The sequence below is a fragment of the Kitasatospora sp. McL0602 genome, from assembly GCF_052076145.1.
GTDB lineage: Bacteria > Actinomycetota > Actinomycetes > Streptomycetales > Streptomycetaceae > Kitasatospora.
Genome location: NZ_CP197246.1, coordinates 1 through 55108, shown reverse-complemented (window position 1 = coordinate 55108; position 55108 = coordinate 1). Strand labels below are relative to the sequence as shown.

Genomic DNA, 55108 nt, shown 5'->3' with positions numbered 1-55108 from the left:
GGCGGCAGCAGTGAGTGCGCCCCCCAGCCTCCCCAACAGATGTCTGGCCATAGACACGAAGAAATCCCCCCACTTGCCGCGATGTTGAAGATCGAACATCGCACCTTCTCACGCCTGTGGTCTCGCGGGCCAACGACTAGCTTTCCGTTTAACCCCTGCCCGCTTCGGCTGGGGCTCTGATCGGCAAAACCGATTGCCTGCGCGCGGGGCAGCGACCAGAATCTCCGCTGTGATCCCTCGACGTTGCGACCGCCACTGTCCGGACATCGCCACACACGTTGAGGATCACTGCCTTGAACTACGCCGTACGTGAGTACACGCCCGCTGACGAACCCTCCTGGTTGCGCTGCCGGGTGCTCTCCTTCTTGGACACCGCCTACTTTGACGACGTGATGAGGGCCAAGCCCCGGATCGACGCTCCCGGCTTCGAGCTGGTCGCGATCGGGGAACGCGGGCTCGCCGTAGGCGTCATGGACGTCACGGTCGAGGGTGAGCTGGCGACCATCGACACCATCGCGGTCCACCCCGACCACCAGCACCGGGGCATCGGCCGCGCCCTGTTCGCCGAGGCCCGCGCCCGCGTCAGCGCCCAGGGAGTACCGACACTGGACGCCTGGACCAGGGACGACCTGGACACACTGCACTGGTACCGGGAGATGGGCTTCGCCGAGAGCAGCCGCTACCTCCACGTCTATGCGAACTACTACACCGATGCGGGGGAGCCGGACCGCGCCATCGGCGAGCGGCGGCCGGAGCTCCGGCCGATCACGGCCTTTCTGCACGCCAACCTGCGCGACGAGCAGTTGATGCGGGAGCAGTTCGCCCGGGTCCACGTCTGCCGCCGCTTCTCGATGGAGCTCTGAGCCCGGCTCCACCCCAGCCCGTGGTCAGCGTGCCGAGCTGACCACGGGCTTTGCCGTTCACCGGACAGCGGTACGGCCTTGGCGTGATCATGTGCGTTGCGAAGCACCCATGATCACCAACCAAGGCCGTGAGGACGAGTGTGCTGCAAGACACTGTGCGCGTCGAGTCCCTGTCCGTGTCCTGCGCTCCGACGGCGGCCACCGCCGCTACTCCCGCTACCAGCTGCGCATCGCGATGCGCGCCCGCGACCTCGTCGACCAGGGCACCGCCATCGACGCCGCCTGCCGCATCGTCATCCTCGAAGACCAACTCGAAGAAGCCCTGCGCATCAACGAACAACTGCGCCGTCCCTCCGAGGAGCCGAAGCCCACGGCGGACACCTGACGTCCTGGCCGAGACCGCCGGCCGCCCACAGCGGATTGCCTGGGCACTACTGCAAGGAATCCGCCCGCACACCGGCCGACGGATGCTGATGCCCAATGCGCGGGCGCACCGGCGGCCGCGGACACCGTGGCGGCGAGGACACTGTGCCGATGACCGCTGCTGCCACGCAGGCCGACCCGCCTTCGTTCCGTGTCCCGCTGCGGCCGGGGCGGGCGCCCCGGTCCTGCCTTCAACGCCGTCATCCGCGCGCACCTGCGGGCCCAGGCGGCGGGCGCGGTGCTGCACGTCGCGAACCCGACCGCACGGGTGGCGGTGCTGTTCCGGCGCACCGGGCTGGACCAGGTGCTGCGAGTGAGCCCGGATGCGGCTCTACCAGCCGTGGAGGAGCCGGCGTGCCAGCCCTGCACTCCACGCTGAGCGCGCCCTCACCACCAACCCGCCGCCGACGCTGACCGTCGACCCCTCCAACCTCAACACCCTTCTGCAAGCCCGGATCGAGGCCGAGCGCCAGGGCGTGACGCTCCACCCGGCCCGCCCCCACGCCGCCGGTGATGGAGCGGCGAGTCGCTCCGGCGGTGGCTGGTGGGTTCCTGGCCGGCGGCTTGCAGGCTGCGCACCAGGACCGCCATCAGTGGGGCGGCCACGGCGTGCGCCGGCCGTCCGACCTGAATCTCTGCGGCCGTCGCGCCCACGACCGCGACATCGAATTCAACAATTCAGTCGGCGGGTTCGCGCTCATGTGACGCCGACTGATAGCTGCCCATCGCGATCGGCAGTTGGCCCTGGAATGGCCGGAGCAAGGGGACCCGCATAACGTGGGACCGATAACCAGGTCAAGCCGAGGAGCCATCATGGCGACCCTGCACATCGAACACGCGGTGACGGACTTCGGGCTCTGGAGCGCGGCATTCGAGCGTTTCAAGGACGTCAGGCTGCAGTCCGGCGTTCGCGGGCACCGCGTCCAGCGGCCCGTCGACGATCCGAACTTCGTTGTCATCGACCTCGAGTTCGACACCGCAGGCGAGGCGGAGCGCTTTCTGGACTTCTTGCGAACGAAAGTCTGGGCCTCGCCCGAGAACGCCCCAGCCCTGGCCGGGACGCCCCAGGTCAAGATCCTGGAGCTCGCTCAGGCTATCCCTGCCGACCAGCCCCGACCAGACATGTGACGGCCTGCTCCAGCACGAGCAGCAAGGGCTCAGAGCCCCGACACGGGCAATACCCTGCCCACCCCATGCTCAACTCGCCAACTCGAGCACTCAAGTCACAGCACCAACCGGGAAACCTGGGCTTGATCCGCTTTGACGGACACCTGAGAGGACGGTAAGTCGGTTTTCTCTCGTTTCGTGATCGCTCGTTCGTGTGAACGTCGGCCGTACTGGCGTGCCAGCCGGGGTTCGGGTGATGTTCTGCGGCGCATGGACAGACGGGCGTATCCGAGCGACTTATCGGACGAGCAATGGGCGTTGATCGAGCCGATGATCATGGCCTGGAAGCAGGACCGGGTGGCGCGATCGGCTACCGGGGATCCGGGGGCCTGCGATCTGCGGGAGATCGTGAATGCGATCTTCTACCAGAATCGGACGGGCTGTCAGTGGCGCTACCTGCCCCATGACCTGCCGTCCTGGTCGGCAGTGTTCTACTACTTCGGCCTGTGGCGCCAGGACGGCCTCGACCAGCGGATCCAGGAACTCCTGCGCTGCCAGGTACGGGAGCGAGCCCGCCGATTAGAGGACCCGTCCCTCGTGATCATCGACACCCAGTCCGTCCGCGCGGCCGCCGGTGTCCCGAAGACCACGACGGGGCTGGACGCGAACAAGAAGGTGTCGGGGCGCAAGCGGGGACTGGCCGTGGACGTCCTGGGGCTGATCATCGGCGTCGTCGTCCTGGCCGCCTCAGCCCACGACAACGCCGCCGGCACCGCCCTGCTCGACCAGGTCGCCGAACGGTGCGGGATGCGTCTGGAGAAGGCCTTGGTGGACCAGGGCTTCAAGGACGAGGTTGTCATCCACGGCGCTCTGCTGGACATCGACGTCGAGGTCGTCCGCCGCAAACCGGCCGACCCGGGCACGGGCTTCGTCCCGCAGCCGAAACGGTGGGTGGTGGAGCAGGCGAACGGCACCTTGATGCTGCATCGGCGCCTAGCTCGCGAGTACGACCACCGGCCCGACACCTCCGCCTCCCGCGTCTACTGGGCCTCCACTGCGAACATGACCCGCCGCCTCACCACACCGGCCCCGGCCTGGCGCGACACCCTCGGACTGGCCGCGTGAACGTCGCCGAACTCCTGGCGGACCTCCAGGCCCAGCAGGACGAAGCCGCCACCCGGGCCGCAGAACTTCGTGACCAGATCGGGTGCCTCACTGCCGCCCTGGCCGAGACCGAGGCCCGTCTCGCGGACCTGATCACCACACGAAAGATCATTGCGGAGGTCACGCCGGCAGGAATCGAACCCGAGGTGCCCGAGACGAACACCACCTACCAGGCCATCGTGCACGCCTTCAACCAGCACCCGGGCCGGGCATTCCGGGCCCGCGAGCTGCACGAACTCCTCGGCATGCCCACCGATGAGACGTCCGTCAACATCACCCGCAGCCGCCTCGGACGCCTCACCCGCCAAGGCTTCCTCACCCAACCCGGACGAGGCCGCTACCAGAAACGGACTTAACGCCCTCTGAGCAGGGGACTTGCAGAATCTGGGACTTGAGATCTTGGCTGTCTGGCCTGCGGTTTTGCTGCGGTGATTGATCGTTCATGGGCTGTGGTCTGTGGGTTTGCAGAATCTGGGACCGATGTTCGGGTCGGTCGGGAAAACCTGTGGGCGGTCAGGGGAGCAGGGGCTGGCCGTTCTGCCCGCGGACGGCCCGGTAGCCTCGCCCGATGCGCATTCTGTTCACGTTCATCGGTGGCAGTGGCCACTTCCGCCCCCTCATCCCGGTGGCCCGCGCGGCGCAGGCCGCCGGGCACATTGTCGCGGTCGCGGGCAGCGGCGGCAGAACGGCCGAGATCACGGGGGCCGGATTCACGGCCTTTGCCACCAGTGAGCCGCGGGTACGTGCGGCGGGTTCCGCTGGCGCGGCGGCCGTGCCCGTCGACGTCCCCGATCCGGCGGCGGACCTGCGGGAGCTCGCCGAGGGCTTCGCCCGGCGCGGCGGACGGCGGCAGGCTGCGGCGGTGCTGGACATCGCCCGCGATTGGAAGCCCGATGTCCTGGTGCGCGACGAGGTCGACTTCGGCAGCGCGATCGCGGCCGAGGTGCTCGGGATACCCTGTGCGACCGTCATCGTGCTGGCCGCCGGGGGCTTTCTTCGCAAGGAGGTCGTCGCGGAGCCGTTGCACGAGCTGCGCTCGGAGTACGGCCTGCCGGCCGACCCCGGGCTCGCGATGCTGGACCGGGATGTGGTCCTGTCGCCGTCCCCGCACGCCTTCCGGGACCCGCGCTTCCCGTTGCCCGCCCACACGTTCGCGTTCCGGCCGGGCCCGGCCGTCCCCGCAGCCCCCGTACGGGACACCCCCACCGTGTACTTCACGCTCGGCACCGTCTACACCAGCACCGATCTGTTCGCCCGGGTCCTGACCGGGCTCCAGGGGCTCGCGGCGAACGTGGTCGCGACGGTCGGCTCCCAGGTCGACCCGGCGGTGTTCGGGCCACTGCCGCCGAACGTCCGGGTCGAGCACTTCGTCCCGCAGGATCAACTGCTGCCGCAGTGCAGCCTGGTGGTCTCGCACGGCGGCTCCGGAAGCCTGCTCGGCACGCTCGCCCACGGCCTGCCGTCGGTGCTGCTGCCGCTCGGTGCGGACCAGCCGTACAACGCGCGGCGGTGCGTCGAACTCGGTACCGCCCGGGTGCTGGACCCGGTCACCGTGACCCCGGACGAGGTGCGCGAGACGGTGTCGGCGGTACTGGCCGACGAGGGCTACCGCCATGCCGCCGAGCGGCTTCAGTACGAGACCAATGCCCTGCCCGGACCGGAGCAGACCGTCCCCCTGCTCGAAGCACTCCGCTGAGCGCCCCGCGTCCCCGTATCGGCCCCGCCCGCTGACGGCCCCGCACGTCGGGGTGGTTGGAGGGCACGGCCGGGCTGGAGGCAGCCGGGCACGTTCTCGGCCTGCCCCGCTCGGAGATGGGCGGCACCGCTCGGGGTGCCGGGCGCTCCGGCGCCCGGCACGCGATGGCGGTCAACGAGACCGTGCTCGCGTTCGTCCTCGGCGGTACCGCCCCGGACGCCCCGGGCGGAGTGGGCGCCGTGACCGACTGGGCGACCGAGGTCGAGTTCGGGCTGCCGGGCGGCAGGCGCAAGGTGCGCCCGGACGCGGTGTGGCAGGCCCCGGAGATCGGGGTGCCGGTGCTGATGGTCGAGGTCGACCGCTCCACCATGTCGCCGGAGCGGGTGGCCGCGAAGTTCACCGCCTACCGCGAGCTGTTCCGCACGAAGGTCAAGAGCACCGACCCGGCGCTGGCCACCGAGGACCCGACCGACCGGGACGGTCCACTGGTGGCGCCGGACCTGGCCCGGCCACACCCGGCCCGGCCACCCGCCCGTCGCCCTGTCCGGCTGGAACGGTGACAACTCGCCCACCCGGAATGAGATGGGCCAACTCGGCAATGCCGTCCTGGGGCACATGGCTGTCTGGACCGCCGGCCACCATGAGGGTCACCGCCGTGATTTGGCTCAACCGCTCCAGCCCTGCCGGGTCAGGCACGTCGACCTGCCTCCTGAGTTGTTGAAGGCGGCGTCCAGGCGGCCGAAGCGGTCCACGGTCTGGTCGACGGCGGTCTGGACGTCTTGTTCGCGGGTGACGTCGCAGTGCAGGGTCAGGCAGGTCCCGCTGTCGGCGTCGATGAGGTTCGCGGTTTCGCGCAGGCCGTCCTGTGACCGGTCGAAGAGGGCGACATGTGCGCCGGCGCGGGCGAAGGCGAGGGCGGTGGCCCGGCCGATACCTGAGGCGGCGCCGGTGACGAGGGCGGTCCTGCCGGTGAAGTCGTAGGTGGTGTTCACGGGGTCCTCCTATCGGTGTGGAGCCGGGCGGTGGCGGCGGGGCCGGGTTGCGGGTCAGTGCCGCACCGGCACCGGGGTCCCGTCTCGGGCCGAGGCCGAGGCCGGGGCCGGGGCCGTGGTCCGAGCCTGCCGTGGCGTGCCGCGGAGCGCGAGCGTGGCCAGCGGCAGCAGGGTGAGGGCGGCGAGGACGCCGCCGACGAGTGGGGGCCCGGTCAGGCCGAGGGAGGAGTCGAGGGCGTGGGCTGCGAGGGCGGAGCCGGCGGCGATGCCGGTGTTGTAGGCGGAGGTGGTCAGGGCGGAGGCCAAGGTGGGGGCGTCGCCGGCGGAGCGCACGGCCAGCGAGGTGACGACGGGGTTGACGGCGAAGCCGGTCAGCGCCATCAGGAAGACCAGGACGATCGCGGCGGCCGGATGGGTGGAGAGCGGTGCGAGCAGCAGCAGGACGGCGGCTGTGGCCGCGGCGGCGGTGATCGTGGTGGCCATGGGGCGGCGGTCGCCCAGGCGTCCGCCGAGGGTGTTGCCGCCCAGCGCGCCCGCGCCGAAGGCGATCAGCACCAGCGGCACGGCGGCCTCCGGGATGCCGGCGCGGCCGGTCAGCAGCGGTGTGATGTAGGTGTAGGCGGCCAGGACGCCGCCCATGATCAGGACGGCGGCGGCCAGCGCCAGCCACAGTCGGCCCTGCCGCAGCGCCCGGACCTCCGCGCGCACCGAGACGCCGGCCGCCTGTCCGGCGGTGACAGGGACGAAGCGGCCGACGAACACGGCCGCCAGGGCTGCCAGGACGGCCAGCGCCCAGAAGGGGCCGCGCCAGCCGGTGGCCTGCCCGACGACGGACCCGAGCGGGACGCCGACGACGTTGGCCAGGGTCAGGCCGCCCATCATGACGCCCACCGCGCGGGTGGAGCGGCCGGGCCCCGCGGCGGCGGTGGCGATGACGAAGCCGATGGCCCAGAACGCGCCGGTGGCCAGAGCGGTGGTGAAGCGGGCGGCGAGCACGACGGCGAAGGAGGCGCTGGCGGCGGCGACGAGGTGGCCGAACGCGAAGACGGCCAGGGCAAGGACCAGGGTCAGCCGCCGGGGCAGGCGCAGGGTGGCCAGGGCCATGGTCGGGCCGCCGACGATCATGCCGACGGCGAAGACGGTGATCAGCAGCCCGGCGCGGGGAACACCGACGTGCAGGTCTCCGGCGATCTGCGGCAGCAGGCCGGCCACGACGAACTCGGTGGTGCCCATCAGGAAGGTGCCGGCGGCCAGCACCCACACGACGGAGGGCAGCTTGCCGGTGGCGGGACCTGCGGGCCGGGACATAGGGGCTTCTTTCCGTACGGGGGCGGGGCGGGTCAGTGGGTAGCCGGGGCTGCGGTGTACTCCTCGTCGGTGACGGGGTTCAGCCAGTGCACGACGTCGTGGTCGTCGTCGCCCTCGTTGATGGCGAGGTGGACCATGAGCCGGTTCGGCGCGGCGCCGTGCCAGTGCTCCTCGTCAGCTTCGAACAGGACGCGGTCGCCGGGGCGGATGACCTCGACGGGTCCGCCGCGGCGCTGGCACAGACCGATGCCCTCCGTGACGAAGACGGTCTGGCCCAGCGGGTGCCGGTGCCAGTGGGTGCGGGCGCCGGGCATGAAGTGCACCAGGTTGGCGGTGACCCGGGACGGTGCGGGCGCGGCTGCGACGGCGTCGATGTAGACGTCGCCGGTGAACCAGTCGGCCGGGCCCTTGGCGGTGTCGATCGAGCTGCGGGTGATCTGCACGAGTACTCCTTGTGCCGGGGCAGGGATTGTCAGGGGGTGAGGAGGGCCTTGATCGCACGGCGCTCGTCCATAGCCTTGTAGCCCTCGGCCACGTCGGAGAGCGGGAGGGTGAGGTCGAAGACCTTGCCGGGGTCGATCCGGCCCGTCAGGACGCGCTCGATCAGGTCAGGCAGGTAGCGGCGCACGGGGGCGGGGCCGCCGCGCAGGCCGACGTGGGAGAAGAACAGTTCCTGCCCGTCGACGGCGACCTCGTGCGGGACGCCGACGAAGCCGACGGAGCCGCCGGGGCGGGCGGAGTGCAAGGCCTGCTGCATGGCCTGGGCGGTGCCGACGCACTCCAAGACGCTGTCGGCGCCGATGCCGCCGGTCAGTTCCTTGATCCGGGCGATGCCGTCCTCGCCGCGCTCGGCGACGATGTCGGTGGCGCCGAACTCCAAGGCCAGCTTCTGCCGGGACTCGTGCCGGGACATGGCGATGATCCGCTCCGCGCCCAGTTCCTTCGCGGCGATCACCGCGCACAGGCCGACCGCGCCGTCGCCGACCACCACCGCGGTCGAACCGGGGCGGACCTGTGCGGCGTCGGCGGCCCACCAGCCGGTGCCCATCACGTCCGAGTTCGCCAGCAGGCCCGGCCAGAACTCCTCGCCGGGGACCTCGTCGAGGGCGAGCAGGGTCCCGGTGGCGTTCGGGATGCGCACGTACTCGGCCTGGCAGGTGGACATGAACTCCCGGTGCAGACAGTTCGACTGGAAGCCGTTTCGGCAGTTCGGACAGGTGTTGTCGGAGGTCGCGAACGAGCCGACGACGAACTGGCCCGGCCGCAGGCCGGTCACCTCGGAGCCGACCTCCTCCACGAAGCCCACGTACTCGTGACCCATCGGGTGCGGGTCCCCGATCGGCTCCGCGCCCCGGTAGGGCCACAGGTCGGAGCCGCACACGCACGTCACGGCGGTGCGGATGACCGCGTCGGTGGGGTGGAGGATCTTCGGGTCGTCCAGTGTCTCGAAGCGGACGTCGCCGGGGGCGTGGATCACTGCGCCGCGCATGGGGATATTCCTTCGCATTTCGGGGCGCGGCGGCCGGACAAGTCCGGTCACCGCCAAGAGCGGGTCGGGCGCACACTCCGCTCGACCCGTCGGATCCGGGGCGGAGAGCGCCACGTCATCCAGGAAACCCGCACTCCGCCCACGCAGCGAGTCACCAGCGAGGGGTGTACCGCCAGTACACCCCTCGGCCGCCCGGATCGCCGTAACGTCGAAGGCGTGGACAACAGCCAGGAGGTCCGCGAGTTCCTCACCTCGCGGCGCGCCAAGATCAGCCCCGAGCGGGCGGGCATGCCCGCCGGCCCCCGCCGCCGGGTACCCGGCCTGCGCCGCAGCGAGGTCGCGGCCCTCGCCGACCTGAGCGTCGAGTACTACGCCAAGCTGGAGCGCGGCAACCTCGCCGGCGCCTCGCCCGCCGTCCTGGAAGCCCTCGCCCGCGCCCTGCAACTCGACGACGCCGAACGCGCCCACCTGCTGCACCTCGCCCAGGCCGCCGACGGCACCGACGCCCTCGCCCGCCCCCGCCGCCGCACCGGCGGCAGGCCGTGGACTCCGCACCGCAGCCTGCAGTGGATGCTCGACGCCGTCACCGCCGGCCCCGCGTTCGTCCGCAATGGCCGCATGGACCTGCTCGCCGCCAACCAGCTCGCCCGCGCCTTCTACGCCGAGGTCCACGACAACCCCGACAACCGTGGCAACCTGGCCCGGTTCAACTTCCTCGACCCCGCCTCCCGCCGCTTCTACCCCGACTGGGACCAGGCCGCCGACATCGCCGTCGCCATCCTGCGCACCGAGGCCGGCCGCAACCCCCACGACAAGGACCTCCACGACCTCGTCGGCGAGCTCTCCACCCGCAGCGACGAGTTCCGCACCCGCTGGGGCGCCCACAATGTCCGCCACCACGGCACCGGCACCAAACGCTTCCACCACGCGGCCGTCGGCGACCTCACCCTCGCCTACGAAGGACTCGAGATGGCCGCCGAACCCGGCCTCACCCTCACCGTCTACACCGCCGAACCCGGCTCCGCCTCCGACCAGGGCCTGCACCTGCTCGCCACCTGGGCCGCCACCCGCGAAGCTGAGGCGGACCCTCGGCAGAGCGGGCAGCCGGCGGCGCCGCACCGGAAGTGACGCGACACGGCCCAACGGAGCGAGCCTGCACCGGGGGGATCGCGGGCTTAGATCAGGGGCCCGGGTGGCGGCGGACCGGCAGTACGCGGACGCGGCCACCAGACTCGATGAGTGCGCTGTGCAGCCGGGGGTTCTCCAAGGTGAGCTGGTTGACGACCTGCACCAGGGCCTGCCGGTCGTCCCGCAGTTCCTGCAGCTCTCGTGCGTCGGCGGCGCGCAGTTCCTTGAGTTTGACGATCTGCTTGCGCTGGCGGGCCTCGCTGTCGGGGATCCGGCCGAGGGCGCGGACGCGGGCGTAGAAGTTCTCCCACACGTCGGGGTGGAGTTGGGTGAGAGCGTTACGGGGGACGTCGGCTTCCTGGGCGAGGGCGACGATGGTGAGCGCGCCGTTGGAGTTCTTGGGGGCGCCGGCCAGGATGCGGTCGATGTTCCTGCAGGCCGGGACGCAGTGGACGAGGGCGGGGGCGGTGGGGGTGGTGTCGCGGTGACACAGGGCCTGCTCGCGTTTGTGGACGCACATCAGCAGGGTGTTGGGCTTGTCGTGGATGAGCAGGTCGTCGGGGGCGAGATAGCGGTGGGCGGCGGGCCCGGACAGGCCGCCGCCGTCGGCGAGGTGGTGGTGTAGGTCGAGGGCGGTGTCAGCGCAGGCGCGGACAGTCTCGATGTCGAGGAGGGTGTGGATGCCGTCGCATCGCCGGACCCTGACCCGGCATCAGCACCGCCCGCAGAGATGGCCGGCCCCTCGCGCTCGAATCGCGAGGGACCGGCCATCAACGTACGGCGGACCCGCTCCTGAAAGGGACGGATCGTCGGGTGATCCGATCCCAGGATCGGATCACCCGCACCAGAGGTTCATCAGGCAGCGCTCTTCACACTGAGGTCGTCCAGGACGATGCGGGGCTGGGTGAGCTGCTGCTGCTGCTGCTCGTCGGCGGCGGGCCTGGTGGCGTTAATGACCTGGGCGATGCGTTCGTAGCAGGTGACGGCCAGCGCCCAGGTCTCGACCTCCTGACCGGTGCCCGCGTACACCGCGCTGCGCAGGGCGTTGAGCAGCGCGATGACGCTGCGCCCGGAGAGTACGTTGTCGCCCTGGTGCTCCTGTGCGGAGCCTCGGGGCCGCTGGGCGGCGTCCTGCTTGTCGAAGTGCTCGGCACCCTCGACCCGCTTGTTGAGGAAGTCCCAGGTGTGGGGGTTACAGGAGATGGCGACGGTGTTGACGGCCGCGGCCTTGAGCAGCGTGGCCACGTGGGTGGGCCAGGCGAGAGCGGCGGGGATGAGGTCAGTGACACCACCGGCTTCCCCAGGCGTCGGGTCGGCGGCCGCCTGAGAGGCGGTCGGCTGTTCCTGATCGGGCACGGTCGCGGGCGCCAGGCGGCTGAGCAGCTCGATGAGCTGGCGGGCCTGGTCACCGGTGATGCCGGTCTCCGGGCTGTGGTTCTCCTCGGCGGGGACAGTCTCGGACACGGTGGTCTCCTTCACGGGGAGGTAGACGGGTGCCGGCCCGGCGGCGAGGGTCTCTACGGGCAGCGGCTCGATGACCGGGGGAGCGGGGAACACGCCCTCTGCGGGTTCATCCGCCACGGCCGACTCGACCAGTTCCGGGTGCACCGCTTCGACCAGAGCAGCGGGGGACTCGGTCTGCACCGCCAGGAGCTGGATCTGATGAAGCTCGTCACGCGCCTCGGCGAGCTGGCGTTGCAACTCCCGGTTGTCCCGGTGGGCCAGCTTCGCTTCCTGCTGCTCCCTGGTGAGCGCGGTGATGATCTCGTCGCGGTGTTCGCGCAGACCGTCGGTGATGGCCTTCAGCAGTTCGGTACGCAGGGTGTCGCTGTTGGTCCGCAGCTCGGTGAAGCCGTTTCCGATTTCGGTGCGTAGAAGATCGACCTGGCGGGCGGTGCCCATCAACTGCCCTCCCCTGTGGGTTCGGCACGTGAGTGTGCCGGGTCAAGGGTGGCGGCCCACGGGACCAGCACAATGGTGATCGTCCGGGGCTGACCCGATCCAGCTCATCACTGTCCGGAATCGGATCGTCACATCAGAACGTAGGGCTACGGTCGTTCGAATCACGGACGGCGACCCGCCCCACAGCTCTACCTCGGACACCTGGAGCGCGGCCTCTACATCGACCGCCTCGTCCAGGTCGGCGAGACCACCAGCATCACCAACCCGTTCCCCCCTCGACATCAACCCGGCGAGGCTGCGCCGCTAGTCCCGCGCGGAACCGAGACGGCCGGGGCGCGGCACGATTCGAAGGAGAGCTCCCAGGCGACATCCCATCAGGAACGGCCGAGCCAGCGGTGCTTGGCCCGGGGCTGAGACGTGGTGCCATTCGCCGGGGCCGCCGACGGGTCGTCGTACTCGCGGGAGATCACCTGGACCTGGTCCGACTCAACGTCGTGGCGCACCGTGTCCAGGCCCTGGCGGTCCAGATGGGCGATGGTGTCGGCGTGGGTGGTGGTGTTCAGAGCGAGCATCCCGACCTTCGGGTGCTTCCGGCCGAGCTTCACCTCCTCGCCTAGCAGGATCTGCAGCAGACGGTGGGCGGAGGCCGAGGGCAGGTCCTCGTCCACGGCGACGTGCAGCAGCAGGTGTTCCTCGCCGCTGGCCAGCCATCGGACCTGCGCCACCCACACCGAGCGGACGGCGGGGAACTCGCGGACCCGCCGTACCAGTGCGTCGCGCAGGGCGACCGCGACCGGGTCGGTGGACCAGGCGAGCTTCATTTCCGCCCCGGGCCCGTAGGTCGCCCAGTCCCGCAGCACCTGCTCGGGAAAGATCGCCTGCCCGTTTCCGGAGCGGACCGCGAGCACGGCAGCGCCGGTCTTCTCCAGGATGTCCCTCAGCCGCACCGCGTCGCAGTGCACCATTCCGGCGGCCTCTGGGAGTAGTTGCGCGCCGAGCGCCGCGTCGGTGAACGCGAGCAGCGTGAGCGGCTGCTCGTCGTCGGGGAGGAACATCACCGATCCGGTGCCGGTGGCGGGAACGAAGACCCCGCCGTCGAAGAGTGCGGTGAGCACCGCCGCCGACGCGGGCTCGTGCCCGTCCGCACGGCGGTCGAGAAGGTTAGCGAGAGGTACGTTCGAATGCTCGATCACGCGTGCAGCGTAGTGCCCGAACAGCCGTCGCTGGCCCCGCTCCCCAGCATCCAACCACCGGTCCACGCGGGCTTCCCCGGCCATGAGAGGCGAGGGTGTCCAGGGTGCTTCGTTCCGATCATCGGATTGTTGGTCCGGTCGTGCCGTTGACCGACGCGAAGCGGGCGCGGATAGAGCCGTTGTTGCCGGACCGGACGCCGAAGCGGGGCGGGCAGTCGCGCGATCGCCTGGAAGTTGCGGACCGGATCGCAGTGGGTACACCTGCCCGCCGAGTACGGCTCGCGGAAGGGCGTCTACACCCGGCTTCGGAACTGGGCGATCGACGGCACCTGGGAGCGCGTCTTCACCGCTGGTCCCCACCCGAGGCCACACCATCGCCGAGAAGTCCAAGAACTACCGGTACTCCACCAACCACCAGGTCGTCATCGACCCACACCCGCCTGATCGTCGCGGTCGGCACCCCCCGTGTGCCTGTCGCCGGGAGCGGCCAAGGTCTTCGCCGAACTCCCCTCGCATGCCCGGAAGATAACCGCAGACCTCCTTGACATCGCCTCCCGAGCACCCTGGGGATGCCGCCGTGGGACGCCACCGACAGCGATGGCGAGGGCCTCCGGTGCGCGGCTGTCGGCCAGCTCACCCTGGTCTACCTCGTTAACCGGACAGCCTCCCAGCTGCACGTCATCGGCATTGTCTGGCTCGGCTGACCACCGGATCACCGCCTGCCCTGGTGCGCGCTCGCGGTGATTGCCCGCCGCGCCGTCATCCCGGTGCCGGCCATCGGCGAGCACCGCTGGTTCCGGGCGCTGGCTTGCGGCCGGTGCTCTGGGTGGTCAGCGGGTGGTGCGCTTGGCGGGGGCGTTGTTCACGCGAGACGAGGACAGGGAGGGTCAGGACTGCCGGTCGAGGGCGAGCTCGGCGCAGTAGAGGGCGAACTTCAGGCTGTAGTCGCTGTGGCCGACGGTACCCCGCTCGACCCGCTCGATCTCGGCGACACCGACCGGCGGCACCCTGACGGGCCTGGTTGACGGCCTCGAGCATGACGGTGCGCTCGAAGACGATCCAGCCAGGTTCACCGTCGACGTAGTCCTGACGGGACGTGCGCTGCTCCTGCGCGCTGGTCAGAGCGGCGTGCATCGTGCGGGAGAGGGCACTGGGCATCGGGCTGTCCTTTCGGCGGTTGTGAGCGCGCGGTTGTCCGGCGGCAGGGGCCGGCCCAGGCACCCGGGAAGCAGCAGAGGTTTCTGGCCCGCGACCGACTCGGGAAGCGGCTCTGCTGCACCAGGAACTCCTGGTGCAGCAGGTGGCAGCGTGCTTATGCGGGGTGACTGGTCGGTGACGGGCACCCGGCTCCGGCAGGCCGCCGCCGAGCCGAGGCGGCCCTGGGCCCCAGCTGGGAGTCGCGTGGCCTGCCCGGCGCCAGGTCAGCGCAGTTTCGTGCGGGCGCCCCGGGGCCGGAGCTGCCCTCGCAAGGTACGGGCGGGGCGACTCGGGCGCCGGTCGGGGCGGTCGTCCATGTCGGTGCGGCGCTGGCGGGCGGTGAGCGCAGCGGTCATCGCGTGGACCGCAGCCAGGAGCGCGATCGCAGCCAACTGCGGGGGCTCCGTGATGCCCTGGGCCGCGGCCGCGGCATGGCACGGTGAACACCAGACCGCGCTTGCCACAGTGCCGTCCGGGTACTTCAGACCCTCGGGCGGCAGGTACCGCGCGCCGCATCCCTGACAGGCGAAGACCAGCCTCATCCCTGCACCACCGTCCCCGCTCCGCCACACCCGTTGCACGGCGACCAGTACCTGTGCTCCACAGCCACCTGGTTGCCTTGCGCGTCAACCTCCACCGTGTGCTGGGTCTTCTCGGTCCCCTTGGCACCCGCACAGGAACTGCAGGGGACGATCCTCGGCGACATGGGCTCCTCCGTGATTGGTGCAACTACCGTAGCGTCATGTTCGGCGCGCGGAGGGCGCTATCGGAGCACTCCCCGTGCTGGACACGATTCAACTCGTCGGCCGCCCACCCGGACAGGTCGACGACGGGGGTGTCCTCGGGCGCGTAATTGATCGTCAGGTACCGCTCGGTCGGATCGGCGGTCAGAACACCAGGCCGGTCAGCTCCTCCCAGTCGGGTGGCCGGAGGGTGGGGGCGAAGCACCGCGTACGGCACACTCCCGGCGAACAGGGGCAGGCACCGGCCCCACCCCGGACCGCGTTCGGGGCGGCAGCGTCCCGGCGGACATCGCCAGCCGGACCGACGCATGGCGGTGCCTGACGGTCGGTCAGCGCCAGCTGGCCGGGCCGCCCTGTACGCCGTCGAGAACTGGCTGACCCAGGCACTCGACGCACGGACGACCTCCCGCTGGGCGGCCGACCTGCTCCGGCCGCTGCATGCCGTGCCTCTGACCGGCCGGGACCAGTTGCTCGGCACGCTGCACCTCGGACTGGAGTTCCCGGCGACCAGCGCCGGAAAGATCCTCGGCGTCAGCCGCAACACCGTCCGGGCGAGGCTGGACCGGGCGGCCGGGCTGCTCGGCCTCGATCTCTCCCACGTGGGCGGGCGGGCGCTGCTGCACCTGGCCTTGCGGGTCTACGGCCCCGACCCCGAACCGGCCGGCCCGGAGCGGGTGGACCTGACGGACGTCCTGGGCGGCGAGGCTGCCCCAGGTGTGGGCGGCCGGACTGCTGCGGCGGCTGGACGAGGACGGGCGGAGCCTGCGCGCCACCCTGCTGGCCTGGCTCACCGCCAACACCTCCGTCGAACGGACCGCCAGGCGGCTGGGCCTGCACCCGCAGACCGTCCGTGACCACCTGCGCGGCGCCGAGCAGCTGCTCACCGGCGGCGGGGTGTACGAGGTGGCGCTCGCCTTCGCCGCTGTCGGCGAGTTGGGGCTGCCGCCGACCGTGCACACGTGACACCCGTACGGGCCGAACCGTGCACGTGTGCAGTACCGCGCGCCCGCGCCCGGCTCGTAAGGTCTGCGCAGCGGCTCGGCCGCTCACCTACCCACCGGGCGACGCCCGGTGACCAGGGTGCTCACCGGGCGGATGCCCGCTGCTACGGCTCCGGCCGTCGGCTCCGCCCGGTGAGCGACGGGCCGGCCCGGGCCGGGGTCCCCCACTACCCCGCCCAGGCTCTTCGGTGCTTCCCACTGCCGGCTCATCCAAAGCGCAGTCTCCCGGCGCGCCGCACGCGCCTGTCAGTCCCGACTGATAGTGATTGGTCGGTTACCCGGAGGCGTTTCGGGTGGCTGCTCCGAGCACGGAAGGCGCGCTTCGGTGACGATTCTCAACGAGAACCTGGGCAGGCCCCGGCCCCCGGTGTAGGCGGGCCGCCCGCCGAGGGAACCCCGGGGGCGGGTGCTGGTGAGGTGGCTCACAACGACCGATCACAAGCAGATCGGCTCGCTCTACCTGGTCACCTCCTTCGTCTTCTTCCTGCTGGCCGGCTTGATGGCCATGCTGATGCGGGCCGAGCTGGCCCGGCCGGGCCTGCAACTGCTGACGAACGAGCAGTTCAACCAGCTGTTCACGATGCACGGCACCGCGATGCTGCTGATGTTCGCGACACCACTCTTCGCGGGCTTCACGAACTGGATCATGCCGCTGCAGATCGGTGCGCCCGACGTGGCCTTCCCCCGGCTGAACATGGTGGCGTACTGGTTCTACCTGTTCGGCTCACTGATCGCGATGGGCGGCTTCCTGACGCCGGACGGCGCAGCGGACTTCGGGTGGTTCGCCTACGCACCGCTGAACGGCGGGCTCCACTCGCCGGGGATCGGCGGCGACCTGTGGGCAATGGGGCTGGCGCTCTCGGGGGTCGGCACGATCCTCGGCTCCGTCAACTTCATCACCACCATCATCTGCCTCCGCGCCCCGGGTATGACGCTCTTCCGGATGCCGATCTTCGTCTGGAACATCCTGCTGACCAGTGTGCTGGTGCTCTTCGCCTTCCCCGTCCTGGCCGCCGCACTGTTCGCCCTGGAGTCCGACCGCAAGTTCGGCTCACACGTCTTCGACCCGGCCAACGGCGGCGCGCTGCTCTGGCAGCACCTGTTCTGGTTCTTCGGGCACCCCGAGGTCTACATCATCGCGCTGCCGTTCTTCGGCATCATCACGGAGATCATCCCGGTCTTCAGCCGAAAACCGATCTTCGGCTACACCGGCCTGATCGGTGCCACCATCGCCATCACCGGCCTGTCGATCACGGTCTGGGCGCATCACATGTTCGTCAGCGGGCAGGTGTTGCTGCCCTTCTTCTCCATCATGACCATGCTCATCGCGGTGCCGACGGGCGTGAAGTTCTTCAACTGGATCGGCACCATGTGGCGCGGCTCGCTGAGCTTCGAGACCCCGATGCTCTGGTCGATCGGCTTCCTGGTCACCTTCCTGTTCGGCGGGCTGACAGGCGTGCTGCTCGCCGCCCCGCCGGTCGACTTCCACGTCTCCGACTCGTACTTCGTGGTCGCCCACTTCCACTACGTGGTCTTCGGCACCGTCGTCTTCGCGATGTTCGCCGGCTTCCACTTCTGGTGGCCGAAGATGACCGGCAGGATGCTCGACGAACGGCTCGGGAAGCTGCACTTCTGGACCCTGTTCGTCGGCTTCCACACCACCTTCCTGGTGCAGCATTGGCTCGGCGCGGAGGGCATGCCCCGGCGCTACGCCGACTACCTGGCCACGGACGGATTCACCGCGCTCAACACCGTCTCCAGCGTCGGCTCCTTCCTGCTCGGCCTCTCGACCCTGCCGTTCCTCTACAACGTCTGGAAGACCACCCGGCACGGCGAGCGGGTCGACCTCGACGACCCCTGGGGCTATGGCCGCTCCCTGGAGTGGGCGACGTCCTGCCCGCCACCCCGCCACAACTTCCTCGCCCTGCCGCGAATCCGCTCGGAGTGCCCCGCGTTCGACCTCCATCACCCGGAGATCGCGGAACTCGACCGCCAACAGAACGTCCCGGCAGAGCAGCAGCGGTAGCCTCACCGAGAGGATGTCAAGGGCGTCGAAGCGTCAGCAGGCCGCCGAGCGGTACGTGCAGGGACAGGTCCCGGCCGGTCATGGTCGGGGCCGCGTGGGCGACGGTGCCGCCGCCGCACCGGCCTTGCCGACGTCGTCCGAGGGCCAGCCGCAGGGCAGGGCCGATTCAGCAGTCTGTGCAGCCAGAAGGCGGTCCGGGCGGCGTCGGCTTCAGGAGCTGACCTTCCTGCGGACCTGATCCAGCCTCTCCACGACCGCGTCCAGCGGGAGCGGGCGTGTTCGGCGACGGCGGCCGCTAACGCCACCGCGGCCACGCGGTCCAGACCGTCCATCGAGCTGATCGGGTCCAGGTCGCCGACGGCGAAAGCCCGCAGCGCGGCCGCCACGCTCACCGAGGTGACCACCACCTACAGCGCCGCCAGCGCCACCGAGGCCGCCCTCGTCGAGCGCCTGCGTGCCGAGTTCATTGCTTCGCTGCGGACCGCGCCCCTCCCCGGCCCGGTCCGCGTGTACCTCCACGCCCTGCCCGACTGGCTCCTCGACGCCCTCCTCGACGTCCTGGACATGCTGCGCCGTGCCCGGGTGGATGAGCCCGGGACGTGGGAGCTGCGGGAGCTGCTGGTCATGCTGGGCGAGACCCTCACCTATCCGAAGGTCCGGACACCCGAGGGGATGGTCGCGGACCTGGAGCGGATCGCGGCGGTACTCGCCCTGGACATCCCGGCCGCCCGGGTGCTGGCCACTGCCCTGGAGCGCTGCCCAGTTGAGGGTGGGGCCAGAACTACCCGTTCAAGACAGGCGGGCGTAGAACAAGGAGATCCGTGAGCAGAGCGCCGCTCGCTGATCCGGGGTACGCAGAAGGGGCTGACGGATCGTCGTCAGCCCCTTCGCCGTCCTTGCGCGGCCCGGCCGGGACTCGAACCCGGTCACCCCCATGTTCTGGCGGGCCATCCTTACTACGGGATGGGCTTGTCCCAGTTACAGGTGCGGCTCATCACGACGATCAGCGAGATGCTTTTCCTGGCGACTTCCTGCGGGTCTCCCGGGACGCTGTCCGCCAGCCGTCTTCGCGCTTTCGTGGTGCGGCACCATCGCAGCTTGCTCTTCAGGTCTATTGACGTCCGATCATGGCCCACCCTCTCCGAGACCTCGCAGTGCGGCACCATGGCAGCGCGCTGGTCGCTCTGTAGAGCAGGCCTGCGCGGTGACGATGGGGGAGCCCTGCGGGGGCCGGGAACGCAAGGGCCGGGAACCGGCAGGGGTGCTCCCGACATCCAGTCCGTATGGACTCGCTGATCAACCATGCCCGTACGCTCACAGGCCAGTTGCTGCGATTCGCCTGGCTGGAGGCGCTGAGCTGCGCCTTTGCCGCCGCCCTGTTCGCCGGCATGGCCGCGGTCGAGCTGCTGCCGACGGCCCCGGTCGCGCATTACGACCTGCTGTTGGGCTTCGGACTGCTGCTGACCCTGGTGGCCTGGGCCACCGGATGGGAGATAGGGCGCGACGTCGCCGCCGTCGCGGGCTGCCATCTGCTGGGGCTGGTCCTGGAGCTGGTGAAGGTGCGGGCCGGCTCTTGGAGCTACCCGCACCCGGCGCTGACCAAGGTGGGCGGGGTCCCGCTGTACAGCGGCTTCATGTACGCCGCCGTCGGCTCCTTCGTCTGCACCTCGTGGCGGCTGCTGGGCCTGCGGCTCAGCGGGTACCGTCCACGCTTGATGGTGCTGCTCGCCGCGGCCGCCTACGCGAACTTCCTCACCAACCGCTGGTGCCCGGACCTGCGGTGGCCGATAGCGCTGCTGCTGGTCCTGGCCACGGCCCGCAGCTCCGTCCATTTCACCGTCGGCGCCAGGCGGTACCGGATGCCGCTGGCCCTCTCCTTCACGCTGATCGGCTTCTTCCTCTGGCTGGCCGAGAACATCGCCACCGCTCTGGGCGCCTGGCGCTACCCGTACCAACTGCACACCTGGCAGCCGGTCTCGGTGGCCGTCTGGTCCTCCTGGGCGCTGCTGATCGTGGTGGTCTTCGTCCTGGTCACGCCGGGCGCGGTGCGCAGGGGTGCCTCGGCGCGGTACACCGAGGCCCGCTGACCGCTAGTGCTGTGGCCGGGAAGGTTCACCGGGTTGGTGCGACCGCAGGCTCATGCAGTGGGGCTGTTGCCGACTGAGGCGGTTTTGCGCAACCGAGTGGTTGCGCCTCATTGAATGGACGTGCAACCATCGGGTAGCGCATCTAACGGAGGTAGGCAGCATGGTTGCTGACAGCATTGAGCGTGAGATCGTCATCGCGGCGCCCGTGGAAAGGGTCTGGGAGGTGCTCACCCAGGCCGAGTTCCTGGGTGCCTGGTTCGGAAGCGGCGGCCCTGCCGAGATCGACCTTCGTCCGGGCGGGAGGATGGTCTTCGACCATGGGGTGCACGGCACCCTCCCGGCCCGGATCGAGCGGGTTGAGCGACCCCGGATCTTCTCCTACCGCTGGTCGCAGGGGGCCGCAGGGGAGGAACCCGGCGAGGGCAACGCGACTCTGGTCGAGTTCACCCTGAGGCCGGACGGCGAGGGAACCCGGCTGCGCATGGTGGAGAGCGGTTTCGCTGAACTGGCGATGCCGGAGGAGGACCGGCGTGCACGACATGAGCAGAACGGTGCGGGCTGGACCCGCAAGATCGCCGAGCTGCAGCAGCACGCCGAGCAACTTCCGGTATGACGGCCGACCGCGACGCGGTCGATGACGTGCTGGTGGCGCTTGCCGATCCCATGCGGCGCAGGATCCTGGCCGTCTTGGCCGGACAAGGGGCAGGCACCGCCACCACCCTCGCCGCCGAACTGCCCGTCAGCAGGCAGGCTGTGGTCAAGCACCTCGCGGTCCTGGACCGGGCGGGCCTGGTCGCCGGGCATCGATCCGGCCGCGAGGTCCGCTACGTCCTGGCCCCGCAGCGCCTGGACGCGACCGCGCAGTGGATGGCGGGGCTGGCGGCTGAGTGGGACCTTCGGCTGCGGGCGATCAAGCGTCTCGCCGAGTCCGCCATCAACCCGGACACCGAGACCGACGGGTGACCGCCCGGCGTTGAAGAGCGGCAGCTCGGCGCGCCTCGGTCAAGCAGCTGCGGAGATCGGGCGTCCGCCCCAGCGGACGCCCTTCTCGCTGCGGATGCGGGCGCGTTCGCGGCGTTGGGCGGCCAGGACGTCGGGGTGGCGGGCGTTGGCGTTGCGCCAGCGCAGATAGCGGTGCAGCTCGCGGGTCTGGACGGTGTGGTTGGGGTGGTCGGAGTTGGCGAGGGTGAACTGCCGCAGCGGCCCGAAGTGCGCCTCGATCGGATTGGCCCAGGAGGCGTTGGTCGGAGTGAAGCACAACTCGACCTTGTTCTTCCGCGCCCACTGGCGGATCTCTCCGCCCTTGTGGGCGGAGAGGTTGTCCATGATCACGTAGATCGGGGCGCCGTCGGGGCGGGCGGCGCGGATGGACTTGAGCGCGGCCAGGCTGTTGGCGGTGCCCTTGCGGCGGCGGTTGACGCCCCAGAGGGCGTCGTCGCCGATCGAGTAGCAGCCGTGGAAGTAGGTCACGCCATGGGTGCGGTGGTAGGTCGCCGGAACTCGGTCCGGCCGGCCCTGCTCAGCCCAGCAGGATCCGCCGGTCGGGCGTATGCCGAGTGGCCCGAACTCGTCGAAAGCGAAAACGCGGTCAGGGAAGCGGTCCAGGACGTGCTCGATCCGGTCGAGTTTGGCGTCGCGGTCGGGGTCGGTGGACTCCTTCCAGGTCTTGGTCCGCTGGAAGGTGACGCCGCGTCGGCCAAGCAGGCAGCGCAGGGCCTCGCGGCCGATGCGGATCACCCGGCCGTGGACCTTGCGGAGGTAGGCGGCGAGCTTGCGGATGGACCAGCGGGTGAAGGGCTGGGCGGATGGCGTCCCTCGTCGTGGTGTAGCCGATCACGTTTGAGGTGTGCGCGGGCTCGCTCCCGGGGCGCACACCTGCGAGGGACCCACCTCCCTGAGCATGAGTCAGCCACCGTGCAACTCTCCCTAGTGAACTGCCAGTTCACCGCAGGAGGTAAACGGTGGCCCTGCCCCAGCATGACCTGCTACGCCTGCTGGAGTCACTACGTTCGGCGGACGGGCTCGAACTCGTCCGCGGTGTGGCCGAACGGATGCTCCAGGAGCTGACCGAAGCCGAGGCCACGGCGAGGACCGGCGCCGAGTGGAGCGAGCACACCGAGACGCGAACCGCGCTGCGCAACGGGCGCCGGGACAAGACGCTGACCACTCAGGTCGGCGACCTGGACCTGGCCACTCGCCCGGGTGCCGGGGCCGCGGCCTCCGTGTGGCTTCCGGCCTGCTGCTGACGGAAGGCCACCTCGATGTTCACCACCGCGCTCGCCGCACCCGATGTCGACGACGGCGCCATCGGGTGCCGGCGACGTCCCGGCCGGGGCGGCGCAGGCCTTGCCGGGTGTTCCGTGATGTCCTCGTCCGCCACGTCGTGGGCCGGGTTCACTGCGGTGCTGTCCCGCAGTGGAGGCCCGGCGGCGGCAGTGTGCCGGTGCTGATGTAGGTGTCGATGGCGGCCGCGGCGCAGGGGGAGTTGTCCAGGCCGCCGTGGCCGTTCGCATCGGCTGTCAGTAGCCGGCTGCCGGCCAGCCGGTTCGCGACGTCCCGGCCCCAGGTGTATGGGTTGATGGGGTCGCCCGTGGTCGCCGTGACCAGCACGGTGGAGGACGGGTGGATGCGGGCGGGCAGCGTGGCGGCGAGCGGTGGCCCCGAGTTCGGCCGGCCGAGGCAGCCGGTGTACACGTCCCAGGCGACCGAGCTGCCGCCGGTGTGCGGGGCCAGGGCCGCCATCTCCTCGGTGAGTGCGTGCAGCTGTGACCAGTCGGTGGCCGGGGTCGGCTGGTCGGCACACGCCTGCGCCCGGCTGCCGGTGTTGTCGGGGTCGCTGTAGGTCAGCGCGACGAAGTCGCCGAGAACGGTGCCGTCCCCGCTGTCCGCCTGTGCGATCGCGGTGGACAGCAGTCGCCAGGAGACCGGATAGCCGACCAGGAACGTCCCGGCCGCGATCCGGACCTCCGGCGCGGTCAACGGTCGTCCCAGTGACCCGCCGTCGACCATGCCCTTGGCGGCCTTCGTCACCACACTGTCGAACACCTGCCCGGGGTCGCGGCCGTGCAGGACGCACTGGTCGGTCGACACGCCAGCGCACCAGGACACGAAGTGCGCGAAGCCGGCCTCCTCCGCCCGGGCGACGTCGAGCACTCCGGTGATGGCCGACCGGTAGGGATCGACGACGGTGTCCAACACCATCCGCCCGGTCCGGCGGGGGAACATCGCGGCGTAGACGACTCCGAGCTCGCCGCCGGTGGCCTGGCCGATCCAGTTGAGCGCCCGTTGGCCCAGAGCGGCCCGGACGGCGTCGATGTCACGTGCCTGGCTGCGCAGTCCCGTCCACGCCAGCAGTGGTCCGCTCGCGGCCCGGCAGGCCTCGAACGTGGACGCGTTGTGTGCGGCGAGGCGTCGCAGGTCCGCGGCGTCGGAGGGAAAGCCGGAGACCGCCGGATCGTGCGCGGCAAGCGGGCAGTGCAGCGCCGAGCTGTCACCCAGACCGCGCGGGTCGGCGACGACGATGTCCATGGACGCGTGGACGCGGGGCAGCAGTGCCAGGTAGTGGTCGCCGTGCTGGAGGAAGTACGCGATCTGCGAACCGCCGTATCCGCCCAGTTCCTCGGAGTCGGCAAGCACGGTACCCCGGGGTGTGCCGGTTGCCGGAACCCGCATCAGTGCCAGCGCGGTCGCCGGCCCGTCCGGTTCGGCCCAGTCCAGCGGCACCGTCAGCTGCGCGCACTGCGCGCGGAACCGGGCTGCCGCCGGATCGGGGCAAGGTGTCCAGGCGATGCGGTCGACGCCGATGGCGGCGGACCGTGCCGCACGTGCCCCGGCCGGTGCGGCAGTCAGCATGAGCAGGGCGGTCACCAGCCCGCATACGAGCGCCTGGGCGACGCGACGCCCACCAACGAGCTGTCGAGGCATGTGGCTCCCTTGCCTTCTGATGACAAACCACCGCGACTTGGGTTCTCGCCACGGAGCCGTACCGCATCGGGATCACTACGAAACCTGCCGAACGGCGAGCCGCTCCCGTCAGGCTCCGCCCACCCCTGGCCCACAGCCGCAACGCCGGTCCCCGCGGCCCGCACGGAGCTACGCCGCCGGTGGCACCGGACCTACGACCTGGGCCTGTGGCCCACCGTCCACCCGGTCACCGGCCGCGAAGGGCTGCCCCCGGTCGCCCTGGTCGTCGAGGCCGGCCGCAAGCGCACCCGCCCCGGCGCCAAGCCGCCCACCCCGCAGGAGAAGGAGGAACAGGCCAAGCCGGACCACCGCCGCCTGCTGCGCCGCCTCCAGAACGTGGAGGCCGCCTCCGAGGCGTCCTGGCACGCGCCCGTGTACCCCGCGTACCCCGCGTACGGCGACGCCGGCACCGCCCGGGACCACCACCGCGAGCTGCCGGCCGTGGCCACCACCCCGCCGCTGCTGCGCCGCCGTGGCGCCGGCGCCCCGATCTGGCACCGGCTCGGCCGCCCCGGCTGGAACACCTCGCCGCTGCGCTCGACAACCCGGACGGTGACCAGCTGCTCACCGTCGAGCGGGCCACCGCCGAGCAGGTCTGGCAGGCGAAGGAGAAGACGGAGCGGGAGCGGCACCGCCCGGCCTGCACCCGCCGCACTGCGCCGTTCTCGGACGAGCGATGGGCCGAGCGCGAGCAGGCCGCCGCCGAGACCGTAGCCGCCGCGGCGAAGCGCAGCAGCTCCTGGTGGCGCCGCCCCTGACCCCGCCTCACCCCGGCGCAGGCCGCTGACCTGCACTGGGGAGCTTCACCGGCCCGGTGGTGAGTTTCACCCCGGGATGCCGGTGAGTTTGCCCGCCAGCCTGGTGAGTTTCGGGTGTCGGCGCAGGTCAGCGGCCGGTGAGAATCGGTCGGGGCTGGGCTGTGCGGGTGACGGCGGGGTTCGGCGGCACGGTCTGGTGGGCAGAGCCTGCGACATGACGACACCCATGACCAGGCGCCGCCGCCGTCCGGCCGCGCCCACCGCGCCCACCGCGCCCATCGCGCCCATCGCGCCCATCGCGCCGCCCGGCGCCGGCCTGGCCCGGCCCGGCGGCGGGTGCTGTCGGACCTGGTCCACCGCCCATCTCACCCAGGGCGGCCTGGTCGTCCGCACCACCTGGCACGAGCCCGCGTGCCCGGCCTGCGCCCGGCGGCGACCACCAGCGGTGCGGGCAGCGCGCCGGTCCGCGTGCGGGTGTGCGCGGTCCTGCTCCACGACGGCCAGGTGTGTCTGATCCGTCGCCAGCGCCCGGCTGGCCCCCAGCTCTCCCTGCCCGGCGGCCTGGTCGATGACGGCGAAGACCCGCCGACGGCGCTGCGCCGGGAACTGCTCGAGGAGCTCGGCCTCGACCCGGACGCCCTGCCCGCGCCACCGCTGCTGCGCTTCGTCCAGGACCAGGAGACGCTCCGTCCCGGCGAGAGCGCGCCGTTCCGCCGCCAGCACCTGGTCTTCACCGCCCACCTGCCGCACGACCTCCACCGCGCCGTCGCCCGTACCGAACAGGACGACCACGACCAGGCACCCGCGGTCCGGGTACCCGCGGACACCGCAGCCGGCCTTCACCTCTACCCGGCTATCGGCGACGCCCTCCACCAGGCCGCCCGGCCCCACACCACCACCGGCCCGCTGCTGCTCCCGGCGATGACCGGCGCCTCGTACCAGTGGTGCTGACACCGCGTACACCCCGGCGCTGTGACTGTGCATCGTGGTTGGCCAAAGTTCTCAGGGTAGTTGGCCAGGCTGTACGAGGCTGTAGGCCGTGATCTCGTATAGCTGCCGCCACCCGTCATGTAGCAGAACGTGATGGGGCTGCGGTGTGGTTCTGCGCTTTCCGTCCAGTTGGGCGGGGTGATGACTGATCGGCGAGAAGGTGTCCAGGGTCGGGCCGACGCTGCGGCTCTGCCCCGGGACGGCCACCGGCGTGTCGGTGCCACCGTCTAGGCTTCCCGGCGACTACGACTTCGGGAAGTGATCGAATGTCCTACGACGAGGACGAGTACGAGTTCATGCCCGCGCTGAGCACGACCCTGGCCGATCCGTCCGGGGGTGTGCGGACCCTCGACGGCTGGCGGATCGAGCGGCTCGGCCTGATCCGGGGGACCGCAGGCGACGGTACGATCTACGATCCGCTGGGGCCGGAGGGCGGGGGCTTCCCGATGCGGCCCGGCGGCACGCCGGTCTACCTGATCGCCCGGGAGAACGCACCCGGGGTCCCGGTGGCGGTCCTGGTGCACCCTGGCGAGAGCGTCCCGGTCCGGACGCAGGACTGGGGCGACCGCGTGGCGACCCCGTCCGGCCTGGCCGTCGTGCATGCGAATCCCAGCAGGACCTGGATCGAGCCGGGCATCGGGATACTCAAGCGCGCCTGGGCCACCCTGCACGCACGTGCCGCCGAGGGCAGCAGCTGGAGGCTGGAGAACCTCCGCGAGATGCTCCAGCACGCCTCGGTGGACCCGGCTGACTGGCCGGTGGAGCCGGTCGAGGGCGACTTCGCGAACGACTGGCTGATGATCCCGGACGAGGACGGAACCGGCACCGTGCTGGGCTTCCTGGCCGACCCGGACGGCTCCAGCACGACCGAGTGCCTGGACGCCGAGGGCAACACGGTGGCGATCCTGCTCACCCTCGAATAGGGAGCGCATTCGGCCCACCCTGTCCGCGTACTCGTCGAAGTGGCTCTGGCAGGATTTTCGTAGCCGGAGATCATCCTGGGTCGGCAGCAGGTCGGCCTGCGTATCGGCGGCGTAGGCGGGCGATCAGTACGACTCGTTGGCGGAGGAGCGGGACACCGGCGCGGCCTCCCATGATGCGTTTCTGGAGCTGTGATGTGCGGTGTTGGTGTCAGCGGGGTGCGGTTTTACGGTCAGTGGCTGTTGGGGGGAAGCGCTGCGGGTAGGGCGGCGTCGTCCGGCCGGAATGCTGACATTGTCCCGTGCATCCGCTGACGTGAGGCCGCGTCAGCCGGTGACGTCCCGTCCGTGCTTCACAGCCAGCCGCGGCCCGGGCTCATGCGGGCAAAGGGCCCGGAACCCAGTGGGAGAGCACTGGTCGCGCAGTTGCCAGAACCGCACGCCGCGAAGGCGATCTAGGGGCTGGACTCCTGTCCGTTTTCCCAACCCGTGGCGCGGCCGTCGAGTGGCTCCTGACCGATCGCTGGCAAGGACGGCCCCGGGAAGCGGCACGGCGCACCGCACAGCGCTGGACAGGACGTAGCCTTCAGTGCTGCTGGAGACGGCGCAGCGTCCTCGGTGCAGTGCACCCGACCGGACAGCACCTACGACAACCTGCAGATGAACAACCGCGGGAACGACCACAACGACAGGGGACAACCAATGGCAACCGACTACGATGCCCCGCGCAAGAGTGACGAGGACGGGTCGCACGAGAGCATCGAGGAGCTGAAGACTCGGCGCACGGACAGCTCGTCCTCCGCCATTGACGCCGTCGACCAGCTCGAATCCACCGACAGTGTGGAACTGCCCGGCGCCGACCTCTCCGGCGAGGAACTCACGGTCACCGTCCAGCCCATGCTGGCGGACGAGTTCACCTGCTCGAACTGCTTCCTCGTCCACCACCGCACTCGGCTCGCGCGCCTCAAGGACGGGAAGCCCATCTGCCAGGACTGCGACTGACCGGCCACCGCTCCCGGCGGATACCGGTGGTACGGAAGGCGTCCGAGACCCGGGGCAGGCGGGGTGATGAGGCTTCGTGAAAGCGGCCAGTCATGCTCTTCGTTCCCCACTTGGTTGAAAGCGTCAGGTAGTGGCGCCGAGAAGGATCACGGCTGTCTGGCCCCCGGGATGTTGTTGTTCCACCTGTGCTGCGAGAATCCTGCGGTGACCAGCCTGAATGAGACTTCTCGTGCCGCCCTGCTCCGCCGGGGCTTCGTCCTGGAGTACGCCACGCTCGGCTGGAATGTGGTCGGCATCGTGGTACTGGCCGTCGCCGCGCTGGCCGCGAAGTCGGTGGCGCTGGCTGGCTTTGGTCTGGACTCGCTGATCGAGATCGGCGCGTCGACCGTGGTGCTCTGGGAGCTGTCCGGCACCGGGCAGGAGCGTCAGCACCGGGCACTTCGGCTGATCGGCGGCGCGTTCGTGCTCCTGGCGCTGTACCTGCTGGTGCAGTCCGCCGTGGTGCTGGCCACGGGCTTCCGTGCGCACCACTCGACGCTGGGCATCGTGTGGACGGCGGTGACCGCCGCGGTGATGTTCGCGCTGGCGTTCGCAAAGGCACGAACGGGAAAGGCCCTCGACAACCCGGTACTCAAGACCGAGGGGCGGGTCACGATGGTCGACGGCATCCTGGCCGCCGCCGTCCTGCTGGGCCTGGCGATGAACTCGGCATTCGGCTTTTGGTGGGCTGATCCGCTCGCTGGCCTGGTTGTGGTCTTCTACGCAGTCCGCGAGGCGAAGGAGATCTTCGCGGGCAACCACTGACCGCCTGCGCCGGCTGCCGCTGGGGAAGCAAGGCGAGCAGGTCTGTCCCGTTCCCGAGCAAGGGGTGGGGAATTTCAAGAAGCGCCATCAGGGGCAGGCAGGTTCGCCGATTTGGACTTCAGCGGCCTTCCTGGCGCTCACCCGCCACCTCGGCACTCACTTCCATCACCGAGTTGTGCGCCGACTCCGTGGCGACGATGCCGATGGACCCCGGGTGGGCTTGGATGAGGGACACAGCGGAGCCGACGGGCTGGCCGCAGCCGCCACCGCAGCCCTCGGCAGCTGCGAGGACCTCCTCGGCCAGATCCGGCCCGGCACCCGCGACCCGGGTTGGCTCGACTACTTCAACCTCTCGCGCCTCGCCGCCGACGCCACCGGAGATCTACCGCGACCTGGGCAAGCCTGCGGCCTCCCTTAGCTGGAACGAATAGGCCGCAGCCATGCCGGCCAACCGCTTCACCCGCGCCACCGGCCTCCGTCCGGCCGTCGTCGCAACTACCCACCTGCAGGCCCGCGACCTCGACCAGGGGCTCGCCACCGCCCACCAGGCCGCCGGCGTCCTGACCGCTGTCAGCTCCAACCGCGGCACGTCGTACCTGACCAGCGTTGCCGATGCCCTAACCCCCTGGTCGAAGGAGTCTGCAGCCCGCGAGTTCGGCCAGCGACTCAAGAGCCTCACCGCCGTGATCAGCGAGTACGGCCCAGTGGATGCCGTCCGGCCCGTTCTGAGAGAGTGGCTGCTCGACCGTCCCACCCGCACGCCAACCTTGCCGCTGCCTGCCTTTACCAATGACCGCCACCGGGACCGAGCAAATCGTCGTGTCCTCCCTGCCGGAGCTACCAGCCGCGTTCGCGTCAGGACGCGCGCAGGGGACATCAACCCCCGGCTGGGGGCGGCTATCCGGATACGTATCATCTGCTCATGCCATCCGTCGCAACATCTTCCGTGCCCGCCTACGACCTGTGCCGAGCCGTTCCCGGACTCGGTCGGCTGCGGGCCGCCGCGCAGACCGGCGACTGGGTGGCGATCCGCGCGGGCTTCGCCGAGCTGACTGAGCAGAATGACGTCGTCGCCGCTGCCCGGACGGTCGCCGAGGTTCCCCGGGTGGCCGCCATGCTGAACGCGGCGATCACTGCTGCCGGTTATACCCCGGAGGGGGTCCTGCCCCGCGTTCTGCTCGCTTACAACCACATCCGGCTCGGCTGGATCGTCCGAACCGGTTACCGCGCCGAACATGTCTCCGCCTCGAAGTTCGCACGCTTCCACGAGCACCTGGTCCAGGCCGAGCGGCTGCTCGCCGACGCGCTCGATCTGGACCAGGACTCCGCCCTGGCCTGGTACCTGAGCCTGATGACCGCCCGTGGCCTGCAGCTCGGCCAGGCCGAGGCCCGGCGCCGGTACGACCGCGTCGTGGCTGTGAGCCCCGGCCATTACTACGCGCAGAGCCAGTTGCTGCAGCAGCTCTGCCCTAAGTGGAGCGGCAGCTGGGAGGCCGTGCACGCCTTCGCGGAGGAGTGCCGACGGACGGCGGCCCCCGGCGGCCTCGGCGCGGTGATCACAGTGGAGGCGCACCTGGAGCACTGGATGGACACGGGTCGTGGCCTGCGCTTCGTGTACTGGCGACGGCCCGGCGTGCGGGGCTCCCTGATCGCGGCAGCCGAGGCGTCCGTGCTGCACCCGGCGTACCAGCCGGACGCCAGCCGGATAGCCGTGCACTCCGTGTTCGCCGCTGCCTTCAGTGTCGCGGGGCTCCGCTCGCGCGCCTTCCGCCACTTCGAAGAACTCGGCGAGTTCAGCGACCGGCAACCGTGGGAGAGCATGTACGCACTGGCGGCCGCCGAGCGGCTCCATCACCGGGCCGCTGCCCGCCGGGCCGCGCGCTGGGCCGACATTCTTGGCCGCCGACCCCACTGACTACTGCCCCATCCCCCAACGGGCCACCTGCACCGGATGCAGCTCGACATCGACAAGGGACTGGCCCCCCTTGCCGATCCGCGAGTTGGCCGCGCGGTGGGCACCCCCCGGCACCACCGCGCTGCGCCTGACACTTGCCGCCGCGCTTGCCGCCGCCGTGACTGTGGCCCTGTTCGTCACCGGCCGCCACCAGAGCCCCGACTACACCGCCCAGCTGTTCGGCCAGTCCGGCGCAGCGGCGCTGCGGCTCAAAGCACGGCTGGCCACGGCCGTCCTGGCTCTGGCGCTCGTGCAACTGGTCCTGGCGCTGTGGATGTACGGGCGCCTCCCGGGAGCAGGCCAGCCGCCGCGCGGTGTGCCGATGGCCCACCGGATCGGCGGGATCGTCCTGTTCGCCGTCACCATCCCGATCGCGGTGCAGTGCATGTGCGCCTACGGAGCACAGACCGCCACGACCCGTATCGCCGTGCACTCCCTCGCCGGCTGCTTCTTCTACGGCATGTTCGCCGCGAAGGTCCTACTGGTGCGCACCCGCCGCCTGCCCGGCTGGGTCCTGCCCCTCGCCGGCGGCACCTTGATCACGGTCGTCGCGGTGCTCTGGTACGTCAGCGCCCTGTGGTACTTCAACGGCAACGCCCTGCCCTGAACAGGATGCACGCGCTTCCAAGTGGAAGCGGAGCGGGCGGAGCCAGCGGGCGCTGCGGTCACGGCTCGGCGAGGGCGGTGTCCTCCGTCTCGTAGGCGTCGCTGATCCCCAGGCGCAGGTGGTCGATGTGGTAGACGGCCTGGTCGAGGAGCTGGGCGACGTGGTTGTCGTACAGCGCGTACACCACGGAGCGGCCGTTGCGCTGGCCGGTGACCAGGCCGAGGTTGCGCAGCAGCCGCAGCTGGTGCGAGCACGCTGACTGCTCCATCCCGACAGCGTGGGCGAGCTCGGTCGCGGCGCAGGGGCCTTCACGCAGGCGGGCGAGGATCAGCAGCCGCGAGGGGGTGGCCAGGGCCTGGAGGGTGGTGGCGACCTTCGCGGCGTTGGCCGCGTCCAGGCGCGCACGCGGGACGGCGTTCTCTGCGGCAGTGACGACTCCATGACCCATGTGCCCATCATACCGACGACGCATGAAGACCTGTTCATGCATTCCTGTATGGTGGGTGAGTCGCCCATCCTGCCCGAAGGAATCCCTGCCATGTCCACGACCCTGACCGAGCGCCCCGCGCCCGCCGCGGCCTCGCTCCCCGGTGTCGCTCCCCGTCGGCGCACGCGGGTGTTCTCACTGCCCGAGGCCCGCTGGGCCGCCGCCGCCCTGGTGCTCTTCCTGATCGCGCTGCCGCTTCAGCTGGCCGGCGTGAGTGCCTGGGCCTGGGCCCCGCTCTACGCCCTCGCGTACGCAACCGGCGGTTGGGAGCCCGGCTGGGCCGGACTGCAGGCCCTGAGGGAGAACACCCTCGACGTCGATCTCCTGATGATCGTCGCGGCGATCGGCGCGGCCTCGATCGGCCAGGTGATGGACGGCGCGCTGCTGATCGTCATCTTCGCCACCTCCGGCGCCCTGGAGGCCCTGGCCACCGCCCGCACCGCCGACTCCGTGCGCGGCCTGCTCGACCTCGCCCCCACCACTGCTACGAGGCTGCTGGACGACGGCACCGAGGAGACGGTCGCCACCGAAGCACTCGCGGTCGGGGACACCATCCTGATCCGCCCCGGCGAGCGCGTCGGCGCCGACGGCCGCGTCCTGGATGGTGCGAGCGAGGTCGACCAGGCCACCATCACCGGCGAACCCCTGCCCGTGGCCAAGGAGGCCGGCGACGAGGTCTTCGCCGGCACCCTGAACGGCACCGGCGCCCTGCGGGTCAAGGTCGAACACGACGCCTCCGACTCCGTGATCGCCCGGATCGTCAAGATGGTCGAGGAAGCCTCCGAGACCAAAGCCCCCACGCAGCTGTTCATCGAGAAGATCGAGCAGCGGTACTCGATCGGCATGGTCGCGGCGACGCTCGCCGTCTTCCTCACCCCGCTGGCCTTCGGCGCGGCGCTGACCGGCTCACTGCTGCGGGCGATGACCTTCATGATCGTCGCTTCACCGTGCGCCGTGGTGCTGGCCACCATGCCGCCGCTGCTCTCCGCGATCGCCAACGCGGGCCGGCACGGTGTGCTGGTGAAGTCCGCCGTGGTGATGGAGCGCCTCGGGCAGGTCGACGCGGTCGCCCTGGACAAGACCGGCACGCTGACCCAGGGCACCCCGCGTGTGACCGACATCCGGCCGCTGGCCGGCTCCGGCCTGACCGAGGACGCGCTGCTGGCGCTCGCAGCAGGGGCCGAGCACCGCGGTGAGCACCCGCTGGCCCGCGCGGTCGTGGACGCCGCCCGCGCCCGCAACCTGGTCCTGGCCTCCGCGGAGGACTTCACCTCCGCTCCCGGTATCGGCGTTACCGCCACCGTGGCCGGGCGCACGGTCGCCGTCGGGGCCCCCGCCCGGCTGCTGAACGGCGCCGAGGACGCCGTGTCCGGCAAGGCTGCGGCCGTCGCCGGTGAGCTGGAGGACGACGGCCGCACCGCCGTGCTGGTCGAGGTGGACGGCGTTGCGGTGGGCGTGCTCGGGATCGCGGACCGGCTGCGGCCGGACGCCGCCGCCACGGTCGCCTCCCTGGCCTCGCTCACCGGCAGCGCGCCGATGCTGGTGACCGGCGACAACCCGCGCGCAGCCGCCCGCCTGGCCGCCGAGGTCGGCATCACCGACGTCCGGGCCGGGCTGCTGCCGCAGGACAAGGTCACCGCCGTCCAGGAGCAGGAGAAGGCCGGCCGCAGGGTCCTGGTGATCGGCGACGGCGTCAACGACGCCCCCGCGCTCGCCGCCGCCCACACCGGCATCGCGATGGGCCGGGCCGGCTCCGACCTCGCCCTTGAGACCGCGGACGCGGTGATCGTGCGCGACGAACTCGCCACCGTCCCCGCCGTCGTCGCGCTCTCCCGCCGGGCCCGCAGCTTCGTGGTGCAGAACCTGGTGATCGCCTCGGTGTTCATCACCGGCCTGGTCGTCTGGGACCTCGCCGGTACTCTGCCGCTGCCGCTCGGTGTCCTCGGGCACGAGGGCTCCACGGTGATCGTGGGCCTCAACGGCCTGCGGCTGCTGCGCGAGGCCGCGTGGAAGCGCACGAGCGCCGAGGGCGGCAAGTGAGCCGCCGCAACCCGCGCAAGGCCGCCGCCCCCGTCCAGGGGACGGCGGCCCGCTGCACCGTCACGGTCTGCCGGGGCTGCTGCTGCGGCACCCCCAAGGTCCCCGGGCTGGACCACCGGGCCCAGTTGACCGGCCTGTGTGACTCCCTCGCCGAGGTGGCCACGGTCCGCCCGACGGACTGTCTGGACGCCTGTGAGCAGGCCACTGTCCGGGAAGCTCGGGGCACCTCAGAGCTCGTCACTGCCAGGCGGCCAGTCAGCCGACGGCAGCGGTGCGCAAGTCCTCTGCGGTCAGCAGCGACAGCAGGCTGATGCCTTCCGCAGCGAGGGCATCAACACCGCCTTGCTCACGGTCGATCACGCACAGGGCCTCGTTCACGGCGGCCCCGAGGCCGCGCAGATCGGCGGTCGACAGCACGATCTGTCCGCCGCTGGTCACCACGTCCTCGACTACCAGCACACGGCGCCCGACTACTTCGGCTCCCTCGGCCAGCCGACATGTGCCATACGGCTTGGCCTGCTTACGTACGAAGGCGCACGGCAGACCCGTGTGCCGGCCGAGTGCGGTCACCACCGGAATGCCGCCCATCTCCAGACCGGCCAGAACCTCGGTTCCGGCTGGCACGAGCGGGGCCATCCGCTGGGCGATCTCGTCGAGCAGAACGGGGTCGCCCTCGAACCGGTACTTATCGAAGTACTCGGTGGCGGTGCGTCCGGACCTGAGCGTGAACTGCCCGGTCAGATGGGAAGCGGCGTGGATGCGGCGAGCAAGATCAGAATTCTTCACAGGCGACCAGTCTTCCAGCTGACCAGCCCAATCAGCTCACCGACTCCCAACCTGGCACCGCATCCCCGGTGGAGGGTGGGGTAGGCGGCGTACTGGGTGAACAGCCACCGGGTGGCCTGCGGGGGCAGGTCGGGGAAGCCCTGGGCGGGGTCGAGGGCGCGGCCCGCGGTCTGGGCTTTGACGGCGTGGTAGGTGGTCTGCCAGCGCACGTGCCAGGGCGGGTTCCACCACGGGTCGAGAGCGGCCAGGGCGTCGGCACGGTCGGCGGGCAGCCGGCCGGCGGCATGCCAGTCTCCGTGTTCGCGGCGGGCACGGTAGTGGGCGCCGGCTCCGGGGGAGGTGCGCAGGGCGGAGAACGCCCAGAGGTAGCCGACGTGGTTGAGGCGGTTGTTCCTGACCATGCGCCGGCCGACGTGGCTCTTCTTGCCGGAGGCGCGGGTGACCGGTGCGGCTCCGGCGTAGGCCTTGAGGCCGCGGGCGTCGGCGAAGCGGGCGCGGTCGTCACCGACCTCGGCCAGGACGCGCGCGGCGAGCTGCACCCCGAGGCCGGGAAAGGACAGCAGGATCTCGGCATCGGGGTGCTGGGGGAAGAGATCCTCGACCGTCCCGGGCGAGTTCGTTGGCGGCCTGGCAGGTGGCGTCGAGCTGGTGAAGGAGGGCGAGCATCTGCTTGCCGAGGCGTCCTCGACGAGCTGGGGCTGGTGGGCGTACACGCCGCGGAAGACCTCGCGCAGGCGCTCGGTCTCAGTGTCGAGCTTGCGGCTTCGGCCGGCGCGCTTGAGGGCGGCGGTGATCTGGCTACGGGTCAGGCGTGCCGCGCGCGCCGGGGTGGGTGCCAGCCGCAGGAGTTCGCGGGCCTCGGGTCGGCAGAGGCCGTTCTGCCAGAGCGCGAAGGCGTTGTGGGCTGCGGGGTAGTACTCGCGGAGCAGGGAGTGGAGCTGGTTGGAAATCGGCTGGCGGTTCCACGTCGCGTCCTGCTGGGCCCTCGCCATCACCGCGATGGCGCGGGCGAGCTCGGTGTCGGCGGGCATGGGGCGGTGCATCGGCATGTCGGTGCGCAGGATGTTGGCCAGGACCCATTTCCCAGCTGCCCTCCTGCCTCCACCCGCGGCAATGGGCTCGCGGCCAAACCACGCTTCCGTGGCGTTGCGGGCCGCTGCCCCGTGCAGCGTCTTGATCGCCCTGCCGGTGGAGGCGGAGCCGAAGGTTTGCACCGCGCGATAGGTGCTTCTGGGGCCTCACCTCCGTGAACAGGTGCCGAAAAGCCACCCGCCTAGCGTGGGAGCCTGCCGCCGGACCGACACCGGACCGACACCGACGGGCCCGGCGCGTGGGCGGTCCCGGCCGGCAGCCATGATTGTCCGAAAGACCGACAGAAGGACGGACATGCCCCCGCAAGAGAAGCCGACGCCCGGGCGGCGGACGGCGAGCATACTGCTCTGCTGCGCCGCCCCGCTGATCCCCTGGATCATCTACCTCGCCGTCACCATGGAGTCCGGTGAGTACACGGTGCGGCGCTGGGGCGTGGCCTGGGTGGGGCTGGACGTCGCCGAGGTGGTCGGGCTGGTGGGGGTCGCGCTGCTGGCGCGGCGGCGGGATGTCCGGGCCTCCCCGGTGGCCGCCGCGACCGGCACGCTCTTCCTAGTCGACGCCTGGTTCGACACCGTGACCTCGCACGCGGGCATCGACTACGTGCAGTCGCTCTCCTTCGCCTGGCTCGCGGAGGGACCGCTTGGGATGTTCCTCGCGGTGGTCGCCTGGCGGTCCACCAGGTGGGCCGCCGCACAACCGGCCGTCACGGACTGACCCCCACCGGCCCGGCCGTCAGCCGCGCAGGTAGGCGAGGTGGCTTCGTTCACGTGAAGTGGCTCTGGCACGAGTTCTGCGGGGTCTCACGCTGCGTGATTGTTGATCTTCTTGGCTGTTCTCGTGAGGTTGCCTGAAAATCGTTGGGTGCCGTCGTACTGTCGCTGACACTTCTGGCCCGTGAACGAGGTGTTGGTCCGGCTGGAGGCGTTGCTGTTTCCGGCGGTCGCGGACCTGAGGGTGCTGTCGGTCGATGTGAACAGCGAGATGATTCGCGTCGAGGTGAGGTCCACGGCGGGCGAGGCGTCGTGTCCGTGCTGCGGAGTCCGGTCGAGTCGGCTTCACGGCTCCTACCTGCGCTCTCCCACGGACACGCCGAGCGTGGGCCAACCGGTGATGTTGCGTCTGCACGTCCGCCGGTTCATCTGCGCCAGCGCATCGTGCGAGCAGCGGACCTTTGCCGAGCAGGTGCCGGGTCTGACCCGTCGACACAGCCGGTGGACCGAGCGGTTACGAACGGCGCTGGCCAGCCGCGGACTGGCACTGGCCGGCCGGGCCGGCGCCAGGCCGGCAGACACCCTCGGGGTCTCGATCAGCCGTAGCGCCGTGCTGCGACTCGTCCATGCACTTCCCGAACCACAGCTGCCGTCTCCGCGGGTGGTTGGCGTCGACGAGTACGCGATGCGCAAGGGCCGTGTCTATGGAACCGTGCTGATCGACATCGAGACGCGGCGGCCGGTTGACCTGCTACCGGACCGGGAAGCGGCGACTGTCGCGGCGTGGCTGGCAAAGCGTCCCGGCATCGAGGTCGCCTGCCGTGATCGAGCCCCGTTCTTCGCCGAAGGCGCCCGAACCGGCGCCCCGCAGGCTGTCCAAGTCGCGGACCGGTGGCACCTCTGGCACAACAACGCCCGGGCCCGGTTCTACAGCTCGGTCCAGCCTCCCGAGCCGACTGCGACGCCCCTAGGGCGGGGTCCGCCGCAGCCTTCAGCCGAGGGCCTTGCGGTCGAGCCGTACGGTGAGGACGTCGCGGATGTAGTTCTCGACGAAGCCGGGCAGCCAGGGGTCACGGTCCTGCTCGGCGAAGCGCTCGATCAGCGCGGTGTCCGGCTGTTCGGTGAGCAGCACGATGCGCCAGGTGTTCAGCGGCTGCTGCTCGGTGCCGGTGACGCCGTGCTGGATGTGGAAGAGCGGCTGCCGGGGGTCGGCGTGCAGCGGTTTGGCGTCGGCGTCCGGGAACTGCGCGCGGCCCAGGAAGGTCACCAGCTGCCGCTCGTGGTCGAGGTAGACCTCCTCCAGGACCAGCCCGTACACCTCGGGCCGGTCCCACAGCCGCTGCTCCGACTTCCGCACGAAGGTGTCGCCCAGCGGGCCGCCCGGGGAGGCCGGCGCCCAGGCGGCGTCGCTGCCCGCGCGGACCACGTACGGGATGAACGCACCCGGGGTGGCGGCCTTGCGGATCTCCAAGTCCCAGAGCATGGCCCGGGTGAACCGCACCGGCTCGCCGGTCGTGTACCGCTCGGCCAGCACCTGGTTGACGTCGACCGGCGGAGACTGCGCCCGCGTGGCGCGCGGATCTGCCCACGCCTGCTCGAACTCGGCCTCGGCCTCGCTGACCTGGTACGACATGCTCTTCCCTCTCAGACTCCCCCGCGGCACTGCTGGCACCGGGCCACAACGCTGCTGGTGACCAGCTGATTTCCCGGTGCGAGGTATACCGGGAGGCGATCTCAAGAATGGACCACGAGGCTGGCGGCATTCACCCCTCCCCGGCCATCGGCAGCCACCCTCGCCCAGGCCGTCAGGCCCGGCACCCCGACGGCCGACGGCCCGCTGCTGCTCCCGGCGATGACCCGCGCCTCCTACCAGTGGCGTTGACGCCCCGCCCCTTACCCCACACGGAAACCTTGATGACGGCTCCGGTGTGGCCGCCCGCACCTTGATGGCCTCCGCCGGCCGCATCCGGCGTTCGCGGAGCGGCACCCACATTGGCGCAGGTCAGCGGCTCTTCCCGGAGACTGCCAGCTCGTGCCAGGCGCACGGTGAGGCGCCTGGGTCGGTGAGCGGATACCAGATGCCCGCGCTCGGGCCGTGCTGCTCGAGGTCCTCGATGCGGGCGGCGCCGGCCGGGACGGAGGCGAGCATCTCGGCGGCGGCCGGATTCTCCTCGGCCGCGAGCAGCAGGTCCTCCACCGCCGCGCGGACCGCGGCGTCGGGGTGCTGCTCGAACAGCTCGACCGAGGCTTCGGCGAGGTCGTCCGCGGCGGTGCAGGCGGCCTCGAACTTGCCCAGCAGGGCCAGGGTCTGGCGGCCCATCGCGGTCTCGACCAGCGGGAGCTGGCGCATCTGCGGAGGGCGGCGTGCAGGCGCTCGACCTCGGCGTCGATGCCGCGCTGGCGGTCGGCGCGCTTGAGCACGGCCTTGAGGTGGGTGCGGGTGAGGCGGGCGGCCTGGCCGGGGGTGGGTGCGGCGGCCAGTAGGGTGCGGGCCAGCTGCGAGGCGCCATCCCGAGATTTAGGCACGTGGAGCTACTGGGCCGATACTCTCTGTGCATGACTAGTTGGAGTTACGAAGACGCGGGATCACCGTCGGACCCGCTGCAGATTCGGAGCATCGAGATCACTCCGGATCCGCTCCTGACCGGCCGCGAGCTGAAGGCCGTCATCAAGGCGAGCGTCCTGGGGCAGGTCAAGGACGGCGCCTACCTGGACATCGTGGTCAAGGTCGGCCTCATCAAGCTGCTCACGAAGCGGTACGACCTGTTCAGGAAGCTGCGGGGGGAAGACACCGACGGCTGGACCCTCACCGCTTCCAGGAGCGCGGGCAACTCGATCGACCCCGGTGACACCGAGCTGGTATTCACCATGACGGTGCCGAGGGAAACGCCACCGGCTAAATTCGGGATCGAAGTCCGAGGCTTCACCGCCGACGACGACGACCTGCTCTACCTCAAGTTCAGGACCAGCTTCCAGACGAGCTGAACACACGCCGACAACACCCCACCCCCAGCCGCGGCCGACCCGTCTGGCCGCCGACCGAGGTCGGCGGCCAGAGTCGGTTTCCGAGGGAACCGGCCGGTCGTCGAGGACCCCCGGCGCGCGAGGACGTACGGCCGTGGCGGCCCGCAGCACCGCACGCTACCTGCACTGAAGGCCCCGCTGCTCTCCCACATCGTCGACATCCCCGCACCCTGCGATCGTCTACCGCCGCTCTCCAAGGACCCCGCCGTCACGTCGTCAACGACTCGCGCGTCCTGGGGATCGCACGGCGGCGGCCCGAACCGCCCACCAGACCATGGGTTCGATCTCCTCGTGTTCCGGTAGCCCCGCGGTGTCCACGTCTCACTCTCGTGGCTGCGGCCAATTTCGGCATATGCCGGAAGGGCCCATCTGTGTGATCACCGATTCGCTCACCAAATTCCCCACCTTCTACAGTACGGAACGATCCGATCACCTGGGGTAACGCAAGCGTGGGGGAGGAAACGTTCATGCCCGGAACGCAGGTGTTGCGCGCGTACCGGTTCACCCTGGATCCCTCCGAGGCCCAGCGCGCCACCCTGTCCCGCTACGCCGGAGCCTGCCGTTGGGCCTACAACTACGCGCTGGCCAAGAAGACCCAGTCCCACCAGGCATGGGCGGAGCGCCGGGCCGCCTACCTCGAAGCGGGGCTGAGCGAAGCCGAGGCGAAGGACCGGATCAGGGCCGACGGCGCCGAGCTGACCGACCGGATCAAGGCATGGGACCACCACCGCAAGAGCCTCACGCTCACCGTCACCGGCAAGCCCCCGCTGCCCGCGGTCCCGTCCCCGGCCGGGCAGGAGGCACTGGTCAGCCGGCTGGCCGCCGTGCGCGCGGACGCCGCCGGCACTGCCGGCGAACGCGAGCTCCTGGCCGAAGCCCGTGCCATGGTGAACGCGCTCAAGGCCGAGGCGTTCAGTGCCGGCTTCCGCACGCCGACCGCCACGGACACCAGTGCCCTGTGGCGCATGGAGCGGGACGGGCCCAGGGAGGAGGGCGGCAGCCCGTGGTGGAGCGAGGTCAACGTGTACTGCTTCACCTCCGGCTTCGACCGTGCGCAGGTCGCCTGGCGGTACTGGCAGGACTCGCTCGCCGGCCGCCGCGCCGGTCCCCGCAACGGCTACCCGAGGTTCAAGAAGAAGGGCCACGCAGAATCGTTCGCTCTCTTCCACGACGTGAAGCGGCCGATCATCCGCCCGGACGGCTACCGGCGCTTGGTGATGCCAGGCCTGGGCAGCATCCGCATCCACGACAGCGGCAAGCGCCTGGCGCGGCTGGTGGAGCGCGGCCAGGCAGTCATCCAGTCCGTGACCGTCACCCGCGGCGGCCACCGCTGGTACGCCTCCGTGCTGGCCAAGGTGCAGCAGGACGTTCCCGTGCTGTGGGAGCACGTCGCCGACGACGGCGCCCGCACCCCGTACCTGAGCCGTGACCAGGCGGGGCAGGCCGCCGAGAACGGCGGACTCGTCGAGCAGATCGGCCGCTCCAGCGCCCGCCAGCGCGCCGGCGGACTCGTCGGCGTCGACCTGGGCTCCCACCACCTGGCCGCCCTGTCCAGCCCCCTCGATCCGGCCGACCCCACCTCGGCCCTCGTGCAGCACCCCCGCCGGCTCGCCGACAACCTGGCCAAACTGGCGAAGGCACAGCGCGCGATGTCCCGTTGCCGACGGGGCTCGGGGCGGTGGAGGAAGGCAGCCGCCCGAGTCTCCCGCCTGCACCAGCAGATCACGGTCCGACGCGCGTCGTTCCTGCACGGCGTGGCCAAGAAGCTCGCCACCGGCTTCACGCACGTCGCCATCGAAGACTTCCCCCTGACGGTCCTCACCGCCTCGGCCAAGGGCACTCGGGCCAAGCCGGGCAAAAACGTCAAGGCCAAGGCCCGCTTCAACCGGCATCTCCTGGACGCCGGCCTGGGCAGCCTGCGCAAAAAGCTCGAATACAAAACCGCCTGGTACGGCTCGCAGCTCGTCGTCCTCGACCAGGGCGAGCCCGTCCACGGCACCTGTGCGAAGTGCAAGGAGCGAAACCCAAGCTCCGACCCTTCGCGCAGCAAGTTCCACTGCCCCTCGTGCGGTGCGGTCGTCCACCGACACGAGAACAGCACCGCGAACATCGTCGACGCGGCGCTAAGGCAGCTCACGACGGTCGCCTCCGATAGGGGGGAGGCCCAAAACGCTCGCCGAGCCCCTGCAAGTCCCGGAGCCCGCAAGGGCCCCAGGCCAGGGGCGCTGAAACGAGAAGACACCGGCTGACGCCGGTGCCACCCCCGGGAGCGATCCCCGGGCGTCCCAGCACCACCACCAACGCGACTGAGCGGCCAAACGCCGAAGCGTGGGCCATTCACCAGCTGGTCATCGCACCTGGGACGATCCGTGTTCTGGCAGATCGACAACGCGCTACCACGCCTCCACGGACGGCGCATCAAAAGCGGGCCACTCCGCGATCGCGGGGTGGCCCGCTCCGCTCGACAGCGCGGCCGGAGCCCGGGGACGGGGGGTGCCCGGGGCTCCGGCCGTGGGAGGCGCCGACCGCCTAAAGGCGCGGCCGACCTGCTCGGCAGCCCTGCGGTACCCGTGGTGGGGCTGCCGTGCCCGGAATACTAGACCTCTCCTCGCGGTGCGGATAGAGCCGTGACCAGGCGTTTTCCCGGCGCGAGCATGCCAGCACCGGGAGTCGGCAGGACATCGGTCGCGGCCCCAGTATTGGACAGGTCGTCATTTCAGGGCCGGTTGGGCAGCGAGACGAGAGCCACCTTGTGGTGACGACTCGCGGAGTAGCTGCCCATCTTCCGGGGAGTCGAGCTGTGACGGCCTACGACCCGCCTTGCTCCGGTTGGCCGAGGCCGACTGGCCGGACCACTGGACCGCGCTTGCGGGGCCCTTTGTGTCATCCGCCAGTGCGGCGCCCCGGTGAGCTGCGGGAGACTGCCCGCCATGACCAACGCCGTGACGCCTGCCGCCGAGCCCGCCGCCGATGACCGGGGGTGGTTGAGCCCGGGTGTGCGCGGCATCGGCACAGCGAGCTTCCTGGCCGATGTCGGCCACGAGATCCCCACCGCTCTGCTGCCCAGCCTGCTGACCTCCACCCTCGGCGCTCCGGCCGCCGCACTGGGCGTGATCGAGGGCGTCTCCGACGCGCTGGCCGGCGCGGCCCGCTTCGGTGGCGGCGTCCTGGCCGACGACCCCTCCCGGCGCCGCAAGGTCGCCGTCGGCGGCTACGCGACCACCGCTGTGCTCGGCGCGGCGACCGCCGGTGCTACCGCCGTGTGGCAGGTCGGCCTGCTGCGAGCCGCTGCCTGGACCGCCCGGGGCCTTCGCGTCCCGGCCCGCAACGCGCTGCTGGCGGATATCGTCCCCACCTCCGCGTACGGCCGGGCGTACGGGTTCGAGCGGATGATGGACAACCTCGGCGCGATCTTCGGCCCCCTGCTCGCCCTCGGCCTGGTTGCCGCCCTCGGCGTTCAGTGGGCGATCGGCCTGTCCGTCATCCCCGGCCTGCTGGCCGCCGTCGCGATCCTCTACGCCATCCGCAAGACCCCGCGCCCGACGAGCCGGGACAAGGTCCCGCTGAAGATCCGCGTCCGACCGCTGCTGAAGGGTGACCTCGGCAGGCTGCTGGGCGCGGTCGCCGCGTTCGAGGTCGGCAACGTCGCCGCGACCCTGCTGATCCTGCGGGCCTCCGACCTGCTGACGCCCGACCACGGAACCAAGACCGCCACCACGATCGCGCTCGGCCTCTACACCGCCTACAACGTCGCCGCCACGATCGCCTCCGTCCCGGCCGGGCGCCTCGCCGACCGGCTAGGCCGGCGCGGCCCCGTCCTGGTGCTGGCCGGCGGCGTCGCCGCGTTCGCCGCCGCCTACGTCATGTTCGCCACCACCGGCGCCGTCGTCGCGGTCCTGGCCATCCCGTTCGTTCTTGCCGGGGTCGGCATCGGCGCGGTCGAGACTGCCCAGCACTCCGCCGTCGCCGCCCTCGCGCCGAAGGACCTGCGCGGCTCCGCCTTTGGGCTGCTCGCCACCGTCCAATCGCTGGGCAACCTCGCCGCCAGCACCATCACCGGCATCCTCTGGACCGCCGTCTCCCCGACCGCCGCGTTCACCTACCTCGCGGCCTGGATGCTCCTCGCCCTCGCCGGGCTGCTGATCGCCGCCCGACGCTGACACCGCAGACCACTGACCCAGCGTCACTCGATCGGGGTGGCTCCCAAGCCCACTGCCGATGCATGAAGCACGCGGCGCCAGCCAGGCTTTCACAAGAGCACAAATGGCTCCGACTCTCACTGAGCTTGACTCTGTCGGTGATCTTGATCGATATGGTCAACTGCTTAGGGTGCGCCAGGACTTCGACCGGGGGATTCCCTGCTGGTCCAGAAGGGCCTGGAAGGCGGTTGGCGGTCTCGGCGAAGGGGCCCGCTGCGTGGCTGGCCGGCCGCTGAGCCGTTCGGTGTTCACGGCGATGGCCGTGAGTACGTGCTGTACGTGCGCTTTTGGCTGTCCGCGGTAGCGGCAGCGGCGCATGCCGTGGCCGTGGGCGAACTCGTTGATTGTGCCCTCCACGCCGGAGCGGACCGCGTAGCGGGCCTTCCACTCCGGCGTCTGCTGCTCAGTGCGGACACGGACTTGCAGGTCACGGAGCTCTCGCGGGGGGAAGCCCACGTTCCGCGCGCCGCTGGAGCTCGTGCACCGGGGACGGTCGGGACACGGCTGGCACTGGCTTTTGGTGAACCGCGCCACGATCAGTGGTGCCGCGGTGGGCGAGGAGCGTCGTGCGCCGCGCTCACCATCCCTGCCTCCGCCCGTCCACCTTGAACAGCCCCGGCGCGGTCTCGGCCAGGATCCCGCGCTCGACCAGACGCTTCAACTTCGCACGCATCCCTTCCACATGACGCGCCTCGGACCCGACCCCCAACTGCGCGCACCTCCTTGCAGCGCATCGCCGCCCCCGTGGTCGCGAACAGGCCGATGACCGCCTGGTACTCCGGCGACATCGCCGTCACATCCAGCTCCGCCTCGGCCACTAGCAACGCCGCCGCCACCCCGCCAGAGCCGTCCCCGTCCCCGTCCCCGTCCCCGTCCCCGGCCACCTGGCCACCGGGCGACGAGGACGGCCCGTCGGCCAGGACTTCATCCACGGTCCCCCGCGTGACCCGCAGCCGCGACAGCTGCACCTCCAGCCGGGACAACTCCTCGGAAAGCCCGGCGATCTGCTCGCGCAGCCGATCGGCCCGGCCACGCACTTCAGCCTCCCTGGCCTCCAGCGCCTCGATCAACGACGGCACCACACCACCCACCCCCGGCTCGGCACCCGCACCCACGGCGGGCTCCACGCCCACGACGCTAGAAGCCCACCATTTCGGTCCCACCGCAGAAGCCCGCGAATCACCCCAACGAGGCACCCTCAGATCTGCGCCTGAAGTTCGATGTACATATTGGCCTTGCCTGGATGGCGTGTGCGGGGCGGCCGGTGGCTGGCCCTGGACGCCCTGGAGACCGGCCTCAGCTGACCTCGGCTCGTGCGTGCGGCAGTCGGCGGACGGCGGTGGAGGCGAGCGGAGCCAAGGCCGCCGCGGCGTAGAGGATGCCCGCGGTCGCAGTCACCCGGAAGCCGCCGAAGGTCTGGGTGAGCGGGCCGACGCTGAGCTGGCCGATCGGTATCGCGAGGTAGGAGAGCAGGTCGTCGTAGGACGAGACGCGGGAGAGCGCGTGAGCGGGGACGTGTTCCTGCAGCGAGGTCTCCCAGCTGATTCCGGAGACGGCGGAACCCAGCCCTGCGACGAACGCGGCACCGGTCAGCCAGGGGGCGTGCAGGCGCGCGCCGAGCGCCAGCAGGGGCAGCGCACCGAGCGCGCTCGCCAGCTGGCCCAGCCGCAGCAGGTGCCGGACCGCCAGCCGGTACATCAGCACGCTCATCAGCAGCAGGCCTGCCCCACGGGCGCTGAGCACGAACCCCCAGACCGCCTCGCTGCTGAGCTGCCGGGTGAGGGTGGGCCCGAGGATCTGCCAGGTGCCGGTCTGCACCAGGTTCATGAGGCAGAAGGCGCCGGTCACCGTCCATACCCACGGCAGGCGGCGGAACTCCGTCCAGCCGTCACGGATGTCTCTGAGCACGGTGCTGCTCTGGCGCTTGGGCGCGGCTGAGATGAGGGGGAGCCGGGCGAGGCATCCGGCCGCGAGCAGGTACGTCAGGGCGTCGAAGGCGATCGCCGTGCCGCCGCCGACGGCCACCACCAGTACCCCGGAGAGGCTCGGTCCGAGGACCTTCGTGGCGCTGTTCGCCGAGCCAAGAGCTGCATTGGCCTGCTGGAGCAGTGTCCGGTCGACGAGTTGGGGCACGACGCCCCGCAGGGCGGGGGTGGTGAACGCGGCGACCACGCCGCTCAGGAGTTCCAGCGCGGCCACCGGAAGCAGCGAGTACCGGTCCGTCAGCAGCAGTACCGCAACACCACCCTGGGTGAGTGCCGAGCCGAGGTTGGCGGCCACCAGCACCGTCCGGCGCGGGAGGCGGTCGGCGGTGGCCCCGCCCAGCAGGAGGAACACGAGCAGGGGCAGCATCCGGGCGGCGAGGATCACCCCGAGATCGCCGGAGCCGGGGGCGGAATCCAGGACGGCGAAGGCCAGCGCGACCGGCGCCATCGAACTGCCGAGCAGGGACACCAGCCGCCCGGCGAAGAACCAGCGGAAGTGCGTCTGTCGAAGGAGAGGTGTGAGCACCGGCCAGAGTCTCCGGTGGCCGGGGAGCGGACGGTATCGTTTCGCCAGGAGGCGAAAGATGACACTGCTGCGGCTCAGCTCGATGGCCCTGTCGCGGTCGCGCTTCGCGCTCTCGCCGCTCGCCGAGACCCTGGCGTCGACGATCCTGCTGGGCAGACCCTGCACCGACCCGTGGCTGCACCCCTGGCACACTCGTCATCTTGGTGCGTTCGACGCCCTGTTGGACGCAGACCCCTTCGCCAAGGGCCTGGTCAGGCTGCTCGGCTCGACCAAGTGGCTGCCCGGATTCGTCGTCATTGCGCCGTCGGGCGGCATGCGGACCGTGCTAGCCACCGAGCTGGCCGAGGTCACCCGGATCTCCGACACCGAGGCGCGCGCCGAGCTGGAGGCGGCCGTCGCGCACAGCTGGAAGCAGCACGACTTGAACTGGCTGACCGGTCACGGCTGGGCGGCCAGGACGGCCGACCTGTTCCGGTACGTCTGGAGGAACTGCGTGCTCCCGGACTGGCCGCGCCGCCGGGCACTGCTGGAACGCGATGTCACCTACCGGGCGGGCCTGCTCGCCGCCTACGGCTGGCCCCGGGCCCTGGAGCAGATGAGCCGGGGCAGCGGCTGGGTCGGCGCCGACGCGATCCGTTTCAGCAACCGCCCCGGGCCCGACCATGTGGTCGCCGACGAGGGCATGCTCTTCGTGCCGGTCAGCGCGTCGAGCGGCACCTGGCTCTGCGACGCGACGCCCGGACGGATCGCGCTGGTCTACCCGGCGCGCGGCTCCGCCACGACGGCACACCCGAGCCCCGAACATGCCCTCGGCCGCCTGATCGGGACCGGCCGGGCGGCGATCCTCACCGAACTCGAACGCCCAGCGACCAGTAGCGAACTCGCCGCCCAGCTCGGCCTCTCGCTCGGCACCGTCGGAGGCCACCTTGCTGTGCTGCGCGAGGCCGACCTGATAGCCGGGACGAGGGTCGGCCGACGGGTCGTCTACCGGCGTACCGCAACCGGCGATCTGCTCTCCAGCCCAGCCGACGTCGCCTGACCAGCCGACCCGCCACCCGCTCCACTGGCGTAGCAGCGTACGTTGCTGCAGGCCAGCAACGTACGCCGCCCTCAGAAGATCTGCACCCATCTTGTATGAGCCAAGAAGCTGACACTCCCGCGAAAGTCGGGTGGAGCGGCGGGCTCAGGGGATGAGCAGGAGTTTGCCGGTGGTCCGGCGGCCTTGGAGATCGGTTTGGGCCTGGGCGGCCTGAGCGAGGGGGTAGTGGGTGGTGTGGGTGGCGGTGAGGGTGCCGTCGCGTAGCCAGGCGAAGACCTCGGCGGCGCGGGTGGCGAGCTCCTCGGGGGCGGTGGCGTGGTCGACCAGGGTCGGCCGGGTCAGGAACAGCGAGCCGGCGGCCGCCAGCCGCTGGGGGTCGAACGGCGGGACCGGGCCGGAGGCGGCCCCAACCAGGACGAAGGTGCCGCGCCGGCGCAAGGACGCCAGCCCCAGCTCGAAGGTGTCCTTGCCGACGCCGTCGAACACCACCTCAACGCCCCGGCCGCCGGTGAGTTCGCGAATCCGGGCGGCGAGCTCGGCCGGCCGGTTCCCGGAGCCGGGTGGCAGCACCAGCACGTCCCGGGCGCCCGCAGCGCGGGCGATCCGGGCCTTGGTCTCGGTGGAGACCGTGCCGACGACGTGGACGCCGCGCCGGGGCAGCACCCGGACGAGCTGCTGTCCCAGCCCTCCGGCGGCGGTCGGCACCAGCGCCGCCTCCCCGGCGATGACCGGGTAGCTGGAGGTGGTGAGGTACTGGGCGGTCAGGCCCTGGGGCAGGACGGCGGCTGCGGCCTGCTCCGTGATGTCCGCCGGTAGCCGGACCGCCGCCCGGACCGGGACGACGGCCTGCTCGGCGTAGCTGCCGGGCGCCGACCACCAGGCGACGCGGTCGCCGGGTGCGAAAGTGTCGGCGCCCGGACCGACGGAGAGGACCGTCCCGGCTCCCTCGCTGCCGGGCACCAGCGGGGCGGCCAGCGGGCTGCGGCCCTCGCGCTCGTACACATCCTTGTAGTTGACGCCTGCGGCCGCCACCCGGACCACCAGTTCGCCGGGGCCGGGAACCGGGTCAGGGCACTCGGTCACCGTGAGTACGACGACTGCTCTCATGGGGTACCTCTCAGCTGGTGTAGCGGGGCAGGCGGTCGACAGGGGCCGTCCGTTCACGTGCCGGTCTGCGGCGTTGAGCGCCTCGTCCAGGATCTCCAGGCCCTGACGGGCCTCCTCGTCGGTGATGGTGCACGGCGGCACGACGTGGATGCGGTTGAAGTTGTAGACCGGCCACATGCCGCGCTCCTTGCAGGCGGCGACCACCTCGTCCACCGGCCGGGTCTGCGCTCCGCTCGCCGCGTAGGGCACCAGCATCTCGCGCGTCCCACGGTCACGGACCAGCTCGACCGCCCAGAACACGCCGAGTCCACGCACCTCGCCGACGGAGGGGTGGCGCTCGGCGATCTCGCGCAGACCGGGGTGACGGCGCTGGATGTCGCGAAGCGGTCCGGGCGGCAGAACGAGCTGCTCCGGGGTGTTGCCCGCGCCGAGGCGGGCGGGCAGCCAGCCAGCCGGGCGGCGCCGGCCGGGACGGCGGCCAGCATCTCGGCGGTGGCCGGGTTCTCCTCGGAGGCGAGGCGCAGGTCCGCCGCCGCCGAGCGGACCCCGGCGGCCGGCGTGCCGACCAGGACCACCAGTAGCCACGGGAAGGACCGTCAGCGCCGCTCCCACGCCCGACTCCCGCCGTCCGGGCCCGCCTGATCCCACACCCGGGCGCACGCCGCCAGCTGCGCCGCGGCCTCCTCGGCGCCGACACCGGGACCGGTGGCGTTCCACGAACGCTCGCGGCCGGTGGCGTTCCTGGCCGGTGCCGGCGGTGTAGGCGAGCTCGGCGGCGGGACGGTACCCCGCCCTCGACCGGCAACTCGGGGGCGGGGAGGAAGTCGAGCGGGCCGCAGCCGCACGACGCCGAGCCGACCTACCCGTCGACCCGCCTCGACACCGCCCCGGCTCCGCATACCCACGACACGGCCTGCGGTTGCGGCGGCCATCTGGACCCGGAGCGACCCGGCTTCGACTTGCCGCTGCCCATCTGATCGCGGAACTCGTGGGACCGGCCCCGGCCCCGGCGCCTCGGTGTCGGGGCCTAGGATCGGCGGAGGCGCGCGGAGTTCGCGGGCCGGGGGGAGGCATTCACCATGGTTCGTGACAATGGGTACGGCGAGCTCGGCAAGAGGTTCGAGGCGTACCTCCGGGCCGGCGTACCAGCGTTGCAGAAGGCGGGGTAAACCCGACCGCCTTCCTGAAGATGATCGTGATCTCCGGCGGGGTGATCACCGCGAAGCAGCTTCTGGCCTCGGTCAAGGACACATCCGACGGATTTGCCAAGCTGTGGGAGAAGAAGAAGCTCGATTCCAGCGTCGAATTTGCGGTGTGCCTGCCCTGGTTCAGGGAGTTGTTCACCGACGAGGAAGTCGACCGGGCTCGGTTCCGCCTGACGGAGCACGGCTTCGACCTGGAGCGGATCAGCGGTGTCACGGCACCGGACTGGTACACCGCGCCGGTTGCGGACCAACCGGACCGGGCTGACACAGCGGCACGGACCGCGGAGCGCCTCGGTGAGTGGGGCCGACCGGCACCGCCGCCGACCTACCGGCAGCGCGTCGAGGCGGAGGAGGCGGCACAGAGCGCCCGTCCCGCCACCAGTGCGGCGCTGAAGACCGAGGTGGTGCGCTCGGCCGTGTTCCGGGAGCGCGCCGGGGGCCGCTGCGAGCATCCCGGATGCGGCCATCCCGGCTTCCATGTGATTGGCCGCAACGAGCAGCCCATCGTCGAGGTCGACCACGTCGACGGCCTGAAAGACGGAGGCCTGGACCATCCGGTCAACATGGTGGTGCTCTGCCCCAACTGCCATGCCGTCAAGACCCGGGGACGTGACGCCGTGATCGCCGGCCTGACGCTGCCCTGGAGCTCCGGCGCGGTCGAAGGGCACGTCAACCGCATCAAGATGATCAAACGCCAAATGTACGGTCGTGCGGGCTTCGACCTTCTGCGCAAGCGGGTCCTGCTGGCCGACTGAGCACCGCCTTCGACTCTCAGGTGTGAGGCCAGGGATCGATCCCCGCCTCCTTGAGGAGCCGCTCCTCCCGCCAGTTCAAGAAGAGCGCCTGCTCGGGGGAGAATCCGCCCATGCTCGTGATTTCTCCGGTCATGAGGCCGACGAGGAACTCGACCATCCCGCACGCGTGGGCCACCCAGTCGCCTTCGCGTGCGAGCACAAGGACGGTCCAGCTGTCCGGGTCCGGATCCGAGGTGTCCCAGAATGCATGGTTGGCACCGCAGTCCATCGCCCAGGAGATCCGTCCCCGCAGGTCCGGGTCCTCATCCGGCTCCAGATCCAGCAGGCCGTATCCGTCCTCGTTCAACTCCTCGAACGTCAGTGGGCGTCGGACCCCCGGGGCAACCAGGAGCGGCAGCCCTACGAAGAAGCCGTTGTCGATCGAGCCACCACCGTAGACAGAGACGAAGTCGCGGTAGTCCGCGGGGAAGTCAGTCCCCCACTTCCGGCGGGCCTCATCCCAATCGATCGCATCACCGGCTCCGGCGTGTGGTGGCATCAGCTCAGCCAGCCTGGCGACGCTCGGATGCATCAGGAGTCCTTCCAAGAGGCTCAGCCAGAGCGCCTTCGTCCGCTTTGTCCGCACGTCGGCGCAACTTCAATCCGGGACACCCTACTGATCAAGCCTCCGTATTATGAATCTCGTTACCCACGGTCACCAACCACAGAACTCGTGCCTGAGCAGTGAGAGCACCTGTCGCTCGGCGGCGAGAGCACCCCGTGCCACGGGAGAGTGATGTCGCCGAGTTTTGAGAGCACTCGGGTGCTTGCTTCGGGACCATGGCTGTGCTCGTCACGACGAGGGGGTCCGGGTGCTGCCGAAGTCCAAGGTCGATCTGTACGCGGCGATCCGCCGTGACTCGCGCGCCGGCCTGTCTCAGCGTGCCCTGCAGCGCAAGTACGGGGTCGGCTTCCTGACGGTGCAGAAGGCCCTGGAGTCGGCCCTGAGAGGAGTCGCCGGCCCGCCAGCCAGCCCTGTTCGACGACCCCGCAGCGGCCTGCAACGCCGTCGAGCCCACTGCAGCAGCACCGAGCTGCTGCTGCAGTGGGCCCACGTCACCTACCACTACCGCGCGCTGCGCAGCGCCCGGACCTGCGCCTGGCTGCCGGCGTCCGTGTTCGTCACCGTCCTGCAAGGCATCGAGGACGGCGACCTGATCGTCGGGCGGAGCTCGGCCTCCACCGCCCACCCGCGACAGCGGGCGCTGCCCGGCAGATCGGCGGAGCCCCCACAGCGGGCAAGACGCTCGACCTGGCAGCCCTTCGCCGGCACGCCGCCCAGGAACTGCTGGAAGAGACCGGCCTGGCCACCGATCCCCAGGACCTGACCGTATGGGGCGTCACCCGTGGCGACCACGGCAACGTCGGCATCCACTTCCGGGCACCGGCAGCACCGGCCACCCCGGTGCTCCCTCATCGAGGCGCTGGCGCTGGAGGACCCGAACAGCCGGGCTGCCTACGACACCCGCCAGGCCGCCGGGAGAAGAAGGCCAAGCAGGCCCACCGCGCGCTGATGCAGACCCTGGCATGCACCGACTGCAGCCAGGTCCCCACGCAGGAGAGCACCTACGAGTACGGGCTCCACGGCCAGTGGACCCGCCGCCGCAGCGGCCGCTGCTGGTCCTGCCGCCAGGACCGAAAGGAACGGCTGGAACGGGAGGCTGAAGAGAAGCGGGAGGCCGCCGGGAGGCGAACGCCGGGCTGCGCCCGTGTTGGACGTGCTGGGGTTCGATCGGTGGGGTAGGGCGGCGCGCTGGTCGGCTTCCTCGCGGAGCTGTCGTAACACCACCTCCTGGTTGCCGGGGGATGCTTTTCCCCAACGCCCTATGGCTTTCCGGCGGCCTCGATGTTGGAGATCATCCTGCGCAGCACCTTGAGCGTGGCCGCGTAGTCGTCGTCGCTGATGCCGTCGTGGACCACGGCACGAAGATCGGTTACCAGTTCACGCAGCCGTGTCCTGGCCGCTTCTCCTGCATCGGTGAGGTACAGGTGGTCTGTGGCGTCGGTCCGTAGCCAGCCACGGTGGAGCAGCTGGGCGACGACGCGGGGGATCTCGTGTTGCCCATCCGCGAGGGGCAGCAGCTGGGCGGCTATCTCGTCGCGGCTCGGCGCCGCAGGCTGGTACTTGACGCTGTTGAGCACCCAGTACTGCGGCTGCGTGACGTCGATCCCTGCCATGGCGTCACGCAGATGCCTGGTAACGACGGCGTGAGCCTGACCGCTCCAGTAGCCGATTGGCTGGCTGGCCAGTATGTCGTCGGTGGCATTCGGATTGGCCGGTGCCTGGTCGGTGGTGGTGCCGGTCAGGAAGTCCATGATCACGATGCTATATCCGGGCGTCCGGCCTGGGGCGGATGTTCTCGACGCCTGAGGGCAGTGGGATGGCCCCGCTCGTACCCATCGGTGCCGCTTCGCCCGTCGAAGCCCTGTGGCGTCCCGCGGCCGCCCCCACTGTCGCCGACGTCCCCGCGCAGCAGACGACGGCCGCACCCGTCCCGGCCCGCCGGTGCTCCGCTTCGTCCAGGACCAGGAGACCGAGCGCCCAGGCGAAGTGGAGCCGTTCCGGCGCCGGCACCTGGTCCTCACCGCCCACCTCCTCGGCCACCTGGCGCAGGCCGCCGCCCAGACCGGGCAAGGACGACCCCGACCGCGCGCCGGTGCTGATGGTCGAGGTCGACCGCTCCACCATGTCGCCGGAGCGGGTGGCCGCGAAGTTCACCGCCTACCGCGAGCTGTTCCGCACGAAGGTGAAGAGCATCGACCCGGCGCTGGCCACCGAGGACCCGACCGACCGGGACGGTCCACTGGTGGCGCCGGACCTGGCCCGGCCACACCCGGCCGGGCCACCCGCCCGTCGCCCTGGTCGTCACCGACGCCGGGCCCCTCGCCCTGGCCAACCGTCAGCAGGCGGTGGCGGACCTGGGCCGCGACGCCTGGGGCGGTGGCTGGTGGGTCATCCGAGGAGACGATGCCGACGGGGACGGCTGGCGCGAGTACAACGGCGCGGTGCCGGTCATCACCACCACCCTGGAGCTGTTGGCCGAGCACGGCCCGCTCGGGCCGGTGTGGTGGCGCTACGGCCGCCAAGGCCGGCACACTCTGCTGGACGCGCTGGAGAGAGCCCGGACACCCGCGCCGCCTACGACGAGCGGCAGAAGGCCCGGGAGAAGAAGGCCCACCAGGAGCACCAGGAGCTGATGAACATCCTGGCCTGCTCGTGAGTTCGGAAATCTCCCTCAGGCACGCAGGAACGCCAGGACCGCCTCCGTAAACGCCTCCGGTTCGGTGTGATGGATCAGATGTCCGGCTGGAACGGTGACAACTCGCCCACCCGGAATGCGACGGGCCAACTCGGCAATGCCGTCCTGGGGCACATGGCTGTCTGGACCGCCGGCCACGATGAGGGTCACCGCCGTGATTTGGCTCAACCGCTCCAGCCATGCCGGGTTAGGCACGTCGACCTGCCTCCTGATGGCCAACACCATCTCCCAGTCGAAGGGCAGCTCCCCCTCTGGCCTGGTTGGGGAGGTCAGCTCCCGGGGACGTGGAACTGGAACGTCCTCCAATACGAGTCGGTCCACCCGCCGCGGATGGTCCTCGGCGAGGAGATAGGCCACGATCCCACCCATCGAGTGGCCGATCAGGTCCACACGGTCAAGTGCCAGCGCATCCAGGAAGCCGAGTACGTCGGCCTGCATGAGTTCCAGCGAGTAGTGGTTCGGCCAGTCGCTCTGACCGTGACCACGCAGGTCGAGTGCGTACACGCGCCAGTAGCGGGCGAAGGCGGGCGCCACCGAGTCCCAGTCCGTGGCGCCCTCGCCCAGAGCGTGCAACAGAACTAGCGGCGGAGCATCCAGCGGTCCCGAGACCTGGTAGGCAAGCCGGACTCCTCCAACGTCAATTGAGCGATGATCAGCCATACCCGAAAAGTATCCTCAGGTCACGTCCGCTGGAGTGGTGTATCGACGGCCACTCGGTGATCCAGTTTCAGGTTAGGCCGTGAGGGCGGCGGTGGTGGTCTCGTCGGGGGTTTCTCCCTCGATCGGGTGGAGGCGGCAGCGGCCGAGGATCTCGGAGCCGATGTAGCGCCGTTGTTCGGCCCATTCGTCGCTCTGCCCGGACAGGACGGCGCCGACCAGGCGGACGATCGAGGATCGGTCGGGGAAGATTCCGACGACGTCGGTGCGGCGCCGGATCTCCTTGTTCAGGCGCTCCTGCGGGTTGTTCGACCAGATCGACTTCCAGACCGTTCTCGGGAAGGCCGCGAACGCCAGCAGGTCTTCGCGGACGCTGTCCAAGTGCTCTGCGGCTTTGGGGAATCGCTCGTCGAGGGCGGCGATGACCGTGGCCATCTGCTTTCGCACCGCGCCGGCGTCGGGCTGTTCGAAGACAGTCCGCAGGAGAGTGGCGACCCACGGCTGGGCGGACCTCGGAACCTGCGACAGCAGGTTCCTCGCGTAGTGCGTTCGACAGCGCTGCCAGGACGCGCCGGGCAGGGTGGCGCCGATGGCGTCCACCAGGCCGGCGTGGGCGTCGGAGACAACCAGCTTGACACCGCCCAGTCCGCGGGCGACCAACGACCGGAGAAAGGCGAGCCAGCCGGCTCCGTCCTCGGTGGTGGCGACATCCAGGCCAAGAACCTCGCGCTGGCCCTCGTTGTTGACGCCGACCGCGACCAGGCAGTGGACGTTGACCACGCGACCGCCCTCGCGGACCTTCTGGGTCAGCGCGTCGACCCAGACGAACATGTAAGGGCCCTGGTCGAGCGGGCGGCCCCGGAACTCGCCGACCCGTTCG

The 55108-nt window shown here is 70.7% G+C and carries 55 protein-coding genes and 10 pseudogenes (1 of these 65 cut by a window edge); 39 read left to right on the top strand and 26 right to left on the bottom strand.

Annotation, left to right across the window (positions count from 1 at the left end):
- Positions 1-51, bottom strand: the beginning of a protein-coding gene (locus ACR68M_RS00325; protein WP_441248315.1) for an FG-GAP-like repeat-containing protein. 2814 nt of this gene lie to the left of the window's left edge; the window shows 51 of its 2865 coding nt (coding positions 1-51); it begins with the start codon at positions 49-51; its stop codon lies off the left edge, out of view.
- 242 nt (positions 52-293) lie between these two features.
- Between ACR68M_RS00325 and ACR68M_RS00320 the strand changes: the two genes are divergently transcribed.
- The 9 genes from ACR68M_RS00320 (at position 294) to ACR68M_RS00280 (ending at position 5813) form a co-directional block, all read left to right on the top strand.
- Positions 294-863 carry a GNAT family N-acetyltransferase gene (locus ACR68M_RS00320; protein WP_441248314.1) on the top strand — a complete coding sequence of 190 codons (570 nt, stop codon included), beginning with the start codon at positions 294-296 and terminating at the stop codon, positions 861-863.
- A 109-nt stretch (positions 864-972) separates the two neighbouring features.
- Complete coding sequence (locus tag ACR68M_RS00315) at positions 973-1248, top strand: hypothetical protein (RefSeq protein ID WP_441248313.1); 276 nt, start codon at positions 973-975, stop codon at positions 1246-1248.
- 189 nt (positions 1249-1437) lie between these two features.
- Positions 1438-1665 carry a hypothetical protein gene (locus ACR68M_RS00310; protein WP_441248312.1) on the top strand — a complete coding sequence of 76 codons (228 nt, stop codon included), beginning with the start codon at positions 1438-1440 and terminating at the stop codon, positions 1663-1665.
- 134 nt (positions 1666-1799) lie between these two features.
- Positions 1800-1991: a hypothetical protein gene (locus tag ACR68M_RS00305; protein WP_441248311.1), complete on the top strand. Its 192-nt coding sequence runs from the start codon at positions 1800-1802 to the stop codon at positions 1989-1991.
- 108 nt (positions 1992-2099) lie between these two features.
- A complete protein-coding gene (locus ACR68M_RS00300) occupies positions 2100-2414 on the top strand; it encodes a hypothetical protein (RefSeq protein ID WP_441248310.1) in 315 nt (104 codons plus the stop codon).
- A gap of 249 nt (positions 2415-2663) precedes the next feature.
- Positions 2664-3518 carry an IS5 family transposase gene (locus ACR68M_RS00295; protein ID WP_441248309.1) on the top strand — a complete coding sequence of 285 codons (855 nt, stop codon included), beginning with the start codon at positions 2664-2666 and terminating at the stop codon, positions 3516-3518.
- Positions 3515-3913: a hypothetical protein gene (locus tag ACR68M_RS00290; protein ID WP_441248308.1), complete on the top strand. Its 399-nt coding sequence runs from the start codon at positions 3515-3517 to the stop codon at positions 3911-3913. The genes ACR68M_RS00295 and ACR68M_RS00290 overlap by 4 nt, the downstream gene beginning before the upstream one ends.
- Before the next feature lie 212 nt (positions 3914-4125).
- The gene (locus ACR68M_RS00285; protein WP_441248307.1) at positions 4126-5253 is read left to right on the top strand and encodes a glycosyltransferase; all 1128 of its coding nucleotides are present in this window, start codon (positions 4126-4128) and stop codon (positions 5251-5253) included.
- A gap of 56 nt (positions 5254-5309) precedes the next feature.
- The gene (locus tag ACR68M_RS00280; RefSeq protein ID WP_441248306.1) at positions 5310-5813 is read left to right on the top strand and encodes a replication-relaxation family protein; all 504 of its coding nucleotides are present in this window, start codon (positions 5310-5312) and stop codon (positions 5811-5813) included.
- Positions 5814-5918: 105 nt separating this feature from the next.
- Here the strand turns inward: ACR68M_RS00280 and ACR68M_RS00275 are convergent, their stop codons facing one another.
- The 4 genes from ACR68M_RS00275 to ACR68M_RS00260 are packed head-to-tail and all read right to left on the bottom strand — an operon-like array spanning position 5919 to position 9042.
- A complete protein-coding gene (locus ACR68M_RS00275; protein WP_441248305.1) occupies positions 5919-6245 on the bottom strand; it encodes an SDR family NAD(P)-dependent oxidoreductase in 327 nt (108 codons plus the stop codon).
- 54 nt (positions 6246-6299) lie between these two features.
- Positions 6300-7553 carry an MFS transporter gene (locus tag ACR68M_RS00270; RefSeq protein ID WP_441248304.1) on the bottom strand — a complete coding sequence of 418 codons (1254 nt, stop codon included), beginning with the start codon at positions 7551-7553 and terminating at the stop codon, positions 6300-6302.
- Positions 7554-7585: 32 nt separating this feature from the next.
- On the bottom strand, positions 7586-7996 hold the full coding sequence (locus ACR68M_RS00265; RefSeq protein ID WP_441248303.1) for a (R)-mandelonitrile lyase: 411 nt from the start codon (positions 7994-7996) through the stop codon (positions 7586-7588).
- Positions 7997-8025: 29 nt separating this feature from the next.
- Positions 8026-9042 carry a zinc-dependent alcohol dehydrogenase family protein gene (locus tag ACR68M_RS00260; RefSeq protein ID WP_441248302.1) on the bottom strand — a complete coding sequence of 339 codons (1017 nt, stop codon included), beginning with the start codon at positions 9040-9042 and terminating at the stop codon, positions 8026-8028.
- 216 nt (positions 9043-9258) lie between these two features.
- On the opposite strand from ACR68M_RS00260, the gene ACR68M_RS00255 reads away from it, so the two are divergent.
- A complete protein-coding gene (locus ACR68M_RS00255; RefSeq protein ID WP_441248301.1) occupies positions 9259-10170 on the top strand; it encodes a helix-turn-helix transcriptional regulator in 912 nt (303 codons plus the stop codon).
- Between the two features lie 52 nt (positions 10171-10222).
- Here the strand turns inward: ACR68M_RS00255 and ACR68M_RS00250 are convergent, their stop codons facing one another.
- From ACR68M_RS00250 to ACR68M_RS00240, 3 genes are all read right to left on the bottom strand, one after another.
- Positions 10223-10690 carry a hypothetical protein gene (locus ACR68M_RS00250; RefSeq protein WP_441248300.1) on the bottom strand — a complete coding sequence of 156 codons (468 nt, stop codon included), beginning with the start codon at positions 10688-10690 and terminating at the stop codon, positions 10223-10225.
- Between the two features lie 335 nt (positions 10691-11025).
- Entirely contained in the window at positions 11026-12072 is a 1047-nt protein-coding gene (locus ACR68M_RS00245) for a hypothetical protein (protein WP_441248299.1), read from the bottom strand.
- Positions 12073-12446: 374 nt separating this feature from the next.
- The gene (locus ACR68M_RS00240) at positions 12447-13265 is read right to left on the bottom strand and encodes a hypothetical protein (protein WP_441248298.1); all 819 of its coding nucleotides are present in this window, start codon (positions 13263-13265) and stop codon (positions 12447-12449) included.
- Between the two features lie 234 nt (positions 13266-13499).
- On the opposite strand from ACR68M_RS00240, the pseudogene ACR68M_RS00235 reads away from it, so the two are divergent.
- Both ACR68M_RS00235 and ACR68M_RS00230 read left to right on the top strand, forming a co-directional pair.
- Positions 13500-13550, top strand: a pseudogene (locus tag ACR68M_RS00235) (hypothetical protein); the annotation flags it as partial.
- 64 nt (positions 13551-13614) lie between these two features.
- A pseudogene (locus ACR68M_RS00230) lies at positions 13615-13729 on the top strand (IS5/IS1182 family transposase); the annotation flags it as partial.
- 957 nt (positions 13730-14686) lie between these two features.
- Here ACR68M_RS00230 and ACR68M_RS00225 read toward each other — a convergent pair.
- The gene (locus tag ACR68M_RS00225; RefSeq protein WP_441248297.1) at positions 14687-14854 is read right to left on the bottom strand and encodes a hypothetical protein; all 168 of its coding nucleotides are present in this window, start codon (positions 14852-14854) and stop codon (positions 14687-14689) included.
- Between the two features lie 659 nt (positions 14855-15513).
- Between ACR68M_RS00225 and ACR68M_RS00220 the strand changes: the two are divergent.
- The 7 genes and pseudogenes from ACR68M_RS00220 to ACR68M_RS00190 form a co-directional block, all read left to right on the top strand.
- Positions 15514-15783: pseudogene (locus ACR68M_RS00220) on the top strand (PucR family transcriptional regulator); the annotation flags it as partial.
- Between the two features lie 136 nt (positions 15784-15919).
- Positions 15920-16168 (top strand): helix-turn-helix domain-containing protein, encoded by a 249-nt coding sequence (locus ACR68M_RS00215; RefSeq protein ID WP_441248296.1) that lies wholly within the window; start codon positions 15920-15922, stop codon positions 16166-16168.
- Between the two features lie 444 nt (positions 16169-16612).
- Complete coding sequence (ctaD, locus tag ACR68M_RS00210; RefSeq protein WP_441248295.1) at positions 16613-18232, top strand: aa3-type cytochrome oxidase subunit I; 1620 nt, start codon at positions 16613-16615, stop codon at positions 18230-18232.
- Between the two features lie 396 nt (positions 18233-18628).
- Complete coding sequence (locus ACR68M_RS00205; protein ID WP_441248294.1) at positions 18629-19057, top strand: hypothetical protein; 429 nt, start codon at positions 18629-18631, stop codon at positions 19055-19057.
- A gap of 458 nt (positions 19058-19515) precedes the next feature.
- Complete coding sequence (locus ACR68M_RS00200) at positions 19516-20319, top strand: DUF817 family protein (RefSeq protein ID WP_441248293.1); 804 nt, start codon at positions 19516-19518, stop codon at positions 20317-20319.
- A 160-nt stretch (positions 20320-20479) separates the two neighbouring features.
- Entirely contained in the window at positions 20480-20932 is a 453-nt protein-coding gene (locus ACR68M_RS00195) for an SRPBCC family protein (protein WP_441248292.1), read from the top strand.
- Positions 20929-21282 carry an ArsR/SmtB family transcription factor gene (locus ACR68M_RS00190; protein WP_441248291.1) on the top strand — a complete coding sequence of 118 codons (354 nt, stop codon included), beginning with the start codon at positions 20929-20931 and terminating at the stop codon, positions 21280-21282. Before ACR68M_RS00195 ends, ACR68M_RS00190 begins: the two co-directional genes overlap by 4 nt.
- Positions 21283-21321: 39 nt before the next feature.
- On the opposite strand, the pseudogene ACR68M_RS00185 reads toward ACR68M_RS00190, so the two are convergent.
- Positions 21322-22156 (bottom strand): annotated as a pseudogene (locus tag ACR68M_RS00185) (IS630 family transposase); the annotation flags it as partial.
- Between the two features lie 124 nt (positions 22157-22280).
- On the opposite strand from ACR68M_RS00185, the pseudogene ACR68M_RS00180 reads away from it, so the two are divergent.
- A pseudogene (locus ACR68M_RS00180) lies at positions 22281-22511 on the top strand (transposase); the annotation flags it as partial.
- A 202-nt stretch (positions 22512-22713) separates the two neighbouring features.
- Here the strand turns inward: ACR68M_RS00180 and ACR68M_RS00175 are convergent.
- Positions 22714-24243 carry an alpha/beta fold hydrolase gene (locus ACR68M_RS00175; protein WP_441248290.1) on the bottom strand — a complete coding sequence of 510 codons (1530 nt, stop codon included), beginning with the start codon at positions 24241-24243 and terminating at the stop codon, positions 22714-22716.
- Between the two features lie 9 nt (positions 24244-24252).
- Between ACR68M_RS00175 and ACR68M_RS00170 the strand changes: the two genes are divergently transcribed.
- Positions 24253-24996 (top strand): hypothetical protein, encoded by a 744-nt coding sequence (locus ACR68M_RS00170; protein ID WP_441248289.1) that lies wholly within the window; start codon positions 24253-24255, stop codon positions 24994-24996.
- 110 nt (positions 24997-25106) lie between these two features.
- Here the strand turns inward: ACR68M_RS00170 and ACR68M_RS00165 are convergent, their stop codons facing one another.
- Positions 25107-25397, bottom strand: a complete 291-nt coding sequence (locus ACR68M_RS00165) for a hypothetical protein (protein WP_441248288.1) — start codon at positions 25395-25397, stop codon at positions 25107-25109.
- Positions 25398-25451: 54 nt separating this feature from the next.
- Between ACR68M_RS00165 and ACR68M_RS00160 the strand changes: the two genes are divergently transcribed.
- The 7 genes from ACR68M_RS00160 to ACR68M_RS00130 all read left to right on the top strand — a co-directional run bounded on the left by ACR68M_RS00160 (position 25452) and on the right by ACR68M_RS00130 (position 31317).
- On the top strand, positions 25452-25991 hold the full coding sequence (locus ACR68M_RS00160) for an NUDIX hydrolase (protein WP_441248287.1): 540 nt from the start codon (positions 25452-25454) through the stop codon (positions 25989-25991).
- A gap of 305 nt (positions 25992-26296) precedes the next feature.
- Complete coding sequence (locus ACR68M_RS00155; protein WP_441248286.1) at positions 26297-26953, top strand: hypothetical protein; 657 nt, start codon at positions 26297-26299, stop codon at positions 26951-26953.
- A 699-nt stretch (positions 26954-27652) separates the two neighbouring features.
- Positions 27653-27952 (top strand): DUF4193 domain-containing protein, encoded by a 300-nt coding sequence (locus tag ACR68M_RS00150; RefSeq protein ID WP_441248285.1) that lies wholly within the window; start codon positions 27653-27655, stop codon positions 27950-27952.
- Between the two features lie 204 nt (positions 27953-28156).
- A complete protein-coding gene (locus ACR68M_RS00145; protein WP_441248284.1) occupies positions 28157-28756 on the top strand; it encodes a cation transporter in 600 nt (199 codons plus the stop codon).
- A gap of 220 nt (positions 28757-28976) precedes the next feature.
- Positions 28977-29174, top strand: coding sequence for a hypothetical protein (locus tag ACR68M_RS00140; RefSeq protein ID WP_441248283.1), 198 nt, complete (start codon positions 28977-28979; stop codon positions 29172-29174).
- A 504-nt stretch (positions 29175-29678) separates the two neighbouring features.
- Positions 29679-30671 carry a hypothetical protein gene (locus tag ACR68M_RS00135; RefSeq protein ID WP_441248282.1) on the top strand — a complete coding sequence of 331 codons (993 nt, stop codon included), beginning with the start codon at positions 29679-29681 and terminating at the stop codon, positions 30669-30671.
- 70 nt (positions 30672-30741) lie between these two features.
- Entirely contained in the window at positions 30742-31317 is a 576-nt protein-coding gene (locus ACR68M_RS00130) for a DUF6529 family protein (protein ID WP_441248281.1), read from the top strand.
- Between the two features lie 58 nt (positions 31318-31375).
- Here the strand turns inward: ACR68M_RS00130 and ACR68M_RS00125 are convergent, their stop codons facing one another.
- Positions 31376-31765: an ArsR/SmtB family transcription factor gene (locus tag ACR68M_RS00125; RefSeq protein ID WP_441248280.1), complete on the bottom strand. Its 390-nt coding sequence runs from the start codon at positions 31763-31765 to the stop codon at positions 31376-31378.
- 90 nt (positions 31766-31855) lie between these two features.
- Between ACR68M_RS00125 and ACR68M_RS00120 the strand changes: the two genes are divergently transcribed.
- The gene (locus ACR68M_RS00120; protein WP_441248279.1) at positions 31856-33844 is read left to right on the top strand and encodes a heavy metal translocating P-type ATPase; all 1989 of its coding nucleotides are present in this window, start codon (positions 31856-31858) and stop codon (positions 33842-33844) included.
- Between the two features lie 255 nt (positions 33845-34099).
- Here ACR68M_RS00120 and ACR68M_RS00115 read toward each other — a convergent pair whose 3' ends face one another.
- Both ACR68M_RS00115 and ACR68M_RS00110 read right to left on the bottom strand, forming a co-directional pair.
- Complete coding sequence (locus ACR68M_RS00115; protein ID WP_441248278.1) at positions 34100-34630, bottom strand: orotate phosphoribosyltransferase; 531 nt, start codon at positions 34628-34630, stop codon at positions 34100-34102.
- Positions 34631-34902: 272 nt separating this feature from the next.
- Positions 34903-35811: pseudogene (locus ACR68M_RS00110) on the bottom strand (transposase); the annotation flags it as partial.
- A 205-nt stretch (positions 35812-36016) separates the two neighbouring features.
- On the opposite strand from ACR68M_RS00110, the gene ACR68M_RS00105 reads away from it, so the two are divergent.
- Together ACR68M_RS00105 and ACR68M_RS00100 are read left to right on the top strand one after the other, a co-directional pair.
- The gene (locus tag ACR68M_RS00105; RefSeq protein ID WP_441248277.1) at positions 36017-36436 is read left to right on the top strand and encodes a hypothetical protein; all 420 of its coding nucleotides are present in this window, start codon (positions 36017-36019) and stop codon (positions 36434-36436) included.
- Between the two features lie 267 nt (positions 36437-36703).
- A pseudogene (locus tag ACR68M_RS00100) lies at positions 36704-37291 on the top strand (ISL3 family transposase); the annotation flags it as partial.
- Between the two features lie 132 nt (positions 37292-37423).
- Here the strand turns inward: ACR68M_RS00100 and ACR68M_RS00095 are convergent.
- A complete protein-coding gene (locus ACR68M_RS00095) occupies positions 37424-38065 on the bottom strand; it encodes a hypothetical protein (RefSeq protein ID WP_441251814.1) in 642 nt (213 codons plus the stop codon).
- 573 nt (positions 38066-38638) lie between these two features.
- Positions 38639-38928: pseudogene (locus ACR68M_RS00090) on the bottom strand (IS110 family transposase); the annotation flags it as partial.
- A 60-nt stretch (positions 38929-38988) separates the two neighbouring features.
- On the opposite strand from ACR68M_RS00090, the gene ACR68M_RS00085 reads away from it, so the two are divergent.
- The 3 genes from ACR68M_RS00085 (at position 38989) to ACR68M_RS00075 (ending at position 43616) form a co-directional block, all read left to right on the top strand.
- Positions 38989-39417 (top strand): ML domain-containing protein, encoded by a 429-nt coding sequence (locus ACR68M_RS00085; protein WP_441248276.1) that lies wholly within the window; start codon positions 38989-38991, stop codon positions 39415-39417.
- Positions 39418-39923: 506 nt separating this feature from the next.
- A complete protein-coding gene (locus tag ACR68M_RS00080) occupies positions 39924-41705 on the top strand; it encodes an RNA-guided endonuclease InsQ/TnpB family protein (protein ID WP_441248275.1) in 1782 nt (593 codons plus the stop codon).
- Between the two features lie 681 nt (positions 41706-42386).
- On the top strand, positions 42387-43616 hold the full coding sequence (locus tag ACR68M_RS00075) for an MFS transporter (protein ID WP_441248274.1): 1230 nt from the start codon (positions 42387-42389) through the stop codon (positions 43614-43616).
- A gap of 156 nt (positions 43617-43772) precedes the next feature.
- Here the strand turns inward: ACR68M_RS00075 and ACR68M_RS00070 are convergent, their stop codons facing one another.
- From ACR68M_RS00070 to ACR68M_RS00060, 3 genes are all read right to left on the bottom strand, one after another.
- Positions 43773-44189, bottom strand: coding sequence for a transposase (locus tag ACR68M_RS00070; protein ID WP_441248262.1), 417 nt, complete (start codon positions 44187-44189; stop codon positions 43773-43775).
- 2 nt (positions 44190-44191) lie between these two features.
- The gene (locus tag ACR68M_RS00065) at positions 44192-44782 is read right to left on the bottom strand and encodes a hypothetical protein (protein ID WP_441248263.1); all 591 of its coding nucleotides are present in this window, start codon (positions 44780-44782) and stop codon (positions 44192-44194) included.
- A gap of 169 nt (positions 44783-44951) precedes the next feature.
- On the bottom strand, positions 44952-46166 hold the full coding sequence (locus tag ACR68M_RS00060; RefSeq protein WP_441248264.1) for an MFS transporter: 1215 nt from the start codon (positions 46164-46166) through the stop codon (positions 44952-44954).
- Between the two features lie 58 nt (positions 46167-46224).
- On the opposite strand from ACR68M_RS00060, the gene ACR68M_RS00055 reads away from it, so the two are divergent.
- On the top strand, positions 46225-47205 hold the full coding sequence (locus ACR68M_RS00055) for a helix-turn-helix domain-containing protein (protein ID WP_441248265.1): 981 nt from the start codon (positions 46225-46227) through the stop codon (positions 47203-47205).
- A 144-nt stretch (positions 47206-47349) separates the two neighbouring features.
- Here ACR68M_RS00055 and ACR68M_RS00050 read toward each other — a convergent pair whose 3' ends face one another.
- On the bottom strand, positions 47350-48627 hold the full coding sequence (locus ACR68M_RS00050) for a zinc-binding dehydrogenase (protein WP_441248266.1): 1278 nt from the start codon (positions 48625-48627) through the stop codon (positions 47350-47352).
- Between the two features lie 15 nt (positions 48628-48642).
- Here ACR68M_RS00050 and ACR68M_RS00045 point away from each other — a divergent pair, with 15 nt between their 5' ends.
- Positions 48643-48954 carry a hypothetical protein gene (locus tag ACR68M_RS00045; protein ID WP_441248267.1) on the top strand — a complete coding sequence of 104 codons (312 nt, stop codon included), beginning with the start codon at positions 48643-48645 and terminating at the stop codon, positions 48952-48954.
- A gap of 547 nt (positions 48955-49501) precedes the next feature.
- Positions 49502-50059, top strand: a pseudogene (locus tag ACR68M_RS00040) (hypothetical protein); the annotation flags it as partial.
- A gap of 229 nt (positions 50060-50288) precedes the next feature.
- On the opposite strand, the gene ACR68M_RS00035 reads toward ACR68M_RS00040, so the two are convergent.
- Positions 50289-50843, bottom strand: coding sequence for an SMI1/KNR4 family protein (locus ACR68M_RS00035; RefSeq protein ID WP_441248268.1), 555 nt, complete (start codon positions 50841-50843; stop codon positions 50289-50291).
- Positions 50844-51123: 280 nt separating this feature from the next.
- Between ACR68M_RS00035 and ACR68M_RS00030 the strand changes: the two genes are divergently transcribed.
- Positions 51124-51639, top strand: coding sequence for a hypothetical protein (locus tag ACR68M_RS00030; RefSeq protein WP_441248269.1), 516 nt, complete (start codon positions 51124-51126; stop codon positions 51637-51639).
- 496 nt (positions 51640-52135) lie between these two features.
- On the opposite strand, the gene ACR68M_RS00025 is transcribed toward ACR68M_RS00030, so the two are convergent.
- Together ACR68M_RS00025 and ACR68M_RS00020 are read right to left on the bottom strand one after the other, a co-directional pair.
- Positions 52136-52627 carry a MarR family winged helix-turn-helix transcriptional regulator gene (locus ACR68M_RS00025; RefSeq protein WP_441248270.1) on the bottom strand — a complete coding sequence of 164 codons (492 nt, stop codon included), beginning with the start codon at positions 52625-52627 and terminating at the stop codon, positions 52136-52138.
- Between the two features lie 10 nt (positions 52628-52637).
- Positions 52638-53030, bottom strand: a complete 393-nt coding sequence (locus ACR68M_RS00020) for a hypothetical protein (RefSeq protein ID WP_441248273.1) — start codon at positions 53028-53030, stop codon at positions 52638-52640.
- A gap of 191 nt (positions 53031-53221) precedes the next feature.
- Here ACR68M_RS00020 and ACR68M_RS00015 point away from each other — a divergent pair, with 191 nt between their 5' ends.
- Positions 53222-53509, top strand: a complete 288-nt coding sequence (locus ACR68M_RS00015) for a hypothetical protein (protein WP_441248272.1) — start codon at positions 53222-53224, stop codon at positions 53507-53509.
- Positions 53510-53547: 38 nt separating this feature from the next.
- Here the strand turns inward: ACR68M_RS00015 and ACR68M_RS00010 are convergent, their stop codons facing one another.
- Both ACR68M_RS00010 and ACR68M_RS00005 read right to left on the bottom strand, forming a co-directional pair.
- Positions 53548-54231: an alpha/beta fold hydrolase gene (locus ACR68M_RS00010; RefSeq protein ID WP_441248271.1), complete on the bottom strand. Its 684-nt coding sequence runs from the start codon at positions 54229-54231 to the stop codon at positions 53548-53550.
- Positions 54232-54303: 72 nt separating this feature from the next.
- Positions 54304-55107: pseudogene (locus ACR68M_RS00005) on the bottom strand (IS256 family transposase); the annotation flags it as partial.
- Position 55108: the final 1 nt, after the last annotated feature.

Excerpts from the sequence above, each read along its gene's own strand:
- ACR68M_RS00105 (WP_441248277.1), top strand. The coding sequence starts at position 36,017 with ATGCCCCCGCAAGAGAAGCCGACGCCCGGGCGGCGGACGGCGAGCATA.
- ACR68M_RS00200 (WP_441248293.1), top strand. The coding sequence starts at position 19,516 with ATGGACTCGCTGATCAACCATGCCCGTACGCTCACAGGCCAGTTGCTG.
- ACR68M_RS00190 (WP_441248291.1), top strand. The coding sequence starts at position 20,929 with ATGACGGCCGACCGCGACGCGGTCGATGACGTGCTGGTGGCGCTTGCC.
- ACR68M_RS00150 (WP_441248285.1), top strand. The coding sequence starts at position 27,653 with ATGGCAACCGACTACGATGCCCCGCGCAAGAGTGACGAGGACGGGTCG.
- ACR68M_RS00135 (WP_441248282.1), top strand. The coding sequence starts at position 29,679 with ATGCCATCCGTCGCAACATCTTCCGTGCCCGCCTACGACCTGTGCCGA.
- ACR68M_RS00085 (WP_441248276.1), top strand. The coding sequence starts at position 38,989 with ATGACTAGTTGGAGTTACGAAGACGCGGGATCACCGTCGGACCCGCTG.
- ACR68M_RS00035 (WP_441248268.1), bottom strand. The coding sequence starts at position 50,843 with ATGCATCCGAGCGTCGCCAGGCTGGCTGAGCTGATGCCACCACACGCC.
- ACR68M_RS00300 (WP_441248310.1), top strand. The coding sequence starts at position 2,100 with ATGGCGACCCTGCACATCGAACACGCGGTGACGGACTTCGGGCTCTGG.
- ACR68M_RS00010 (WP_441248271.1), bottom strand. The coding sequence starts at position 54,231 with ATGGCTGATCATCGCTCAATTGACGTTGGAGGAGTCCGGCTTGCCTAC.
- ACR68M_RS00305 (WP_441248311.1), top strand. The coding sequence starts at position 1,800 with ATGGAGCGGCGAGTCGCTCCGGCGGTGGCTGGTGGGTTCCTGGCCGGC.
- ACR68M_RS00285 (WP_441248307.1), top strand. The coding sequence starts at position 4,126 with ATGCGCATTCTGTTCACGTTCATCGGTGGCAGTGGCCACTTCCGCCCC.
- ACR68M_RS00075 (WP_441248274.1), top strand. The coding sequence starts at position 42,387 with ATGACCAACGCCGTGACGCCTGCCGCCGAGCCCGCCGCCGATGACCGG.
- ACR68M_RS00295 (WP_441248309.1), top strand. The coding sequence starts at position 2,664 with ATGGACAGACGGGCGTATCCGAGCGACTTATCGGACGAGCAATGGGCG.
- ACR68M_RS00270 (WP_441248304.1), bottom strand. The coding sequence starts at position 7,553 with ATGTCCCGGCCCGCAGGTCCCGCCACCGGCAAGCTGCCCTCCGTCGTG.
- ACR68M_RS00155 (WP_441248286.1), top strand. The coding sequence starts at position 26,297 with ATGTCCTACGACGAGGACGAGTACGAGTTCATGCCCGCGCTGAGCACG.
- ACR68M_RS00080 (WP_441248275.1), top strand. The coding sequence starts at position 39,924 with ATGCCCGGAACGCAGGTGTTGCGCGCGTACCGGTTCACCCTGGATCCC.
- ACR68M_RS00315 (WP_441248313.1), top strand. The coding sequence starts at position 973 with ATGATCACCAACCAAGGCCGTGAGGACGAGTGTGCTGCAAGACACTGT.
- ACR68M_RS00095 (WP_441251814.1), bottom strand. The coding sequence starts at position 38,065 with ATGTCGTACCAGGTCAGCGAGGCCGAGGCCGAGTTCGAGCAGGCGTGG.
- ACR68M_RS00195 (WP_441248292.1), top strand. The coding sequence starts at position 20,480 with ATGGTTGCTGACAGCATTGAGCGTGAGATCGTCATCGCGGCGCCCGTG.
- ACR68M_RS00260 (WP_441248302.1), bottom strand. The coding sequence starts at position 9,042 with ATGCGCGGCGCAGTGATCCACGCCCCCGGCGACGTCCGCTTCGAGACA.
- ACR68M_RS00120 (WP_441248279.1), top strand. The coding sequence starts at position 31,856 with ATGTCCACGACCCTGACCGAGCGCCCCGCGCCCGCCGCGGCCTCGCTC.
- ACR68M_RS00025 (WP_441248270.1), bottom strand. The coding sequence starts at position 52,627 with ATGGACTTCCTGACCGGCACCACCACCGACCAGGCACCGGCCAATCCG.
- ACR68M_RS00245 (WP_441248299.1), bottom strand. The coding sequence starts at position 12,072 with ATGGGCACCGCCCGCCAGGTCGATCTTCTACGCACCGAAATCGGAAAC.
- ACR68M_RS00125 (WP_441248280.1), bottom strand. The coding sequence starts at position 31,765 with ATGGGTCATGGAGTCGTCACTGCCGCAGAGAACGCCGTCCCGCGTGCG.
- ACR68M_RS00175 (WP_441248290.1), bottom strand. The coding sequence starts at position 24,243 with ATGCCTCGACAGCTCGTTGGTGGGCGTCGCGTCGCCCAGGCGCTCGTA.
- ACR68M_RS00250 (WP_441248300.1), bottom strand. The coding sequence starts at position 10,690 with ATGTGCGTCCACAAACGCGAGCAGGCCCTGTGTCACCGCGACACCACC.
- ACR68M_RS00055 (WP_441248265.1), top strand. The coding sequence starts at position 46,225 with ATGACACTGCTGCGGCTCAGCTCGATGGCCCTGTCGCGGTCGCGCTTC.